Source organism: Actinomadura sp. SCN-SB (assembly GCF_043906805.1).
Classification (GTDB): domain Bacteria; phylum Actinomycetota; class Actinomycetes; order Streptosporangiales; family Streptosporangiaceae; genus Spirillospora.
Genome location: NZ_JBIMPP010000010.1, coordinates 1 through 55166 on the forward strand (window position 1 = coordinate 1; position 55166 = coordinate 55166).

Genomic DNA, 55166 nt, shown 5'->3' on the forward strand with positions numbered 1-55166 from the left:
CTGGGGTTGTTGCGGAGTGTTTGTGGTGCCGCGAGTTGCTGCGTGCCTTCGCGCTCGGAGCTTTGTTGGTGGGCCGGGGTGGGTGCTTCAGGCGGGGTAGGCCTGGCGGGAGGAGGCACCTCGGGGGTCGTCTTGGCGGTAGGCGGGTTCGTTCTCGCGTTCGTCGGTCAGCTCGCCGAACTCGTCGAAGTCGAAGCCCTCGAAGCTGGGGAGTGAGGCCGGGTCCGAGGAGTCTCGGTCGGCCGTCTTGGGGGCTCGCAGGACGGCCCAGACCGTGGTGGTTCCCTCGTCGTGGCGTACGCCCCAGCCTTCGGCGAGGGCCTCGACGATTCCCAGGCCCCGGCCGCCCAGGGAGGAGAGGGTCCCGGGGCCGCGCCTGGGCTCGGTGTTGGCGCCGCCATCGCTCACCGACAGTTCGATCATGTCGTCCTTGCGGGACCAGGACAGGCGGACCTGGCCGGAGGGAAGGGGACGCGCGTGGCGGAGGGCGTTGCTGAGGAGTTCACTGATGATGACGCTGGCGTCGTCCACCACCGACTCGTAGACGCCCGACGCGAGCAACTCGGAGCTGAGGCGTCTACGGGCGACAGCGACGCTGGACGGCGCGTAGGGCAGCATGACCACGCTCGACGCCCTCACCTCCCGTGACCCTGCGCGTTCGATGGCCGTTACGGCCCGGCCCTTTCCGGTACGTCCGAAATGCCCGAAAGGCTGGATGTGGAAACCTGGTGGCAACACCCTGCTTGCGGGCACAACGAGTGAGCGACCGTCCGGTCACGGCCCTCACCCCCGTCCGCGGTGTGAACTCCGCCGCTCTTCCAGCGGAAATCCACTAGGGATCTTTCCAGTGGACGGCGGATTACTCCTCGCGCGCGCGTTTCGTCCGTCACAGCGGCGCGGATGGGCGGGTTCGGTGGTGTGACCTCCCAGCAACGACCGTCCGGCGTCCGTAACATTCGGGTAACGGCCGCCGGATGATCATTCGGCGTCGCCGGCCACCGCGAGTCTCAGGCACATGCGGGTGCCGGTGCGGCCGTCCTCGGACGACGGCGCCGGATGCGCGGAGATCTGGCCGCCCTGCGCCTCGGTGAGGCGCTTGACGATATACAGGCCCAGTCCGACGCCCCCGAACCTGCGGCGGTCGCCCGCCTCTCCCTGGACGAACCGCTCGAAGATCCGCTCATGGTCGCCCGGGGCGATGCCGATGCCCTCGTCCACCACGCCGACCACCAGCTCGGCGCCCTCGCGGTGCGCGGTGACCAGGACGCGGCCGCCGTCCGGCGAGTACTTGAAGGCGTTCTCCAGCAGCTGTCCCACGACGATGTCGGTGGCGAGCGCGTCCCCGCGGGCCGGCGGGAGGCCGTCGGCGATCTCCAGCTCGACCCGGTGCAGGTCCGACAGCGAGCGGAACCCGGCCACCACGCCCTCCAGCACCTTGGCCAGGTCGAACGTCTCGATCGTCACCGCCAGCTCGTCGGCTCCCGCGCGGGCGCCGCGCAGCAGGTGCTCCACCAGGCGGCCGAGGGACTGGGCGCGGTCGGCGATGGTGGCGACCGCCGCCCGCCGGTCGGCGTCGGCCAGCTCGTCCCACCGATGGGTGAGCGTGCTGGCGTACCCCTGGACGACCGTGACGGGGGTGCGCAGCTCGTGGCTGGTGGTGGCGAGGAAGAGGTCCTTGGCCTCCTCCAGCGCCTTGGCCTCGGTGACGTCGCGGAAGTCGACCACCAGCTCGCCGGTCTCCTCGATCTCCGCGGCGAGCACGTTCAGCCACACGCCCGACTCCAGCGGCAGCGTCAGCATCTCCCCGATCTTGGGCAGCTCGAACGGCAGCCGCCGGCCGACCGCCTCCTCGGGCGGGATGCCGGTGAGCGCGTGCGCGGCCGGGTTCCACTGGCGGACCAGCCCGTCGCGGTCGAGCACCGCGATCCCGTCCGCGCTGGAGTCGATCACGGCGCGCTCGTGCGCGCGCTGCCGCACCACCTCGGCGTACGCGACGGCGTTGCCGACCGCCACCCCGGCGTGCCCGGCCAGCAGCTCCAGCAGTTCCAGCTCGGTGTGCCCCACTTTGCGCCCGGAGAACAGCGCGTACAGCGCCCCGTACGGCTTGTTCTGCAGGAACGACAGGCCGAGCGCGACCGTGTGCAGCCCCTCCAGCTCCGACCAGATCAGGTCGCCCAGCCGCTGCTCACCGGTGGCCAGCCGGACCGTCCGGCCCGACCGCAGCAGCTCGCCGACGAGGCTGGAACGCAGGTCGGCGGTGGTGCCGCGCATCCGTTCCGGCAGCCCCGACATGCTGACCAGACGCAGCCGGTCGCCCTCGATCCGGACGAAGCCACCCGCGTCGGCGCCGGTCAGCTCGATCAGCGCGCCGGTGATCCGGTCCAGCACCGTGCCGAGGTCGAGCTCGGCGTTGAGGTCGGCGACGATGTCGTTGAGGCGGCGCACCAGCCGGGCCCGCTCGGCGGTGTGGTGCTGGGCGGCCTCGTCGTCCTCCACCGGGTGGTAGACGCCGACCCAGCCCAGCAGGCCGCCGTCCCGGTCCTTCAGCAGGCTGGTGTCGATCAGGACGTCGATCAGCCGCCCGTCCCGGTGGAAGCGGCGGGTGGCGATGGAGATCTGCCCGCCGTCGCCCTCGCGGCGGGTCAGCAGCCGCTCCTGGACGGCGTTGTGCTCGGCCATCAGCTCGTCCGGGACGATCGGCGACCGGCGCCCCAGGACCTCCTGCGCCGTCCAGCCGAACATCCGCTCGGCCGCCGGGTTCCAGACGGTCACCCGGGACCGCTCGTCCACCGCCACGATCGCGTCGGCCGCGCACTCGATGACGGCGCGGGCGATGGGGTCGTGAACGGACTGCACGCCTGTCATCGTGCCATCGCGACCCTGCGCGCCGCCGGGTAACCGCCGGTGAAAAGTTCTTGCTCTTGGTCCCTGGTCTACGGAAAAACGCCACGTCAGCCCGGTAACAGACGGAAGTGACATCGCCGCCGCCCACCTGCGCGCTTATCGGAAGGCGAAGGATTCACCCGCGGCCGCGGGCGACCCGTCCGGCGGCGAGCGCGGCGAGACCGGCGACCAGGAACGACAGCAGCGACGCGCTCATCCAGGACTGCGGCGTGAACCCGATCGCGCCCTGGACGTCCTGCCAGAAGCTCGCCCACCAGCTCACCCCGCCCGGGTAGATCAGCTGGTAGACGACGAACCCGGCCGCCCAGGCCGCGATCATGCCCCAGCGGGACGGGGCGTCGCGCTCCATGTTCCAGCCGAGCTCGTCCACGGGGGCCTTGCCCAGCGCGGCGCGGAGACGTCCCCTGCCCAGGAAGAAGTCGGCGGCCAGCACGCCCAGCATCGGCACGAACACCGAGCCGATGAGGGACAGGAACGCCGCGTAGTCCCCGATGTCCAGCAGCAGCGCGAGACCGGTGATCACCGCGCCGAGCGCGATCGTCAGCACTCTGCGGTCGGCGCGCGGGACGAGGTTCTGGATGGACACCGCGGTGGAGTACACGTTGGCGAACGACTGGTCGGCCTCGCGCAGCACGAACACGGCGAAGAACAGCGTGCCCAGCGCGACGCCGAGGAACGGGTCGAACACCTTCGACGAGTCGCCCGCCACCAGGGCCAGCGCCAGCAGGCCCAGCACGTACGCGAAGATCTGCGTGGCCGAGTAGCCCACCGCGGCGGCGCCGAACGCGCCCCGCGCCGAACGGGCGTGCCGGGTGTAGTCGGCCGCCAGCGGGACCCAGGAGATCGACACCGCCAGCGCCGCGTCCGCGCCGATCCAGAACCCGCCCCACGACCCCTCGGTCAGGTCCGGCAGCGGCTCGCGCAGAAGCTGGACGTAGAAGTACACCAGCGCGATCATCACGGCGGCGGTGACATAGCGGCGCAGCAGGCGTACCGAGCCCAGCGGCCAGATCGTCAGCGCGGTCGTGAGGAGCCCGGCCGCGATCACATAGCCCCAGCGCGGCACCCCGTCCCACAGCGTGCGGGCCGCGTCCGCGATCACGATCAGCTCGAAGGTGCCCCAGCCGATCAGCTGCGCGATGTTCAGCACGGTCGGCAGGTACGAGAGCCGGGCCCCGAAGAGCCCGCGCAGCAGCACCATCGCGGGCTGTCCCGTCCGCGCGCCCGGCGCCGCCGCCAGGCCCAGCATGAGCCCGCCCAGCGCCGTACCGACGACCATCGCGACGATCCCCGCGGCGATCGACAGGGTGGGACGGCCGTTCTCGTCCGGTGCCAGCACGGTGTACGCGCCGGAGAACGCGAAGAGGCTCACGCCCAGGTTGGCCCAGAACGCGCCCTGGTCCCAGAATCCCAGCGCCCGCGGCGCCGGCTCCTCAAGGGTGAAGGGGACCTCGTCGCGCGGACGTCGTTCGACGGTGACGCTCGTGTCGGACACCGGAGACACGCTCCCTACGCCGGCATTACCCGGACAGGTTCAGGCGGTCGGCGGCGCCATGCGAGCCGTCATCGGCTCCGGCCGCCCTCTCAGCCCGGTTGGCCCGAGCTCCCGCGAAAATCGGTCGAAGGGATCGTACCTATGCAACGCGCACAAAACCACCACCGACCCGCGCGGTGGCCGTCACCACGGAGCGAGGAGGTCAGGCGACGTAGGGCGGGGCGCCGGTGTCGGTCTCCATCGGCCGGCCCACCTCGGCCCACCGCTTCATGCCGCCGTCCACGTTCCTCGCCAGCCAGCCCGCCTGGTTCAGCGCGACCGTCACCTGGGCCGAGCGCGCCCCCGACCGGCAGATCACGTAGATCTCCTGGTCACGCGGGACCTCGGCGGCGCGATCGCGCAGCCGCCCCATCGGGATGTGCACGGCCTGGGGCGCGTGACCCGCGTCCCACTCGTCCTGTTCACGCACATCCAGCAGGTACGCGTCCTGCGGAACGTCCTGTGCGTCCACCGCCGGGACATCGTCCCCGAAATTCATCACACCTCCATGGAACCGTGTGGACCCCTGTCACGTCGAATCACGCATGCGGTATCGGACGCTCCTTTTCACCGCGCCCGGCCTGGCCATGATCCTGGCATCGGCCGGCTGCGGCTCCGAACAGGCATCCAACCAACCCGCCAACGACCCCGCCGACCGTTCTCCCGCCACCTCGTCCGTCAGCCCGTCCGCCCAGGGCGACACGCTGACCATCCAGGTCAAGGCGTCCCCGCAGGCACCGGCCAAGACCTGGACGCTGCGCTGCGACCCCGTGGGCGGCGACCATCCCAAGGCCGAGCAGGCGTGCGCCAAGCTCGCCGCCACCCAGGACCCGTTCAAACCCATACCGGCCGACCAGATCTGCACCAAGATCTACGGTGGCCCCGAGGTGGCGACGGTCAAGGGCACGTGGCGCGACCAGCCCGTCAACGCCAGGTTCACCCGCGGCGACGGCTGCGAGCTCAACCGCTGGAGCAAGGTCGCCCCCCTCTTCGGCGACGTCCCCAAGGTCCGCTGACCACACACCAGCCCGGGGGTGTCCGCCCCAGCGCGGACCCTTCGCGTGTCCCTGAAGCGTCGATCCACACCACCCGCCCTCCAAGGGTCGCGACGCCGCGCAGGGTGAACTCGATCTTGAAGGCGCGTTGGGCCTGTGTGCCGGCGCGGACGTGAACCCGGTTCTGGTCGTCGCGTGGGGGTCTGCTCGGCCGCGCCCTGTGTCACTTGAGGAGGCGGGAGAGGCGGCGGTCGGCCAGGGGTTTGCCGCCGGTCTGGCAGGTGGGGCAGTACTGGAGGGAGGAGTCGGCGAACGAGACCTCGCGGATCGTGTCGCCGCAGACCGGGCACTTCTGGCCGGTGCGGGCGTGGACGCGGAGGCCGGTCTTCTTCTCGCCCTTGAGATCCTGGGCGGCCAGGCCGCGGGAGCGTTCGACGGCGTCGCCGAGGGTCTCGACGATGGCCCGGTGCAGGGTCTCGACGTCCTCGTCGGTCAGGGACGAGGCGATCTTGAAGGGGGACATCCTCGCCGCGTGCAGGACCTCGTCGGAGTAGGCGTTGCCGATGCCCGCGATGATCTTCTGGTCGCGGAGAAGGCCCTTGATCTGGGTGCGCTTGCCCTGGACGATGTCGCGCAGCGTGTCGGCGGTGAACGTCTCGTCCAGGGGGTCGGGGCCCAGCGAGGCCACGCCGGGGACCTCCTGGGGGTCGCGGACGACGTACACCGCCAGGCCCTTCTTGGTCCCGGCCTCGGTCAGGTCGAAGCCCGAGCCGTCGTCGAGGTGGACGCGCAGGGCCAGCGGGTTCTTGCCGCCGGGGCGCACGGGTCTGGTGGGCAGTTCCTCGCGCCAGCGCAGCCAGCCCGCGCGGGCCAGGTGGACGACCAGGTGGAGCCCGTCGATGTCGAGGTCGAGGAACTTGCCGTGCCTGGTGACCCCGGTCACGGTCAGCCCGCCCAGCGCTGAGACCGGCGGGTCGTAGGTCTTCAGCGCCGAGATGGCGAGAACATCGACGCGGGCGACGGCATGACCGGTCGCGCGTTCGCGCAGGAAGCCGGCCAGGGCCTCGACCTCGGGTAGTTCAGGCATGGTTTCAGTATCGGTGACGGCGGAGGGTGTCCACAGCCCTGTGGAAGCCTGTGGACAAATTTGTGGATGGACGGGCGGGGGCCCGGGTGTTCGATGCTTTCGCAGGATAGAGCCCTGCAAACTCGGACAAAATTCCCCGCCCTCGGGTCGTCGCCCGGGTGTTCGGGGTGTGGATAACTTCGCGGGCCGCCGGAGTGTGAGCGGGATCGCGAAATCACCCCTGGGGGGTAGGGGTTGCAGTCCCATGAACGCTGTGGCAGCATGAGGACCATGAAATACCCCCCAGGGGTAATAAGCCGACCGTAGAGGGAGCGCCGCATGACCACCGCCACCTACACCGTGACCGGAATGACCTGCTCGCACTGCGTGAACGCGGTCCGGGAAGAGGTCGGGCAGATCACCGGCGTGCACGCCGTGGCCGTCGACCTGGACTCCGGGCGAGTGACCGTGACCAGTGACTCCCCCCTCGACGACGCCCAGGTCCGGGAGGCCGTCGAGGAGGCCGGATACGAGTTGAAGGCATGACATGAACGTAGCGACCAAGCTGGGTGCCTACGCCCTGGGCCTGGCCGCCGTCTTCGGAGGCGCCCTCGGGGTCGGCGCGCTGACCGGCCCCGTGGGCGCCGACCCCGGCGCGTCCCGGACCGCCGGGCACGGAGAGGGCGGGCACGGTCGCGGAGGCTCCTCACATGGCGGCGGCAATACCCCTACCCCCCTACCCGGAGGTCTCCAGGTGTCCCAGGACGGCTACACCCTCAACCCTGGGACCACCACGATCCCGGCGGGCAAGCGCACCGACTTCCGCTTCACCGTGAACGGCCCCGACGGCAAGCCCGTCACCCGCTACACGCCCCTCCACGGCAAGAAGCTCCATCTGATCATCGCCCGCCGTGATCTGTCGGGCTTCCAGCACCTCCACCCCACGGAGGCCGGCGGCGGCGTCTGGACGATCCCGCTCACGCTGCCCGACCCCGGGGCCTACCGGTTCTTCACCGACGTCCAGCCCGAGGGCGCGCCCAAGCAGCTCACCCTGGGCACCGACATCACCGCCCCGGGCGACTACGAGCCCACGCCGCTCCCGGCGCCCGCGCAGGTCGCCGAGGTGGACGGGTACGAGGTCCGGCTGGACGGGGCGCTGGTCCCGGGACGATCGAGCAAGATCACCCTGACCGTGAGCAAGGACGGCCGCCCGGTCACCGACCTGGAGCCGTACCTGGAGGCGTACGGTCACCTCGTGGCCCTGCGCGACCGCGATCTCGCCTACCTGCACGTCCACCCGGACGGCGAGCCGGGCGACGGCAGGACCGAGCCCGGTCCGTCCATCACCTTCTACGCCGAGGTGCCCAGCACCGGGACGTACCGGCTCTACCTGGACTTCCAGCACCAGGGGAAGGTCCGGACCGCGGAGTTCACCGCCACCGCCGGTGCGGGGCAGGCGGTCCCGGCGCAGGACGACCATGGTGGTGGCGACCACCGGCACGCCGACTAGCGCTGATCCGACGAAAGGGAGGGGCAGAGATGAGCACGGAAGTGACCCCCGGCCGGGTCGAGCTGACGATCGGCGGCATGACGTGCGCCTCGTGCGCCGCCCGCGTCGAGAAGCGGCTGAACAAGATCGAGGGCGTGACCGCCACCGTCAACTACGCCACGGAGAAGGCCAGGGTCGACTACCCCGACGGCGTGACCGTGGACGATCTGATCGCGCAGGTGGAGAAGGCCGGGTACACGGCCGAGCCGCCACCCCCGCCCACAACCGCCGCCGGATCCGAGGACGCCTCCGCGGAGGAGGACGACGGCCTGCGCCCACTGCGGCAGCGGCTGGTGACGGCGATCGTGCTGTCGGTCCCGGTGGTCGCGATGGCGATGGTGCCGGCCTGGCAGTTCGACAACTGGCAGTGGCTGTCGCTGACCCTGGCGGCGCCGGTGGTGGTGTACGCGGGGTGGCCGTTCCACAAGGCCGCCTGGACGAACCTGCGGCACGGCGCCGCGACCATGGACACGCTCGTGTCCCTGGGCACGCTGGCGGCGTTCGGCTGGTCGCTGTGGGCGTTGTTCTGGGGCATGGCGGGCGAGCCGGGGATGAAGCACGAGTTCGAGTTCTCGGTGACCCGCACCGACGGGTCGATGAACATCTACCTGGAGACCGCCTCCGCGGTGATCGCGTTCATCCTCGCCGGACGGTACTTCGAGGCCCGCGCCAAGCGGCGCGCCGGGTCGGCGTTGCGCGCGCTGATGGAACTGGGCGCCAAGGACGTCGCCGTCCTGCGCGACGGCGGACGCGAGGAGCGGATCCCCGTCGAGCGACTGGCGGTCGGCGACGTGTTCGTCGTCCGTCCCGGCGAGAAGATCGCCACGGACGGCGCGGTGGTCGAGGGATCGTCCGCCGTGGACGCCTCGCTGCTGACGGGCGAGTCCGTCCCGGTCGAGGTCGGCCCCGGGGACACCGTGACGGGCGCCACCGTCAACGCGGGCGGGCGGCTGCTGGTGCGCGCCACCCAGGTCGGGTCCGACACGCGGCTGGCGCAGATGGCGCGGCTGGTGGAGGAGGCGCAGGGCGGCAAGGCGAAGGTGCAGCGCCTGGCCGACCGGATCTCCGGGGTGTTCGTGCCGATCGTGATCGCGCTGGCCGTGGGCACGCTGGGGTTCTGGCTGGGCACCGGCGGCGGCGCGGCGGCCGCGTTCACCGCCGCGGTGGCCGTGCTGATCATCGCCTGCCCGTGCGCGCTGGGCCTGGCCACCCCGACCGCGCTCATGGTCGGGACGGGACGGGGCGCCCAGTTCGGCATCCTGATCAAGGGTCCGGAGGTGCTGGAGTCCACCCGCGCGATCGACACGGTCGTCCTGGACAAGACCGGCACCGTCACCACCGGCCAGATGGCCTTGGTGGACGTCATCACCGCCGAGGGCGTGGACGAGAACGAGGTGCTGCGCCTGGCCGGGGCCTTGGAGAACGCCTCCGAACACCCCATCGCGCAGGCCATCGCCACCGGCGCCGCCACCCGTGCTGGAGAGCTCGGCAAGGTGGAGGACTTCGCCAACGTCGAGGGCCTGGGCGTCCAGGGAATCGTGGACGGTCACGGCGTCCTGGTAGGGCGGCCGCAACTGCTGGCCGAGTGGTCGCAGCACCTGTCGCCCGAGCTGGAGAAGGCGATGCGGGAGGCGCAGGAACTCGGCCACACCGCGGTGGCGGTCGGGATCGACGGCGCCGCACGGGCTGTGATCACGGTCGCGGACCAGGTGAAGCCGGGCTCGGCCGAGGCCGTCGAGCGGCTGCGCGCGCTGGGGCTCCGTCCCGTCCTGCTCACCGGGGACGCCGAGGCCGTGGCCCGCACGGTCGCGAGCACCGTCGGCATCGGCGAGGTCATCGCCGAGGTGCTGCCCGAGGGCAAGGTCGATGTGATCAAGCGGCTGAAGGACGAGGGCCGCACGGTCGCGATGGTCGGGGACGGCGTGAACGACGCCGCCGCGCTCGCCGAGGCCGACCTGGGCCTGGCCATGGGCACCGGCACGGACGTGGCCATCGAGGCGTCCGACCTGACCCTGGTCAGCGGTGACCTGCGGGTGGCCGCCGACGCGATCAGGCTGGCCCGCCGCACCCTCGCGACGATCAAGGGCAATCTGTTCTGGGCCTTCGGCTACAACGTCGCGGCCCTGCCGCTGGCCGCCGCTGGCCTGCTCAACCCGATGATCGCGGGCGCGGCGATGGCGTTCTCGTCGGTGTTCGTGGTCAGCAACAGCCTGAGGCTGCGCCGCTTCAAGCCGCTGCACACCTCGGCCGGCTGATCCGGCGCCCGCCCGGCGTCCTCGGCGCCCCTGATGGAGGGGTTCAGGGGCGCCGGGCGTCGTCTGTGCAGCCGATGAGCCAGCCCGCCCATCGCCGCCAGGTGATCCCGCAACGGGACACCGTACGGTCGTCCGCGGGTGAGGAGTCCCGGCGCTCCTCCGACCGCTCGGGGATCGTGTCCGCCCTGGACGCGGATGTGCCGAGCGCCTTGCGGACGGCCTCGGGCCCGCCGACGCTACCGCCCGTTCCCGCGAGACCGGCCGGCAGAAGGATCGCCAAGAGCAAGAGGAGGACCGGCCGCAGCACCCCGCGCGCACCGGACGAACGGTCGGCGGCGGATGGCGAACGGCGGCGGCCCGATGTCACGGACGGACCCTATATCGCACTCCGGAGCCGGGACATCACTCGGAGTCCTCATATCCGTGGCGGGAGGGTGGCACGGTCATTACAACGGGACGTCCCAGAACGCGACCTCATGGCGCATCCCCTCAAGGAAGGCGCGCTCCGCCGCCGCCCGGTCCGGGTCCGCCTCGTCGATCATCTGGCCGATGCGGCGGGCCAGCGCGGCGAAGTCCGGATCGGAGTAGGTCTCGACCCAGCGCCGGTAGCGGGGTTCGGCGGGCGGGTTCTCCGCCAGCCGCGCGCCCAGCGTGGAGTAGCCCCACATGCACGGGTAGAGCGCGGCCAGTCCCTCGCCGTACGAGGAGGCGCGCTCCAGCAGGAACTCGGTGTACGCGGCGCACGCGGGGCCCTTCCGCGCCCCGTCCAGATCGGCTCCGAACCCGTCCGACAGCGAGCGGTGCAGCGACAGCTCCTCGTGGAACGTCGAATGCGCCAGATCGACGAGATCACCGAGATGGGCGTCCGAGGCCTGCCAGGCGAGGCGGGAGAAGACCCGCACGTAGTCCAGCAGGAAGAGATAGTCCTGCTCCAGCCAGGAACGGAAGACGGCCTCGTCCAGGTCGCCCCGCGCGATGCCCGCCACGGTCGGATGCTTCAGCTGCTCCTCGACCAGCGGCCGGCCGAGCTCCTCCAGATGTGCCGAGAGACTCATGCCGCAGAGTCTGCCAGCGCCCCCCGTTCCGGAAGAAACTGGAGGAAACACTCAGATCTGAACGATCGGGGCCCGGAGACGACCCGGCCCCGCCAGGTCGTGGACCTGGCGGGGCCGTCTGTCGAAGACCGGTGTGCGGGTCGCCTCTCGGCGAACGGCACAACGCGGCTCCAGCCGGACGGTATTCCGCGAAGGCAAAAGGTGAGGCCCGGGGACACCAGGCACACCGGCCAACAGGTATAACCGGCGGCCCCCGACGGATGTTCCCGGGCCTGCCCCTTTTCTCGGCCGGCGTCGGATGACCTTGGCCGGCCCCGTCCCCGCGTCAGGCCCAGGAGGCTTCGGCGGGCTCCCTCACGGTGGTGTTGATGCGGTTGAAGAAGTTGGTGATCGCGATCATCAGGATCACGGCGGACAGACCGGCCTCGTCGAAGTGGTCGGCCGCCGCGTCCCAGATCTCATCGGTCACCACGGTGGGCCGGTCGGCCAGCCGGGTCGCCGCCTCGGTCATCTCCAGGGCGGCCCGTTCCGCGTCGCTGTAGCAACTCGCCTCCCGCCACGCCGGTAGCTGGAGCAGCCGCTCGTCCGACTCCCCGGACGTGCGGGCCTGGCGCGTCCCGATGTTGATGCACGCGGCGCACCCGTTGATCTGGCTCGCCCTCATGTGGACCAGTTCCAGCGTCGTCTGCGGGACACCGCCCGACCGGATCGCCTTCATGATCGTCTGCACGCCGGCCATCACGTCCGGCATGACCAGCGCGGGATTCTTCATCCGGGCTTCCATGTGCGTCTCCTCTCCTGCTGTCTTCGCCCCGATGACGGATCCCACGGCACGGACGTGACCGGGGCGCGGTCAGTCGGTCCGGCGGGGGCCGGGGCCGACTTCCCGGACGACGACGTACCGGGGGTCGCCGCTCATCCGCGATTCGGCCGTGCCGCTCAGGCCGGCGAGCGCCGCGTTGATCGCGGCCGTCCGCCCCTCGGTGTCGGAGGTCGCCGCGAAATGCCGGAAGTCGGCCTCGGTGGCCCAGTGGACGATGGTGTAGACGCGGGTCCCGTCGACGCTCACATGGAATCGCGCCGACCTGTAGCCGGGATAGAACCGGACCCACCGCTCCTGTATCTCGGCGAACGCCTCGACCAGTTCCCGCTGGGTCCGCGGCCCGTCCACCGTGTAGTCGATGATCGAGTAGAAGCCCTCATCCGTCCGCACGCCGGAGTCCTTCACACCTCGGCCCTCCACACCTCTCGGTAACGGGTCAGCGAGAACGAGCGTGCAACCCCGATCGCGGTTGAGGTCAACACCCCCGATGCCCGGCCAGTTGACATCAACATTGCTTGAGGTTTCAGGGTGGACACCGAGGACGATGACCGGCTCGGATCGGAGTGACCATGGTTGAGCGTGCCCTCCAAGTGGCGATCATCATCGGGAGCAATCGGAACGGCAGGTTCGCGCCCGCCGTGGGACGGTGGTTCACCCGGCTGGCCGAGGACCATGAGGGGCTGCGGCCCGAGGTCATCGACCTCGGGAACCTGGACGTGCCCTCGGTGCTGGGGCTACCGGACGCCTGTGAGCCGCTCTCCGCGGCCACGGCGGTCCTCGACAGGGCGGACGGGTTCGTCGTCCTCACCCCGGAGTACAACCACAGCTTCCCCGGCACGCTGAAGAACTTCATCGACCTGCACGACTCGCAATGGCGGGCCAAGCCGGTCGGGTTCGTCTCGTACGGCGGCAGGGCCGGAGGGCAGCGCGCGGTGGAGCATCTGCGGCAGGTGTTCGCCGAGCTGCACGCGATGACGATCCGCGAAACGGTCAGCATCCACAACCCGTGGGGGCGGTTCGGCGCCGACGGCCACCCTGACGACCCGAAGGCGTCCGGCGCCGCCAAGGCCATGCTCGACCAGCTCGTGTGGTGGGGCCGCGCGCTGCGGGACGCCCGCGCCGTCCGGCCGTACGGCACGTGAACGAGAAGGGGACATCACCGTGAAGAACGAGGAGACCGCGCCCGCTAGAGGGGCGATGGCGATCGCGCTCGTCCTGGTCCTGGGGATGACGGTCACGACGCTGGACATGACCGTGGTGAACGTCGCGATCGCCCACCTGTCGGCGGACTTCGCGGCCCCGCTGGCCACGGTCCAGTGGGTCGCGACGGGCTACTCGCTGGCGCTGGGCGCGATGATCCCCCTGTCGGCCTGGCTGGTGGGACGGTTCGGGGCCAAGCGCCTGTACCTGACCGCGATCACGACGTTCGCGGCCGGCTCGCTGCTCGCGGGGAGCGCCTGGAGTATCGAGTCGCTGATCGTGTTCCGGGTGGTGCAGGGGTTCGCGGGCGGCCTGGTGATGCCGGTCGGCATGACGATCCTGATCAAGGCGGCCGACCGCGAGCGCCTCGGCCGGCTGATGAGCACGCTGGGCCTGGCGATCCTGATCGGCCCGCTGGCGGGGCCGGTGATCGGCGGCTGGCTGATCGACGAGGTGTCCTGGCGGTGGATGTTCTTCATCAACCTGCCGATCGGCGCGCTGGTGGTGACGCTGGCGTCACGGATCTTCCCGGCGGACGGCCCCCGCGACCCGCGCCCGCTGGACGTGCCCGGCCTGCTGATGCTGTCGCCGGGGCTGGCCCTGCTGATCTACGGGCTGACGACGGGCGGGGAGCGGGGCGACTTCGCCGACCCGGCGGCGCTGGCGCCGTTGCTGGGCGGCGCGGCGCTGGTCGCGGCGTTCGTGGTCCGGGCGTCGTGGGTCCGCCATCCGCTGCTGGACCTGAGCCCGTTCCGTGACCGGGCGTTCGCCGCGGGCGGTGTCACGATGCTGCTGTTCGTGATCGGGTACTTCGGCTCGATGCTGCTGCTCCCGCTCTACTACCAGGTGGTCAGGGGCGAGAGCGCGACGATGGCGGGCCTGCTCGGCATCCCGTGGGCGCTGGCGTCCGGGACGGTGACGCAGTTCGCGGGCCGGATGGCGGACAAGGTGAACCCGGCGCGCACCGTCCCGCTGACCATCGCGCTCGCCGCGGCCGGGTTCGGGTTGTTCGCCTACCAGCTCAGCGCGGACGCCTCGTACTGGGGCCTGGGCGTCGCGCTGCTGCTGATCGGCGCGGGCGGCGGGGCCTCGATGATGCCGCTCATGACGGCGGCGACCCGGCGGATGCCGCAGGACCAGGCGGCGTCCGCCAGCACCACGATCAACCTGATCAACAACACCTCCAGCGCGATCGGCATGGCGGTGGCGTCGGTGCTGCTCTCGTCCGCGATGGCCGCGCGCGTGCCGGTGGCACGGGAGGGCGGTCTCCAGGCGGTGCAGGGTCTGAGCGAGAGCGCCCGTGCGCAGCTCGCGCCCGCCCTGGCGGACGCCTTCCAGTTCACCGCGGTCTTCTCGGTGGCGATGATCGTGCTGTCCCTCGTCCCGGCGCTGCTGCTGCCGCGCCGCGATCAGCGTCCGATCGGGGCCGCCTCGGCCCCCGCGTCCGCGGACGAGGTCTCCGCCGAGGCGGCACGGGCGTCGTAGGCGTCGCGCGCGGCGATGATCTCGGCCTGGTGCCGTTCGGTCCAGTCGACCAGGGCCTTGATCGTCGAGTGCAGGCTCGCGCCGAGCGGGGTGAGCGCGTAGTCCACCCGGGGCGGCACCACCGGGTGGACGTTCAGGAGCCGACCACCGTCCCGTAGGGGCGGGTCGTAGCCCGGCGTCGGCCGATCGGCCGATGCCGGGTCGAGCGTCCCGGCGGATACCGGCCGGGCCCGCGTCCGGCGACCCTGGACGCATGCCGATCATCGAAGTCACGGACCTGCGCAAGGTCTACGGGGGCCGCCCTGCCTGCCTACGCGTACACCCCGTTCGGGGACGGCGTTCGCGATGTGGAGGGCAGCCGGACGGTGACCGAGAGGCCGCCGCCGGGGCGGGCGGCGAGGTGAAGGCTTCCGTCGTGTGCGCGGACGATGCTCTGCACGATGGCCAGTCCAAGGCCGACGCCGGCGTGCTCGTTGGTACGGGTGCGGCTCGTTCCCCGTTGGAAGGGTTCGGTGAGGGTGGGGATCAGCTCGGGCGGGACATACGGGCCGGTGTTGTCCACTTGCAGCACGCTCGCCCCGTGCTGGGGCTCGGTGTGGACCGTGATGGTGCCGCCGGTGGGCAGGTTGTGGACGATGGCGTTCTGGACCAGGTTGGTCACCACCCGCAAGATCAGTTCCGGGGAGCCCACGGTGTGGGCCGCCCGGCCGGTGACCTCCAGGGTGATCCGGCGCTGCTCGGCGAGGGGGAGCAGCGTCTCGGTGGCCTCCTCGGTGATCAGGGACAGGTCGAGGGTGTGGCGCGTGAAGCTTCGGCGGTCGCCGCGGCTGAGCACCAGCAGGGCTTCGGTGAGGTCGATCGCGCGGGTGTTGACCGTGTGCAGGCGTTCGATGAGCTCGCGCTGGTCCCGGTCGGGGTCGTTGCGGGCGACCTCCAGCAAGGTCTGCGAGATCGCCAGCGGGGTGCGCAGTTCGTGGGAGGCGTTGGCGGTGAACCGCTGCTGCTCGGTGACATGGGATTCGAGCTGTTCCAGCATGGTGTCGAACACATCGGCCAGCTCACGGAACTCGTCTCTGGGGCCTTCCAGGCGGATCCGGTGCGACAGCGACCCGTTGGCGGCCATCCGCGCCGCCTCCGCGATCCGGCTGAGGGGCGCCAGCATCCGCCCCGCCAGGAACCACCCGCCCACCAGCCCGAACACCAGCAGGAAGGCCAGCGCCGTGACCGCGCGTGGGAGGAACGCGCGCAGCAGGTCCGAGCGGTTCGGTACGAACCCGAGGGAGATGATGGGGCCGTCGGGCACGTACCGCAGCAGGAACACCCACACCACGGCCAGCAGCAGAGCCCCGGCGAGCATGAGGAACCCGGCGTAGCTCAGGGTGAGCTTCAACCGGGCGCTGAGCCCCGGCCGCCTGTTCACCGGCCCGCGTCCGTACCGTCGTCGATGCGGTAGCCGACACCCGGCACCGTGGCGATCAGCCAGGGCCGGCCGAGCCGTTTGCGCAACGCGGAGACGGTGATGCGGACGGCGTTGGTGAACGGGTCGGCGTTGTGGTCCCAGGCCCGTTCCAGCAGCTCTTCGGCGCTGACGACCCCGCCCTGGGCGGCGACCAGCACCTCCAGCACGGCGAACTGCTTACGGGTCAGCGCGACATAGCGCCCGTCCCGGAACACCTCGCGCCGGAACGGGTCCAGCCGCAGCCCCGCGATCTCCCGCACCGGGGGACGGGCGTGCGCGCGCCTGCGATCCAGCGCCCGCAGCCGCAGGACCAGCTCGCGCAGGTCGAACGGCTTGGTCAGGTAGTCGTCGGCGCCCAGCCCGAACCCCGACTCCTTGTCGTCGATCCGGTCGGCGGCGGTGAGCATCAGGATCGGGATGCCGCTGCCGGAGGCGACGATCCACCGGGCGACCTCGTCACCGGAGGGGCCGGGGATGTCCCGGTCCAGGACCGCCAGGTCATAGGAGTTGACACCGAGCAGTTCCAGGGCGGTGTCCCCGTCCCCGGCGATGTCGGCGGCGATCGCCTCAAGCCGCAGCCCGTCACGCACCGCCTCGGCCAGGTAGGGCTCATCCTCCACGATCAGCACACGCATGCCTTGGAGCCTAAGGAGCACCGCATATCGCCGACATATGGAAACCGGGCACGGTGGCGGCGTCCACCAGGCGCGCGACCAGTCGCTCGTAGGACAGTCCGGCCGCGGCGAACATCCTCGGCACCTGGGATTCGGCCGTCATCCCCGGGACGGTGTTGACCTCGTTGAGGACGGGGCCGGCGTCGGTGAGGAAGAAGTCGATGCGGGCGACACCCGCGCAGCCGAGCGCGTCGAACATCCGCAGCGCCGCCTCGGTCAGGGCCGCCCGGTCCCCGTGGTCCAGTTCGGCGGGCACGCTGAACCGGGCCGAACCGTCGTACTTGGACCGCGTGTCGAACAACCCGTCGGCGTGGATCTCCAGCGGCGGCGCCGCCCAGCGGCGGCCATCGGCCTCGCGCAGGACGGCCACATCGACCTCGCGGCCCATGACGACGTCCTCGATCAGGATCCGGTCGTCGAACCGTGCCGCGCAGGCCAGCGCGTCGCGGAGCTGGGACGCGTCGCGTGCCAGGGCGACACCGAAGCTCGACCCCGCCGAGGCCGGCTTCACCACCACCTCCGTCCGAAACTCGATCCCCGCGATCTCCGCCGCCGTCACCAGCCGGCCCGGGGCGGTACGGATCCCGGCGGCCTCCGCCACGAGCTTGGTCGTCCACTTGTCCATGCCGACCGCCCCGGCGCGCAGACCCGAGCCGACCATCGGCGTGTGCGTGAGGGCGCACAACGCCGCGAGCGTCCCGTCCTCGCCGGACGGCCCGTGGACGGCGGGGAAGACGGCGTCGGCACGGCCGATGACCCCCAGCGCCCCCGCCACGGAACCGAGCACCCCGGACCCGAGCGCCTCCTGCCCACGCCTCCACGTCCCGTCGCGACCGATGGTCACCTCCTCGACGTCGAACCCGCCGGAACGCAGCGCCTCCGCGACCGCCGCCGCGGTGGCCAGGGAGACGTCGTGCTCGGCGTTCTCTCCCCCGCCGATCACCACGATGCGCCGTGTCATGCGATGCCCCTTCTCACCCGCGGCCCGATGCCGGTGACGATGGTGTGCGGGATGGTCCCGGCCCAGCGGGCCCAGTCCTGAACGGCCGGGACCGCGCCCCCGTCCGGGCCGAACACGGTCGCGGGCGTGCCGGCGGGGAAGCACTCGGCCCCGGTGTCGATCACGATCTGGTCCATCGAGACCCGTCCGGCGATCGGGAATCGGCGCCCGCGGATCTCCACGCCGGCCTGCCGAGAGCACTCACGCGGGATCCCATCGGCGTACCCGACCGGAAGGACGCTCAGATGGGTGGCGCGATCGGTGACGTACGCGCCGCCGTAGCCGACCGGCGTACCGGCCTCGACCGCCGTCGTGTGCACCACCGGCGCGGTCAGCCGGGACGCGCCCCGCATCCGCACGGTCTCCGAAGGGTCGATGCCGACCAGCCCGGCCCCGATGCGCACCATGTCGAAATGCGTCGCCGGATCGGTCAACGTCGCCGACGTGGCCGCCAGATGGGCGAGCGGCCGGCCGAGCCCCGCCGCCCGGACCGCCTGCCGCGCCTCGCACATCCGGGCCACGGCCGGCGCGTTCGCCTCCGGGTCCGCTCGGTCGGCCAGCGGCAGATGCCCCATGACACCCACGACCCGGACCTTCCGGGCCCGCTGGCCACGTAAGGCGAGACCGATCAGGTCCTTCCACCGCCCACGAGGACAACCACCCCGCGACATCCCGGTGTCCACATGCAGATGAACGCGCACCATCGGCCCGGCCTGGGCGAGCAGCGCACCCAACTCGTCCACCGACCCGACCGCCACGTCCACCTCGGCCTCCGCCGCGGCCTCGGCGTCGATCCCTGAGGGATGCAGCCACGCGAGGATCGGCACCGCCAACCCCGCGGCGCGCAACGCGGAAGCCTCCCCGACACTCGTCGTCCCGAGCCACCCGGCCCCGGCCGCGACGGCCGCCTTCGCCACCGTGACGGCGCCATGGCCGTAACCATCGGCCTTGACCACGGCCATGATCGTGCTCCGGGTCCCCGCCCGGACCCTGGCCACGTTCGCGGTCACCGCCGATGGCAGGACCTCCAGAACCGCGCTCACGGCCGCATCCTCGGATCCTCGGTCGGATCCGCGAACATAGGCGGGCACCCGTCACATACGGCCTCGCAGAGCAATTCGTAATGCCAGGGCTCATTCCGATAGATCTGGCACAGCCCGTACGCGGCACCGTGCTCGGACAGCCAAGCCGCGGCCTCACGCGGCCCGATGTCGACCGCCTCACCCGTCACATGGGCGGACGTCTCCGGCGTCGCCACCCACCGCGCGGCCTCTCCCCGCGACCCGTACTTGACGATGGCGTCCTGCCACAATTGCCGTTGATACGCGGGCGACCGCCACCCACTGTTGATGCGAAGCCGGATACCGTCCCGCTCCGCGTCCACCGCCGCCCGCCGCAAAGCGTCAAGAAGACCCGGCTGAAGCCTGCCCACCGCCGGTACCCGATCGTCGAAAACCGAGACCGCGGCCCCCTCGGGAACGACCCCGTCCCTCTGATCCACCGAACGGCCCCGGGCCCCCAGTGATGCACCGTGATCCATACCGTCACTGAAGCCTCAACCCCGTTGCAGCGACGTATGCGATTTCCAATACACCCGCGATACACAAAGACCCCGGGTCGGGTAGCCAGTGGCCATGACAGAGTGGTGGGGTGCCAGGCGCGCGGTACGGGATGGATGCGCCCTACGGGTTCGGCTTCATAGGTCTGGTCGTGCTGGGCTTCTGGGTGACCGGGGTGGTGATGGCGGTCACCGCCGATCTGGGCGCCGCGCTGCCCGCGCTGGTCTCCGGCACCCTGCTGGCGGGATGCCTGGCCCTGAGCCTGCACACCACGCTGCGCGGCAAGTTCCTGGTCTGGAGGGACGTGCTGGACGAGCTGGACCTGCGTGGCGACGAACGGCTGCTCGACCTCGGCTGCGGACGCGGCGCCGTCCTGCTGGCCGCCGCCCGGCACCTCCCGCACGGCCAGGCGGTCGGCGTGGACCTGTGGCGCGGACGGGACCAGTCCGGCAACACCCCGGCGGCGACCCTGCGCAACGCCCGCGCCGAAGGCGTCGCCGACCGCGTCCACGTCCAAGCGGGTGACCTGCGCAGACTCCCGTATGCGGATTCGAGCTTCGACCTGGTCGTGTCCAGCCTGACGGTCCACACCATCTTGGGCGCGAACGCCCGCGCTCAAGCGGTCGCCGAGGCGTACCGGGTGCTGCGGCCGGGCGGCCGCCTGCTGATCGCCGACCTGGCGCGAACCCCCCGCCAGTACGCCGCGGTGCTGGCCCGGCTGAACGCCCAGGACATCAGCGTGCGGAACCTCGGCTGGCGCGCCTGGTGGGGCAGCCCCTGGGTCCCCACCCGCCTCCTCACCGCCCGCAAACCAGCCACGACCTGACCACACCCACGTCCAACACCACGGTGGCGGGGGCGAAGCCCCCGCATGGCTGGCCACCCCACACCCCAACAAGCGATGATGGCCCCAAACAGAAAGAAGACCACCAACATCAACCACCGCAGGGGGGGGCAAGGGGGCGAAGCCCCCAATCCGGGGGGTGCGGGGGGGCGGAGCCCCCTGCATTCGGGGGTTCCAGGGGGTCGCCCCCTGGGCAAACACGACGAAGGAGGACCAGGGAAGCGGCGACAGCCGCGACCAGGGTCCTCCACCTCCGAAGTGGGCGAGGAGGGATTTGAACCCTCACGTCCTTGCGGACACACGGACCTGAACCGTGCGCGTCTGCCGTTCCGCCACCCGCCCGGGTGCGCGGCCCCTTCGCGGGGCGCTCGAAAAGGCTAGCACGGACGAGGGAGTGGTTAGGTAGCCAGATACTCCGAGCGAACCTTCGCACCGATACGATCGTCTACCAGTGGGGAAGGGAGGTGCCCGTGGGCGTCATTCAGCGCTTCGAGCGAAGGCTCGAAGGCATGGTCGAAGGAGCCTTCGCCCGGGCCTTCAAGTCGGAGCTGCAGCCGGTCGAGGTGGCCAGTGCTGTGCAGCGCGAGATGGATGACCGGGCCGCGATCGTCGCGCAGGGCCGGACTCTGGTGCCGAACGATTTCGTCGTCGAGATCTCCCAGCAGGACGGGGAGCGGCTTCAGGTGTACGCCGACAGCCTGAGCCAGGAGCTGGCGAATCTGGCGCGGGAGTACGCGAAGGAGCAGGGGTACTCCTTTGTCGGGCCGGTACGCGTGCGTTTCGAGAATGCCGGGGATCTGGCCACGGGCATGTTCCGAATCCGGTCCGGCGTGATCCGGGGCTCGACGGTGGAGGGCGGGGAGATCCGCCGTCCGGTGAGCGATGTTCCGCAGAGCCGGGGCGGGGTGTTCGGGGGCAATCCGCGCCTTCTGGTGACGACGGCGGTGGAGGGCGGTGACGCCACCCAGCGCACTTATGAGATCAATACCCCGGTGACGTTGCTGGGCCGCGGGACGGACTGCGACCTGCGGCTTGTCGATCCAGGCGTATCGCGGCATCATGCCGAGATCCGCGTAGAAGGTCCCGAAATCGCTCTGGTCGATCTAGGGTCGACCAACGGCTCTTTCGTGAACGGCCAACCGATCCGCCGGGTTACCCTCGTCGACGGTTCGCGCGTCACGATGGGCCGGACGACACTGGTGTTCCGCCGCGATAGGGAGTAGCCCCGACTCCGATGTCCCCATTCACCCTCACGCTGATCAAGCTGGCGTTCCTCGCGGTGCTCTGGCTCTTCGTCATCGCGGCCGTCGGCGTGATCCGGGCCGACATGTTCGGTTCGAGGGCCGCCGGCCGGGCGGCCCAGCCTCGCCCCCCGAAGGCGGGCCGGCAGCCCAAGGCGCAGCGTTCGCCGCAGCGCAGCGTCCCGACCAAGCTGGTGGTGGTCCAGGGCGAACGCGCGGGCACCGTCATCGACCTCACCGGGGCCCCGATCACCGTGGGTCGGGCGAATGACTCCACGCTCGTGGTGACCGACGACTACGCTTCCAGCCGGCATGCCCGACTTTTCGCGCAGGACGGTCAGTGGATCGTGGAAGATCTCGGTTCGACCAACGGGACGTATCTGGGCCGCACGAAGGTGTCGAGGCCCATGCCGGTGCCGCCGGGGGTGCCGGTCCGTATCGGTAAGACCGTGATCGAGTTGCGCAAATGACTCTGGGAATCCGCTACGCGGCGCGCTCCGACGTCGGAATGCTGCGCGAGGGCAACGAGGACTCGGCGTACGCGGGGGCGCATCTGCTCGCGGTGGCCGACGGGATGGGCGGCCATGTGGGCGGCGAGATCGCCAGCGCCGCGGCGATCTCGGAGCTGCGCAAGCTGGACAAGGACCTGCCCGCGCCGGAGCTGCTGGCGGCGCTGGAGCACACGGTCAAGGCGGCGAACGAGAACCTGCACCGGATCGTGGAGTCGGATCCGGCGTTGCAGGGCATGGGCACGACGCTGACGGCGATGCTGTGGGCGGGCAACCAGGTCGCGCTGGTGCACATCGGGGACTCGCGCGCGTATCTGCTGCGCGACGGCAGTCTTTTCCAGATCACTCACGATCATACGCTGGTCCAGTCGCTGGTGGACGAGGGGCGTATCAGCCCGGACGAGGCGGCGTCCCATCCGCAGCGTTCGCTGCTGCTGCGGGCGCTGGACGGGCGCGGCGAGGTGGATCCCGACCTGTCGCTGCGCGAGGCGCAGATCGGCGACCGGTACCTGCTGTGCTCGGACGGGCTGTCCAGCGTGATCACCGCCGAGACGATCTTCCAGGTGCTGACGGATGTGGACGACCCGGAGCAGGCGGTCAGGCAGCTGATCGACCTGGCGAACCGGGGCGGCGGCCCGGACAACATCACGTGTGTGGTGGCGGACGTGGTGGAGCTGGGGCCGCATCCTCAGCAGCCGGTGCCGGGCACGGCGGTGGGGGCGGCGGCGAACACGCGGCCGCCGGAGCTGCCGGGCGTGCCGGGCGGCCCGGGCGGTCCGGGGCAGGGCGCCGCGGACACTCCCGCGTCGCGGGCGGCGCAGTTGCGCGACACCCGGCCGCAGCCTCCGGTGGCGGTGGACGAGATGCCGCCGCAGCAGGCCCCGATGCCGATGCCGATGCAGGACCCGCGGACGAGCCCGCCTCCGGCCGGTGCGATGGCGCAGCCGATGCCGCGCCGCGGCGGGGCGATGCGCCGGTGGGCGTGGCTGATGGGCGCGGCCGGCCTGGTGGTGGTCGGTGTCGTGGTGGTCGGCGTGGTGGTGGTGCAGAACCTGCGCAGCGGCTACTACGTGGGGCAGGAGGGCGGCCAGGTCGTCCTCTACCGGGGCACCCCGCAGGAGGTGCCGGTGATCAGCCTGAACAGCAAGGCCGCGGCCAAGGACCAGCCGAACCCGCCGATCATGGTGGCGGACCTGCCGGAGACGCAGCAGCAGGCGGTGCGGGACACCTACGCGGTGGACGGCCCGGCCGACCTGGAGCGGCTGCGCAGCCAGGTGTGCAGGCACGTGCTGGCGGAGGAACGGGGCAAGGTCGTCGTCCTGAAGGGCAAGGGCCAGCGGAACTGCCCGCAGACGAAGGTGAAGGAGAGCGGCATCCCGATCGCCGAGCTGCCCGACAGCGACCGTGCCGCGATCCAGCGTGGGCAGCGGTCGTTCGAGGGGCTCAAGGCGGCCGACGCCGAACTCAGCAGGCTCGACGGGCGTCGTAACGAGTGCAAGTCGAACCGCCCGTCGATAGCGGACTGCCCGGGCGGCGGGGGGCGATCGTAAGTGAACTCCATCGGGGACCGGATCAGGGCGCAGATGCCCTACCAGCGCCGCAACGCGGCCTCGCTGGTGCTGCTGATCTTCGCAATGATCCTGACGCTGTCGGCGTTCGCCGAGGTCGGCCTGGCCCGCGACGGCAGCATCCCCGGCGGGCTGTTCGGGTACGGGGGCGCGCTGGCGGTGCTGGCGCTGGCCGCGTATTTCGTGCAGGCGAAGTTCGCTCCGTTCGCCGATCCGCTGCTGCTGCCCTTGGCGGTGGCGCTGAACGGCATCGGGCTGGCGATGATCTACCGGCTCGACCTGGACACCAGCGCGGACAAGCGGACCGCGCTGCTGGAGGGCACCGCGGCCAAGGACGCGGCGGACGCCCCGTCCCAGTTGATGTGGACGTTCGTGGGCATCGCGATGTTCGTGGCGGCGGTGCTCATCATGCGGGACACCGAGAAGAGCGACGCGCCGCTGTCGTTCACGCCGAAGACCGCGCAGCGCTACACCTACCTGATCGGGCTGGGCGCGATCCTCCTGCTGCTGCTGCCGATCGTGCCGGGCATCGGGCAGACCATCAACGGCGCCCGCGTGTGGATCAACGTGGCCGGGTTCTCGGTGCAGCCGGGCGAGTTCGCCAAGCTCATGCTGGTGGTGTTCTTCGCCGGCTATCTGGTGAACAAGCGCCAGGCGATGTCGCTGATCGGCAAGAAGATCGGGCCGCTGAGCCTGCCGCGCGCCCGTGACCTCGGCCCGATCGTGGTCATCTGGATCTTCTGCCTGGGCGTCCTGTTCGTCCAGAAGGACCTGGGAACGGCGCTGCTGTACTTTGGCCTGTTCGTGTCGATGCTGTACATCGCCACGCAGCGGGTCTCGTGGGTGCTGATCGGCGTGGGGCTGCTGGCGATCGGCATCTTCATCGCCACGCTGCTGCCGTTCATGGGGCACGTGAACCAGCGGATCGACATCTGGCAGAACCCCAAGCCGTACTTCGACGGCGGCTGCCTGATGGAGGACGGCCGGGTCATCCCGGTCAACCCCGACACCGACATCTACAAGCAGGAGCAGGCCCAGGGCAGCGGGGCGCCGGGCCTTTCCGCGTGCGCGAAGCTGGGCGGGGAGTACTCCGACAGCGCGCAGCTCATGAAGGGTCTGTACGCGCTCGGCCAGGGAGGGGTGCTCGGCACCGGCCTCGGCCAGGGCGAGCCGTGGAAGACGCCGCTGTCGTTCAGTGACTTCATCTTCGACTCGCTGGGCGAGGAGCTGGGGCTCACCGGGCTGATGGCGCTGCTGCTGGTCTACGCGTTGATCGTGCAGCGCGGCATGAAGACGGCGCTGGCGGCGCGGGACCCGTTCCTGAAGTTGTTCGCCGGTGGTGTGTCGTTCGTGCTGGCGCTCCAGGTGTTCGTCATCGTCGGAGGTGTCACCAAGCTGATCCCCCTCACCGGTCTGACGACGCCGTTCCTGTCCCAGGGCGGTTCCTCTCTCATGGCCAACTGGATCCTGATCGCGATCCTGGTGCGGATGAGCCACGACGCGCGCAAGCCGGCGCCGCAGGCCATCCAGGATGAGGGCATGACCCAGATCGTGAGCGTGAGGTGACCTTGTCGTGAACCGCGCCTTCCTGTACTCGTCCTACGCCGAGGGGGGCGAGGCGTCATGAACATGGACAAGCCGCTGCGGCGGGTCGCGATCTTCGGGTTGCTGCTGTTCTTCGGGTTGATGGCGCAGATCAACTATGTGCAGGGCAGCCAGGCCGAGGCCCTGCGCACCGACGACAAGAACGCCCGGCAGTACGCGGACGTGTTCAACAACCCGCGCGGGCAGATCATCGCGGGCGGCCAGGTGCTGGTGACGTCCAAGCCGACCGGTAAGGACAACCCGAAGTACGGGCGCGAGTACACGCAGGGGCCGATCTTCTCCCCGGCGACCGGGTTCTTCAACGGCGGCGCGTCCAAGGTCGAGATGGCCTACAACTCGCTGCTGGGCGGCAAGGACAAGCGGATCACGCAGCAGCGCTGGTTCGACACGTTCATCGGCAAGCCGGCCGAGGGCGCGAACGTGGAGCTGACGATCATTCCCGAGGCGCAGCGGGTGGCCTACACCCGGCTGAAGAACAGCACGACCCGCCGGGCGGGCGCCGCGGTGATCGACATCAAGACGGGCGCGATCGTGGTGCTGGCGTCGTTCCCCTCGTTCGACCCGAACGAGGTGGCGCCGCAGACCGGGCTGAAGGGCGGCCGGCGGCTGGAGCAGCTCGAGAACAACCCGGGCGTGATCAAGCCGCTGATCGACAACGCGATGAGCCAGACGTTCCCGCCGGGGTCGTCGTTCAAGACGGTGACGGCGGCGCTGGCGATGGAGCAGATGGGGCTGAGCGCCTCCAGCACCGTCCCGACCGGCCAGCTCATCCTGCCGGAGTCGGGCCGGCCGCTGCCGAACTCCCATGACACCGGCAACTGCGCGGGCAGCGCGCCGCTGCGGGGCGCGTACGCCGAGTCCTGCAACACCACGTTCGGCAAGCTGGCGCTGGACATGGGCATCCAGCGGCTGAACCAGGGGGCCAGCAAGTTCGGGTTCAACCGGAACGTGGAGATCGAGCCGGACCTGTTCGCGGCCCAGAGCGACGTGCCGGTGTCGATCCGCAACCCGCAGACCGGCGAGACCATCCCGACGGGCAAGGACGGGACGGCCCGTTCGGGCATCGGGCAGGAGAACGTGCGGGCCACGCCGCTGCAGATGGCGATGGTGGCGTCCGCGGTCGCCAACGGGGGCACGATCATGAAGCCGTACCTGGTGGAGCGCGTGCGCGCCAAGGACCAGAGCGAGCTGTACAAGGTCGACCCCAAGGAGTACAGCACTCCGATCAAGGAGGACACGGCCGAGCAGCTCCAGGACATGATGCGCGCCGTGGTCTCCCAGGGCACCGGGCGGAACCTGCAGGGCTTCAACATCGCGGGCAAGACCGGCACCGCCGAGCAGGACGGCCCCAACCCGAACTCGCGCTGGTTCGTGGGGTTCGCGCCGAGCGACGAGCCGCGGTACGCGTTCGCCGTCGTCACCGAGGGTGAGGGCGACGGTGGCCCCAACGCGGGTCCGGTGGCCGGGGCGATCATGAATGCGGTGTTGCGGAAGTGAGTCCTGGCCTCGTCCTTGACGACCGGTACCGGCTGGTGGAACGGCTGGCCATCGGGGGGATGGGCGAGGTCTGGAGGGCCGCCGACGACGCGCTGGGCCGGGATGTCGCGGTGAAGCTGTTGCGCCGGGACCTGATGTCGGACGAGGTGGCGCGGCGGCGGTTCCGGTCGGAGGCGCTGTTCGCCGCGTCGCTGCGGCATCCGGGGATCGCGCAGGTGTACGACGCGGGCGTGGGGCACGGCCGGGCGTACCTGGTGATGGAGCTGGTGGCGGGGGAGCCGCTGGCCGAGATCATCGACCGGGAGGGCGCGCTGCCCGCGGACGCGGTGCTGGATCTGGTCGAGCAGTCGGCGCGGGCGCTGAGGGCGGCGCACGACGCCGGGATCGTGCATCGGGACGTCAAGCCCGCCAACCTGATGGTGACGGGCGAGGGCGCCGTCAAGGTCACCGATTTCGGGATCGCGCGCCGGGTGGCGGGGGCCTCGCAGACGCAGACCGGCATGGTGATGGGGACGGCGTACTACCTGTCGCCCGAGCAGGCGTCGGGGCGGGATGTCACCACGGCGTCGGACCTCTACTCGCTCGGGGTGGTGGCGTACGAGTGCCTGACGGGCCGGGTCCCGTTCGACGCGGACACGGCGTTCGCGGTGGCGCTGATGCACGTCCGGGACCTTCCGCCGGAGCTGCCGGGGCGGATCCCGGGGCCGGTGCGCGACCTGGTGAGGGATCTGCTGGCGAAGGATCCCGCGTGGCGTCCGGCCGACGCGGGCGAGACCGCCGACCGGGCTTCGGCCATCCGTGGCTCCGGGGGCGTGATCGGTCCGGGGCTGCGGCGCTGGGCGCGTCGGCCGGGGCATGGCGGGACGGATCGGAGGCCGGCGGGACCGGCGGCGACGAGGCCGGCGGTGGCGCCGCCCGCGGCGGGGCGGTCGCCGGGTGGCGGCCCGGCGCGGCGGGGTCCGGCCCGGCCTCATGGCCTGGACGATCCGTGGCCCGTGCGTGCCGGACGCCCGGGGGTGGGCAGGGGCGTGCCCTCCACGACGGCCGTGCCCTCCGCGACGGCGGGGGTTTCCGCGTACCGTCCGGGCGGGTGGGGACGGGCCGGACGGGACACCGGCGATTTGTACGGATTTGACGAGGACCGTGAAGCGGATAGCCTCACCAGCGCGGAGACGACGGGGCGGCGGCGTGCGGCGCTGACCTATGCTTCGGTCGCGGCGGGGGCACTGTTGCTCGGCGTCGTCGTGGTCGGCACAATGTGGCGTGGTCTCGGTGACACCGAGCCCGACCGGGAGAACCGGGAGCGGCTCCCGGCCGTACAACCGGGTGAGGGAGACCCGGTGCGGCGGAGCCCCGCCGGCCCGGCGACCCGGTCGCATGAACGTCGTGGACGGGAGGCCCCGCCCGTGCCGGACCGCCCGATCCGTCCGACAACGCCCCGCCGTCTTCGCGCGTCCCCATCACACAAGCCAACCAGCAAACCGCCAAGGGCGACTCCCAGCGCCCCTGATCCGACACCGGCAGCGCCGGGGGGCAGCACGACCCCGGCGCCCCCGAGCCCAGGCCCCGCACCTTCCCAAAGCGGGCCCGCTTTTTCCGAAGGCGGGACCTTGGGTTCCGGGGACAAGGTGTAGAGGTACGAGGGAAAGTAACCATATGAGCCAACCTCGGCTGCTCGGCGGCCGCTACGAGCTCGATTCCGTCATCGGGCGCGGCGGCATGGCCGAGGTCTACCGTGCCAGAGACCTGCGCCTCGACCGCGTGGTCGCCGTCAAGACCCTGCGCTCGGACCTGGCCCGCGACCCCACGTTCCAGGCCCGGTTCCGGCGGGAGGCCCAGTCGGCGGCCTCGCTCAACCATCCCTCGGTCATCGCCGTGTACGACACCGGCGAGGACGCCATCGGCGACACCCAGATCCCCTACATCGTGATGGAGTACGTCGACGGCAGCACGCTGCGCGACCTGCTCCGGGAGAACCGGGCGCTGCTGCCGGAGAAGGCGCTGGAGATCACCGACGGGATCCTGCGGGCGCTGGACTACAGTCATCGCGGCGGCATCGTGCACCGCGACATCAAGCCGGCCAACGTGATGCTGACCCGTAACCACGAGGTCAAGGTCATGGACTTCGGCATCGCCCGTGCCATGGCCGACTCGGCGGCGACGATGACGCAGACCGCGCAGGTGATCGGGACCGCGCAGTACCTGTCGCCCGAGCAGGCCAGGGGCGAGCGGGTCGACACCCGCAGCGACATCTACTCCACCGGCTGCGTGCTGTACGAGCTGCTGACCGGGCGCCCGCCGTTCACCGGCGACTCGCCGGTGGCGATCGCCTACCAGCACGTCCGGGAGGAGCCGGTGCCGCCGTCCCAGGTGGACCCGGAGATCCCGCAGTGGGCGGACGCGATCGTCCTGAAGGCGATGGCCAAGAACGCCGACCACCGGTACCAGACCGCGACGGAGTTCCGGCAGGAGATCCAGCGGGCGCTCCAAGGCCAGCCGGTGTCGTCCACCGCGGCCTCGACGATGGTGATGGGTGGCGCCCCGGCGGCGCAGGGCACCCGCGTGATGGGGGCCTATCCGGGAGGCGGCCCGCCCGGCGCCACGCGCGTGCAGCGGCCACCGGGCACCGACTACGGCCTGCCGCCCGTCCGGTACGACGACCGGCGGCCGCAGGCGGACGGCGCCGGCCGCAAGGCCGCGCTGTGGGTGGCCCTCGCCGTGCTGATCATCGGCGGTGCGGGGCTGATCGGCTGGGTGGTCAGCCGCGGGGCGGGCTCCGGCGACGTCACCGTGCCTGCCTCGATCGTGAACGCGTCGCAGTCCGACGCCCGCACCGAGCTGGCCAAGCTGGGCCTTGAGGTGGGCAAGGTCAGCGAGACCTGGAACGACGAGGTCAAGGAGGACCACGTCATCAGCACCGACCCCGCTCCCGGCGCCACCGTCGAGAAGGGGACGGCCATCAACCTGGTGATTTCGAAGGGCAAGAAGCCGCCGCCGCAGGTGGAGGTGCCCGACGTGGCCGGCAAGCCCTATGTCGAGGCGAAGTCGGAGCTGGAGGCCAGGGGCTTCGAGGTCAAGCGGGAGACGGAGACCAACGACACAGTCCCGCGCAACACCGTCATCCGGTCCAATCCCGGGGCGGGGCAGAAGGTGGCGAAGAACTCCAAGGTCACCCTGTACGTGTCGGCGGGTCCGAGCAACATCAAGGTGCCCAACCTGTTCAACACCAGCCGGCGTTCGGCGTGCGGCCAGTTGGAGAACCTCGGGTTGCGGTGCCGTGTGGTGACCGAGCCCGCGCCGCCGGACAAGCAGGTCGCTCCGGGGCAGGTGTTCCAGCACGAGCCGGGACCGGACGCGACCGTCGCGCCGGGCGACACGATCACCATCCATGTGGCCGCGCGTCCGTCGCCGACGCCGACGCAGCCGGGTCCATCCCTCCCGTTCCCCACGCCGGGCAACGGCTGAGCGGGGATCGGACCCCGGACAGCCGAGAGGGCTTCCGCCACTCGGGGGCAATGGCGGAAGCCCTCATCATGGACTTCGGATCATGGGCCGAAGGTGTTACGTGTTCCACCGGAATTTTTTCGGCGGGGGTCAGCCACCGGGAATCGTGGGGCGCTGCCCTGGACTGTGGGCCGGGGAGCTCGGCGTGCCGTTCTGGACGACGCCGTGGTCGAACCTGATCCGCTCCTCCAGCCAGGGGAAGAACGCGTACCAGAGGACGAGGCCCGCCACCAGGATCAGGCCCGCCGCGAGCGCGGTCTTGGCGGGCCAGCGGCCTGGTAGCCGACGCCAGATCCAGGCGTACATCGCGCTCTCCTCTCCGTGTCTACCAGCGTGTCTACCAGCGGGTTCGTCTGTGGGTCCCCCGGCTGCTCAGCGTCCGGTGGTCGGGGTGGCGGCGCGGGGCAGCTCGGCGACCTGACGGCCGAAGATGATCATTCTTCGGGCGGCGGAGTACTTCGGATGGCAGGTGGTCAGCGTGATCAGCTTCTGGGTGGGGCGGGCGCCGGGACGCATCGGCACGGGCGCGGTGACCTCGACCGCGGAGGGCCGGACGATCCGGCGGTCGGTGACCTCGTAGACGTACTGCGTGGAGCGCGTGTCGATCAGGATCCTGTCGCCCTTGCGCAGCTCGCCGGCGCGGTTGAAGGGCGCCGAGTAGGTCGTGCGGTGGCCGGAGACGACGAAGTTGCCGACCTGGCCGGGCAGCGCGCTGCCGGGGTAGTGGCCGGGCCCCTTGCGCAGGTCGTCCTGGTCGACGCCCTCGACGATGACGAAGCGCCAGCCCGAGCCGAAGCGCGGGATGCGGATCATCGCCAGGCCCTTGCCGAGCCGTACCCGCTCGTGCGTGACCTGGGTGGCCTTCCAGGAGCTGAGGAGGTCGCGGCCGAGCCGGTCCTGCTGCTCCCGGGTGTAGCGGCCGGTGCCCCAGAGCTCGTACGTGGCGAACAGCAGGACGATGATCCCGGCGGTGATGCACAGTTCGCCGAGGCCCCGGATGATCAGCCGCAACGCGCGTCCCTCACTTCGCCACCCTCGTCGTCCGGCTTCCCGTGCCCGGCTTCAGCGCGCCCGGCTTCAGCGTGCCCACGGGCTGGGAGGATGCTTCGCCGCGCCGGACACCGTACGCTGCTCACCAGCGACTACGCTAACCGACAAAGCACCCATGTGCGGGCCGTACGTCCGTGCCGTCCGCCCGAGGAGATCGAACCCACCGTGGCCAAGTCCAAAGTGCGCAAGAAGGCCGTCTACACGCCTCCGCAGAAGTCCCAGGCCCCCCAGGTCAGCCCGCGGTGGCTGGTCCCGACGATGATCGCCCTGTGGCTGGTCGGGCTGGCCTGGATCGCCACGTTCTACGTGACGGCCAGCACCGGCACCGACGTGCCGTTCATGTCGGACCTGGGGAACTGGAACCTGGGGATCGGATTCGCCGCCATCATCCTGGGCGTCATCCTGTCGACACGCTGGCGTTGACGGCCGGCGGAGATTTTCCGCCGGCCCGGTCCCCGGGAAGCTCATCCACCAGTGTTATCCACAGGCTGGGGATGACCGGGGGCCTCATCCCCAGCTTGTCCCCAGCTTTTCCACAGGACGCGGCGCAGGAGGCACCACGCGGTGCCGGGCGCCGCGCCTGGAGCGGCGCGTGCCCGGCCATCCGCGTTCCGGGTCAGATCGCTCCGGACGACAGCTCGGCCGTCTTGATCAGTACCAGGGCGGCCAGCAGGACCAGCGTCGCCGCGGACGCGGCGATGTGCACGACCTGCTGATGGGCCCGCGGCGCGTACGCGAACGCGACCGCCAGCAGCGCGCCGACCGCCAGGCCGCCGATATGCCCCTCCCAGGAGATGCTGGGCACCGCGAAGGTGATCACCAGGTTGATCCCGAGCAGGAACACGATCGGGCCGACCTGGCCGCCCAGCCGCCGTCCGATGACGAAGAACGCGCCGAACAGGCCGAAGATGGCGCCGGACGCGCCGACGGCGGCGTCCAGCGGGTCCACCAGGTAGAGCAGGACCGAGCCGCCCAGGCCGGACAGCAGGTACAGCGCCAGGTAGCGCCACCGCCCCAGCACCTGCTCCAGGGACGGGCCGATCGCCCACAGCGCCCACATGTTGAACAGGATGTGGGTGATGCTGAAGGACCCGCCCGTCGGCGGCTGGTGCAGGAACATGGACGTGAACAGCCGGTACCACTGGCCCTCGGCCACGCCGACCGGCTGCCCGCCCGAGGCCCCGAGCCCGAGCATCGCGAACTCGCGGACGACGTCGGTGGAGGCCAACTCGGCGAGGTAGGCCAGGACGCACAGGCCGATCAGGGTGTAGGTGACCACCGGCGTCGCGGACCCCGAGGCGCGGGCGCCGAGCACCGTGCGGGGCTGCCGGATGTCCCTGTTCCCTTCGGAGACGCACTCGACGCACTGGTGCCCCACGGCCGCGTCCCGCATGCACTCCGGGCAGATATAGCGGTCGCATCGGGTGCAGCGGACATAGGTCTCCCGTCCCGGGTGCCGGTAGCAGGTCGGCACCTGGGCCTCGGGTTCGGGGGCGGGTCTGGGGTCTGTGCTCATCTACGGCTCCGAAGACCGGCGGTACGGGGCGGCCCCCCTGGCGTGTCTCACTCTGTACTACGACTGGCGGCGCTCGATCGTCACCGATTCGATGACCACATCGTTGTCCGGGCGGTCGTCCCTGTTGGTCGGCACCGCCGAGATCGCGTCGACCACGTTCGTCCCCTCGATCACCTTCCCGAAGATGGTGTGCTTGCCGGTGAGGTGCTGGGTGTTCTGCACGTTCGTGGTGATGAAGAACTGCGAGCCGTTGGTGCCGGGCCCGGCGTTGGCCATGGCCAGCAGGTACGGCCGGTCGAACTTCAGGCTCGGGTGGAACTCGTCCTGGAACTCGTAGCCGGGGCCGCCGTAGCCCTTCCCGAGCGGGTCGCCGCCCTGGATCATGAAGTTCGGGATCACCCGGTGGAAGATGGTGCCGTTGTAGAGCGGCTCCTGCTTCTTCTCGCCGGTGGCCGGGTGGGTCCAGGTCCGGGTGCCTTCGGCGAGGGACACGAAGTTGTCCACGGTCACCGGGGCCTGGTCCGGGTAGAGCTGCGCGACGATCCTCCCGTGGTTGGTGTGGAGCGTCGCGAAGATCTGTTCAGCCACTGTGGGCCGCCTCCTCCTTGTAGTGCGTATGCGTCGCGATACGTGATCGTACGGTCACGCACGCGGTGTTTACCTTCCGCTTCGCGGGAAGGCTGCCGTGCAGGACCTCGCAATCAGGGAGGTTAGCGTGTCCCTAATGATGAGTATCCGCCGCAAGCCGCGTGGGGTGTCCCTTTCGCGGTTCGGCCGCATGCAGATGGCGTGCCGCATGGGCGCGTCGAGTGCGGCGGAGCGGATCGGGCCGGCCGCCCGCGGTGCGCGCGAGGCCGCCGCCAAGGGTGTGCTCGCCGCACGCGGACGGAGCGCGCCCTGGCTGCGGAGGGCCGGTGCGTATGTGGCGGCGGAGCTGGGGCCCCGCGTCGGAAGGATGCTGTCGGACGCTGCCGAACGGGTGGAGCCGCAACATCAGCCCGTGCGCAGGCGGCGCGCCGCCGCGATGGCGTTGGTGGGCGTGGCCTCGGCGGTGGGTCTGGTGGGCGCGTTGATGACGAGGCGGGCCAACACCGCTTCGATGCCGGGGATGATGGCGGGGCCGGGCATCGAGTCGGTGCCGTCCGAGGTCGATGGTCAGGTGCGCTCCGCCTGACGGTCCATGGGGACGAGGGTGAGGGGCCCGGCCGCGATGGCCGGGCCCCTCGTTTCGCGGTCGGCTACCAGCCGGTACGGTGACGCCATGCCCCCGAAGACCTCGATCAAGCATCGGCTGGCGGCCCCGGTGCGCCGCGGGCTGCACCGCGCCGTGCACCGGGGCTGGGAGTGGATCCAGCGGCACGGGGAGATCACGCCGGAGACGCCGGGCCGCCGCAAGTTCGCCCATCTCGGCGAGGGCGTGTGCATCGGCTTCCCGGTCGGCGCCGTCTACGGCGAGCCGTGGATCTCCATCGGGGCGCACACCCTGGTCGGCACGCACTGCACGATCTCGGCCGGGTTCGTCCCCGGTCTCGACCTCGGCCCGGACCTGGTGGTCCGGATCGGCCGCGGCTGCTCGCTCGGGCGCGGGACGCACATCGTGGGCCACCAGTCGATCGAGATCGGCGACGACGTCTTCACCGGGCCGAACGTCTACATCACCGACCAGAACCACAGCTACTCCGATCCGGAGACGCCCATCGGGCGGCAGTGGCCGGAGAACAACCCGGTGGTCATCGGCGACGGCTGCTGGATCGGCACCGGCGCGGTGATCCTGCCGGGGACCCGGCTGGGACGCAACGTCGCGGTCGCGGGCGGCGCGGTGGTGCGGGGCGAGTTCCCCGACCACTCGGTCGTCGGCGGCGTCCCCGCCAAGGTACTGCGCAGCTATGACGCGGACCGGGGCTGGCAGCCGCCGCTGCGCAACGACCCGCCGGCCGGTCTGAAGGCGCTGGCCGGGCTCGCGGCCGAGGACGGCCTGAACGGCGTCCAGCGGCTCCAGGACGGGCTCGGCGGGGCGATCCCTGACGACCTGCGGGAGGAGGTGGGCTGAGCCCGCTCGCGCCTCCCTGAGAGACGTGAAGGGCCGGAAGCGTCGTACGCTTCCGGCCCTTCGTTCACCGCTTAGTTGGAACGGGCGGCACGGCGGTCGTTGCCGTCGCGGCGCTTGCCGCCGTTGTACTGGGCGTTGCGCCGCCCGCCGTGCGGAGTCCCGCGCCGCTCACCGTACGAGCCGCGCTCGCCGTAGGAAGGGCCGCGCTTGGCGTCGTGGTGACCGGAGTAGGCGCCTTCGTGATGCCCGTTGTGGTCACCGTCCTCGCGGCGGCGCGTTCCCCCGTCCTGACGGTCGAAGGAGCGCGGGCCGCGCCCGCCGAAGCGGCGGCCGCCGCCTCGCCTGCCGCCTCCGGGACGCCCGCCGCGTCCGTTCTCGCGGCGCGGGCGCTCCGGGATGATCGGGCCCTCGATCGGGATGCCGGACGGGGGCCGCGCGCCGGTCAGCCGGATCAGCTGCTCGTCGCCGAGCGCGACGCGGGTGCGGGGCGCGTGGATCCCGGCCCTGCGGGTCATCGCGGTGGTCGAGCGGACCTGGTGCGGCAGGACGAGCGTCACCACGGTGCCGCTCTCCCCGGCCCGCGCGGTACGGCCCGCGCGGTGCATGTAGTCCTTGTGGTCGGCGGGCGGGTCGACGTGCATGACCAGGCTGACGTCGTCCACGTGGATGCCGCGGGCGGCGACGTCGGTGGCGACCAGCACGCTGATCGTCCCCTCCCTGAACTCGGCGAGGGTGCGGGTGCGCAGGCCCTGGCTCTTGCCGCCGTGCAGGCCCGCGGCGCGGACGCCCACCTGCACCAGCTGCTTGGCCAGCCGGTCGACGCCGTGCTTGGTCCGGGCGAACAGGATGGTCCGGCCCTCACGGTTGGCGATCTCGGCCGTGATGGCGGTCTTCTCCTTGGGCGCCACCAGCAGCAGGTGGTGCTCCATGGTGTCGACGGACTCGTCCACCGGGCCGATGGCGTGCGTCACCGGGGCGCTGAGATAGCGCTTGACCAGGACGTCCACGTCCCGGTCCAGGGTGGCGGAGAACAGCAGCCGCTGCCCGCCGGGCTTGGCCTGGTCGAGGATGTCGGTGACGTCGGGCAGGAAGCCCATGTCGGCCATGTGGTCTGCCTCGTCCAGCACGACGATCTCGACGTCGCCGAGGTCGCAGGCGCCCTGGCGCATCAGGTCCTTGAGCCGGCCGGGGGTGGCGACCACGATCTCCACGCCGCGGCGCAGCGCGTCGATCTGCTTGAACATCGAGGTCTGGCCGATGACGGTCTTGAAGTGCAGGCCCATGGAGCGGCCGAGCGGCTCCAGGTTGGTCTGGACCTGCTGGGCCAGCTCGCGGGTCGGGACGAGGATCAGGCCGAGGGGACGCTTGGGCGCGGCGCGGCGGCCGGACAGCCGGGCCAGCATCGGCAGGCCGAAGGCCAGCGTCTTGCCGGATCCGGTCTTGCCGCGGCCGAGGACGTCGCGGCCGGCCATGACGTCCGGGATCGCGGCGGCCTGGATGGGGAACGGGGCCGAGATGCCCTGCCTGGCGAGTGCCGAGACCAGGGCGTCGGGCAGGCCGAGCTCGGTGAAGGTCGGGACGGTCTCCGGGGTCTCCGGGGCCGCCGACGGCTCCGAGGTGACGGGCTCCTGCGCGAGGTCGGTCGCGGGCAGGGCATTACTAGCGGGCACAGATGACACGCATTACCTTCCGAGAGGGGGGCACGTCTCGGGAGGCGTCACGGGGGCAGCGCGGTGCTGCGGAATGTGGCCTGCAAGGACGAGCCGGGGACGCCGTCGGTGGCGCCATGAGAACGATGCGGTAAGTGTAACGTCGCCGACGCACCTGCTTATGCCCCGGTCGCCTCATATAAACCTGGTGTGCACCCGTCCCCTGGCTCCTGGAGGCCACGGGCGGTGGCCTCTGTCACCCGTTTCAGCAGGCGCAGGAGAGGCCGGAGACGGGCGCCGTGAGCGGGTCGGGGGAACGCCGCACGACCTGGCCGTCACCGGTCTCGACCGGGAATCCCTCGCGTGCCCAGTACTCGAAGCCGCCGATCATTTCCTTCACCGGGTGGCCCAGCCGGGCGAACGCGAGCGCGGCCTTGGCGGCGCCGTTGCATCCCGGTCCCCAGCAGTAGACGATCACGGTGGCGTCCGCCGGGACCAGGCCGGCGGCGCGCCGCGGGATCTCCGCCGTGGGCAGGTGGACGGCCCCCGCGACATGGCCTTGCCTCCAGGCGTCGGCGCTCCGGGCGTCCACGACGACGACGCCGGGCGCGCCGCGTTCCAGGTCGGCGGCGACGTCCGACACGTCGGTCTCGAACGCGAGGCGGGCGGAGAAATGGGCGATGGCCTCGGCCGCGGGCGCGGCGGGGATCCGAAGGGTCTCAGACATGTCAGTCATCGTCCCGTTGTCGCGTTGTCCGCCGGAAGTGGCGTGAACGCCGTTAATGGCTAAGATTTCGCCATGATCCTTGATCCCCCCGCGCGGCGGCACCTGGTCGCGGTCGTCGCCTTCGACGGCATGGCGCCGTTCGAGCTGAGCTCGGTCGTGGAGGTGTTCCGGCCGCGCCCCGACCTCGGCGTCCCCTGGTACGACCTGCGGGTCTGCTCGCCGCGACCCGGGCCGCTGCGGTTTCTCGGCGGCTTCACCGTCACCACGGAACACGGCATGGACGTCCTCGCGGACGCCGACACCGTCGTGGTGCCGCAGGTGCCGGACATCCACGGCGACATCCCCGAGCCTGTGGTGGACGCCCTCAAGCGCGCACACGCCCGCGGCGCGCGGATCGTGTCGATCTGCTCGGGCGCGTTCGCGCTGGCCGCCGCCGGACTTCTCGACGGCCGTGAGGCCACCACGCACTGGCGGTTCGCCGACACGCTACGCCGCCGCTTCCCGCGCGTGCGGGTGACGCCGGACGTGCTGTACGTGGACGGCGACGACGTGCTCACCGGGGCGGGCAGCGCCGCGGGGCTCGATCTGTGCCTGCACCTGGTGCGCAAGGACCACGGGGCCAGAATCGCCAACTCGGTGGCGCGGCGGCTGGTGATCCCGCCGCATCGCGAGGGCGGCCAGGCCCAGTTCGTGGAGGCCGCCGTCCCGTCCGGTCCGGACCCGGCGGACGACCCGGTGGCCCGCGCGATGGCCTGGGCGCTGGACCATCTCGCCGAGCCGATCACCGTGGCGGCGCTGGCGGAGCAGGCCCGGCTGGCGCCGCGCACGTTCATCAGGCACTTCCACCGCACGACCGGCACCAGCCCGCTGCGGTGGGTGATCCATCAGCGGATCATGGCCAGCCTGCCGCTGCTGGAGAACGGCGCGCTGCCCATCGAGCGGATCGGCGCGATGGTGGGCTTCGAGTCCCCCGCCACGTTCCGGCACCATTTCGCCCGCGCGATGAAGACCTCGCCGTCCGCGTACAGGCAGATGTTCCGCACGTCCCTGGTGTCGTGACCCGCCACCGACCGCGGATCCTGGCGGTTCGTGGGGATATGGGGTGAACGGCGGGATGTCCGATCACGGAGGCGGCACAATCGGTGGAATGTTCGCATCGGGCGGAGACGGCGACCGCGAGGGGAACCAGGGCGGGCGCACGCCACCGCCGGAGCTGGAGGCGCTGGCCGCGCGGCGGCCGGGCGGCTGGGTGTACGAGATCGACGCCGCCTGGGTGGACGACCCGGACGGCTACGTCCCGCCCGAGGCGATCCGCGGGGCCTGGAAGGTGTCCGGCGAGGGACGGCTGACCGGCGAGTATCGCGAGAACCACCGGCACGGCCCGCCCCGGCACGACTTCTCCGCGCTCACCGAGCCCGACCACTGGCTGGACTGGCTGGGGGACGACCCCGGCGAGGCGGTGCTCACCGAGGTCGTCCGCATCCTGTGCCGGCAGATCGAGGGCACGGTCGTGGAGTGGATGAAGGTCGTGGAGACCCCGCGCTTCCTGACCGGCGGGCGGCCCAGCCCCGAGGACCCGGGCCGGGTGGTGGTCACCCGGACCGGGCTGGCCCTGCCGTTCGCCCTGATGGCGCGTCCCCCGCGGGGGCCGCGCTCGGTGGTGACGGGCGTGCTGAGCTGGGTCGCCGTGGGGCTGGACCGTCCCGGCGAACGGCGCGACCGCGTGTGGTTCGACATCGGCGCCGGCCTCGACCGGGCCGAGGAGGAGCTGCGCTCCCGGATCTACGAGCTCGACCGGCCGGGATAGCCCGCCCCGGTCCGTCGCGTTCAGCCGACGCGGTCGGCGTAGCGGGGCATGATGCGGCGCCGCGCGTAGGCCAGGTACAGGACGGACCCCGCCACGGCCACCACGCTGAACGTGATGACCATGCTCCAGTCGATGTACCAGGGTTCCGTGGTGTCGCGCGGCCAGATGATGTTGACCGTCTGGGCGGCCAGCCACACCGTCGCGACATAGGTGACGGGCGCGCTGAACCGGCCCAGGCTGAACGTCCCCGGCCGCCACGTGCCGCGCAGGTGCTGGAGCGCCGAACCCCACACCGGCAGGCCGAACGCGACGTAGAAGCCGATCGTGGTGAAGTTGACCAGGATCGAGTAGAGCGCCGAGCCGGACAGCAGCACGAACACGGTGGCGCCCACGGCGGTGAGCAGGATCGCGTTCACCGGCAGCCGCTCGGCGAACGCCAGCCGCCCCAGCACGCCCGAGCCGGGCAGCGCCTTGTCGCGCGCCGACGCCCAGATCACCCGGGACACCGCCGCCTGCACGGCCAGGAAGCTGGCGACGAACCCGATCACGAAGACGACCAGCAGCGGGCGCCCGATCCCCGAGCCGAAGTGGTGGACCAGCGTGTCGGCGACCGGGTCGCCGTCCGCGGCGGCCTTCAGGTCCGGGATGGCCAGGATCAGGCCGGCCGCCGAGTACATCACGATCGCGCCGACCGCGGCCAGCGCGAAGATCAGCGCCTTGGGGACGTCCCGCTCGGGCCGCTCCACCTCCTCGGCGATCGAGCCGGCCGCCTCGAACCCGACGAACGACCAGCCGACATAGGCGGTCGCCGCCAGCAGCGGCGCCCCCAGCAGCGGGGCGCCGCCGATGCCGTCGAACAGCACGCTCACCGGGTTCTCGCGGTAGAAGGCGAGCAGCACGGTCCCCAGCACCACCGAGGCCAGGACCTCGCAGATGAGGCTCGCGATGACGAGCACCTTCAGCGTGCCGCGTCCCACGATGTTGGCGAAGCTGCCGAACGCGAGGATGCCCAGCGCGGCGGCCGTCGTGGCGATGGTGCCCGGCTCGTCCATGCCGAGCGCCTGCAAAAGGAACCCCGCGGCGCCGTAGGACAGCGCGGACAGGGCGATGGTGAGGCCCCACATATAGGCCCACGCCGAGAACCATCCCGCCCCAGGGCCGTGCACGTGCCGCGCCCACTGGTAGACGCTGCCCTCGTACGGCCAGCGTGAGGCCAGCTCACCGAAGACGCATGCGACCAGCAACTGGCCCGTGAGCACGATGGGGAACGCCCACCAGAACCCCGGCCCGGCGGCGAGGAGACCCAGCGTGAAGATGGCGTAGAGGGCCACGATCGGGGACACGTCCGCGAAGGCCAGCGCGGTGGCCGAGCGGAGGTTGAACCCCTTGCGCAGCACCTGGCTTTCGTCGATGGTTCCTGTTGTGGGCATCATTGGCGTTCCTGCTCTTTCCTGAGTGAGGGGCTCGGCCTCACGGCCGTGGGAGGTGCCGGGGTCTCAGCCGGAGACCCCGGACGTGCCGGGCGATGTCGCCCAGGGGTGCGAGCCACACATCAGCCAGGCTCGCCACGTACTCGACGAACTCCTCCAGGGCCGCCGCCCGTCCGGGACGCCCCGAGAGGAAGGGATGCGAGGTCAGCACGAAACAGCCGCCGTCCTCGCGCAGCGCCTCGAACTCGGCGCGCCAGAGCTCGACCGCCTTGGCCGGGCTCTCGATCAGTCCCGACCCGGTGATCCCCGGGAGGAAGCAGTACTGCTCCCAGTCGTCCAGTCCCCAGTGGACGGGGATCTCCACGATCGACGCCGCGTCCTCCGTGTCCCCGACCGCGAGCTCGTAGGGGACGTCGGCGTCCATCAGGCTGGAGTCGTACAGGAAGCCGCGGTCGGCCAGCAGCCGCGGCGACGCGTAGGTCAGCTCCCACATCGGCGCCCGGTAGCCGGTGGGCCGCACCCCCGCGACCGTCTCCAACGCCTCCAGGCCCCGGTCCAGGATCTCGGCCTCCGTCCGCGGGTCCACGTCGATCAGCGGCTCGTGCAGGTAGCCGTGGTGGGCGATCTCGTGTCCCGCGTCCACGATCGAGCGGATCGCGTCCGGGTGGCGGTGCGCGGTGTACCCGGGGACGAAGAACGTCGACCGCACCCGGTGCCGCTCCAGGATCCGCAGCAGCCGCGGCAGCCCGGTCAGCGGCCCGTACGCCTGGTGGCTCATCACGCTCATCCGGGACGCCGCGGCCGGGAGCTCCGCCAGCACCACCGACTCCGCGTCCACGTCGAACGAGAACGACGCCGCCGAGGTCGCCTCGCCCGGCCAGGCCACCGGGTCCGCCGGCCTCACGAGGCCCTGCCCTTGGCCAGCAGGCTGACCAGCTCGTAGGTGACGGTCGCGGCGGCGATCGAGGTGATCTCGGCGTGGTCGTAGGCGGGCGCCACCTCCACCACGTCGGCGCCGACGATGTTCAGCCCGTCGAAACCGCGCAGCATGCCCAGCAGCTCCCGGCTGGTCATGCCGCCGCTCTCCGGCGTGCCGGTCCCCGGCGCGTACGCGGGGTCCAGCACGTCGATGTCGATCGACAGGTAGACCGGCGCGTCCCGCACCCGTTCCCGCACCCGCTCCACGACGCCGCGCACGCCCAGGTCGTCGATCTCCGCGCAGTGCACGATCGTGAAGCCGAACCTGGCGTCGTCCACCAGGTCGCGCGGGTCGTACAGCGGGCCGCGGATGCCGACGTGCGCGCTCGCGTCCCGCAGCAGCAGCCCCTCCTCGGCGGCGCGCCGGAACGGGGTGCCGTGCGTGTACGGCTCGCCGAAGTAGGTGTCCCAGGTGTCCAGGTGCGCGTCGAAATGCACGAGCGCGACCGGCCCGTGCAGCGCGTGCGCCACCCGCAGCGCCGGCAGCGCCACCGTGTGGTCGCCGCCGATCGTGACCGCCAGGCGGCCGTCCCCCGTCAGCTCCCGCAACCCCTCCTCGACCTGCCGCATCGCCTCCCCGATGTCGAACGGGTTGAGGCCGAGGTCGCCCGCGTCCACCACCTGGCACGCCGCGAACGGAAGCACGTCCAGGGCCGGGTTGTACGGCTTGAGCAGCCGCGATCCCTGCCGGATCGCGGCCGGCCCGAACCGCGCGCCCGGACGGTACGAGACGCCGCTGTCGAACGGCGCCCCGATCACCGCCACGTCGAAGTCCGGGACGTCGACGCTGCGCGGCAACCGGGCGAACGTCGTCAGCCCGGCGAAGCGCGGGAACTCCAGGGCGTTGGAAGGCCCGACGGTGGGTCGCGAGGGGCGCGGGGGCTCTTGGGAGCTCATTCTTTCCTTTCCGAGGGGTCGTTGACCGGGGGTAGGGCATCGCTAGATGCGGGTTCGGGTGGTGCCGCCGTTGATGTGGACGACCTGGCCGACGAGCGTGGGCAACCGGTCGTCGGCCAGGAACGACACGGCCGCCGCGATCTCGTCGGGGGTCGCGATCCGGCCCAGCGGCACCCGCGCCGCGTACCGGGCGCGGATCTCCTCGACCGAGACGCCGGCGTCGCGGGCGTCCACCTCGAGCTGCGGCGTGTCGATCACGCTGGGCGCCACCGCGTTCACCGCGATGTGCAGCGGGCCCAGCTCGCGGCCCAAGGATTTGGTCAGCGCGATCAGCCCCGCCTTGGACGCGGCGTAGGCGGTGGCGTTCGGCCAGCCGATCACCCCCCACTCCGACGCGATCAGCACCATCCGGCCGCCGCCGCGTTCCGACATCCCGGGCAGCACGGCCTGCGCGCAGGCGAACGCGCCGCCGAGGTTGGTGTCCACGACCCGCCACCAGTCGTCCAGGTCGTGCTCGGCCAGCGGCGCCATCGCCATGTGCGCCGCCCCCGCGACCAGGATCCCGATAGGCTCCCCCGCCTCCTCCTGGACCGCCGACACCATCCGCTCCACCGACTCCGGGTCGGCGACGTCGGCGGGCTCGCTGATGCCGCCCAGCTCCTCGGCCAGCTCGTCGGTCGGAGGGCCGTCCGGCCTGTCGGTCAGCGCCACCAGATGCCCATCGGAGGCCAGCCGGCGCGCCACCGCCCGTCCCAGCCCGCCCCCCGCCCCGGTCACCAGCGCCACCGCCATCAGATCACCGCCCCCGCGTTCGGCGAGATAATCTCCCCCACGCAGAACGTGCCCTCGTCCACCAGGTACGCGGCGGCGAGCGCGATCTCCTCCGGCCGGCTCATCCGGCCGGCCGGCAGCGTCTGGAGGTACGCGGGCCTGCGCCACGGCGACTCGGGAGGAAGCAGCGGCGTGTCGGTCGGGCCGGGCGCCACCGCGTTCACCCGTACGCCCAGCGGGGCCAGCTCGACCGCCAGCGCCCGGACCAGCCCGATCACCGCGCCCTTCGCGGCCGCGTAGTGCGCCTCGCCGTCACCGCCGCCGATCGCCAGCTCCGAGGACACCCCCACGATCGCCCCGCGCCCGCGCTCCGCCATCGCCGGGGCCACCGCGCGGCACACGTTCAGCAACCCGCCCAGATGGACCCGCAGCATCCGCCGCCACTCCGTCCACGGGATGTCGGCCACCGGGGTGATGGCGTAGTGGCCCGCCGCGCACACCGCCGCCTCCACCTGCCCCAGCTCGCGCTCGATCCGCGCGATCGCCGCGTTCACCTGGGTGGGGTCCGCCACGTCGACGCTCACGCCGTGCTCGACGTCCGTCGAGTGACGCAGGTCGAGCCCGGCGACGCGCCAGCCGCGCCGCGCCAGCTCGGCCACCACCGCCGCACCGATCCCGCTGGCCGCCCCGGTGACGAGAGCGACTCGTTCCGCCATACCCTTCCTCCTGATCGTGAGGATGCAAGGCAAACCCGATAACGGGGCAGGTAGCAAGGGTTTTGTGCGAAACTTGGCCAACCGCACCTCGAATGCGCCCGGCGCTCGTGGAGTTGTCCAACACCTGGTCATGCGTGCGTTACACGGCCGACTCATCGTGCGACGCTGAGGGGGTGAGCACTGACCATGCGGACCGGCTGCACCTCACCGTCGGACAGCTCCTTGAGGTGCCGCACTTCCAGTTGCGACTGGTCGCCGGGGCGGCGGGTCTCGACCGACCGGTCCGCTGGGCGCATTCCACCGAACTGCTCGACCCCGGCCCCTACCTCCGGGGCAACGAGGTCGTCCTGACCGTCGGCGCGTCCTTGACCGACCCGTCGCGCTGTGAGATGTTCGCCCGTTCCGTCCACGCCAGCAAGGCCAGCGCGATCGGGTTCGGCACCGGTGACGTCATGGACGAACCCCCGGAGGCCCTGTGCGAAGCGTGCGACGAGCTCGACCTGCCCCTGCTCGAAGTACCGCCGGAGGTCCCGTTCCTGAGCTTCACCGAGTGGTTCGCCGACCGGCTGGCCTCGTCCCGGGACAAGCAACGCGAACGCGAGGAGACCGGGCGCATCCTCGACATGGTGCGCAACGGGCTGGCCTCACCCGAGGTGTTGCGCGACAGGCTGGAGGCGGCCGGGCTGTCCACCGACACCGTGATCGTGCTGGCCGTGCCCGCGGAGAACATTCCCGAGCGGGTGGACGCCTCCATCGGCGCCGTGCTCGCCGTAGAGGGTGACGTCGGGCGTGTCCTGGTCAACACCGAACGGCACGCGGAGGAACTCGCCGTGGCATGGGGCGGAGTCGGAGGAATGAGCACGCCCGCGCCCCTGGAAAGCCTCGGGCAGGGCCTCTCGGAGAGCGTGCTGGCCCTGGAGGCGGCCCAGCGCGGCGGCCGCGCCATCGTCCGCGCCGCCGACCTGGCCACCTTCCAGGGCCTGCTGGGACGTCTGGAACGCCACCAGATCGCCCCGTTCATCGAGCAGATCGCCCGTCCCCTGGAGCAGTACGACGCCGCGCACGGCACGAAGCTGGTCGACACCCTTCGCGCCTTCCTCAAGACCGGCGGCGCCGTCAGTGAGACGTCCCGGGAGCTGTACCTGCACCCGAACACCCTGCGGCACCGCCTGTCCAGGATCGAGGCGCTGACGGGACGCAACCCGCTCGACTTCGAGGACCGCGTGGCGCTCGCCGTGGCCATGTGGGCGTCCTGAACCGTCGGTGGCGGCGGCTAGCGTCGCCTCGTGGCCGGCATCCGCTACACCCAGGGTGACGCGACCTCGCCCCAGGCCGAAGGCGCGAAGGTGATCGCCCATGTCTGCAACGACCTGGGCCGGTGGGGCAAGGGCTTCGTCCTCGCCGTCTCCGCCCGCTGGCCCGAGCCGGAGAAGGCGTACCGGGCGTGGTACCGCGAGCGTGCCCGCAACGACTTCGGGCTGGGCGCCGTCCGGTACGTCCAGGTCGAAGGGGACGTCTGGGTCGCCAACATGGTCGCGCAACGCGGAGTGAGACCCGGCAGGAAGAACGGGCCGCCGATCCGGTACGAGGCCCTTGACCGCTGCCTGGCCGCCTTGGGCGAGAAGGCGGGCGAGCTCGGCGTCACCGTCCACATGCCCCGCATCGGCTGCGGCCTGGCCGGAGGAGAGTGGCACCGGATAGAGCCCATGATCCTCCGCCACCTGACCGCGAAGGGGCTGCACGTCACGGTCTACGACGCCGATTTACCGTGAAACCGGGAGTGATGGGGTGATGAGTTTCCGTCCCGCGCGGGGTCGAGTCCTGTGAGAGCGCCGGTACGCGTTCCGGTGGACGGGGCCGGAGCGTGCGCTCGCGGACGGAGGCCGGCCGGAACGATGGTGGATCAGACGGAGTTCGCCCGCCTGGCGAACCCCTACAGGGGCGAGCTGCTCGCGCATTGCTATCGCATGCTCGGCTCCGTTCATGACGCCGAGGACCTCGTCCAGGAGACGTATCTCCGGGCGTGGCGGTCCTTCGACGGGTTCGAGGGGCGGACGTCGCTGCGCCGGTGGCTCTACCGGATCGCCACCAACCGGTGCCTGACCGCGCTGGAACGTGCCGCCCGCCGCCCGTTGCCCTCGGGGCTGTCACGTCCCGCCGAGGACGCGGACGTCCCGGTGACGCCCGGGGAGCCCGGGATGCCGTGGCTGGAGCCCGTACCGGACGCGCTGCTGCGTCCCGGCGGCTCGCGGGTCATCGGTGCCCGGGTGCCGTCCGGGCCGGACGATCCGGCGGCGATCGTCACCGGGCGCGGCAGCGTCCGGCTGGCGCTGGTCGCGGCGATGCAGCATCTGCCGGCGCGGCAGCGCGCGGTGCTGATCCTCCGGGACGTCCTGGACTGGCGTGCCGCCGAGGTCGCCGACCTGCTCGGCACGACCACCGCCGCGGTGAACAGCCTCCTGCAACGTGCCCGCGCCCGCATCGAGGAGGCGGCGGTCGCCGAGGACGAGGTCTCCGAGCCGGACGACCCGGCCCGCCGCGCGGTGCTCGACCGGTACGTCGCGGCGTTCCACGACGCCGACATGGCCGGGCTGTCCCGGCTGCTGAGGGACGACGCGATCCTGGAGATGCCCCCGTCCCCGACCTGGTTCCGGGGCCGCGAGGCGGTCATGCGGTTCCTCTCGTCCCAGTGCGCGGACGGGTTCGGCGGCAAACGCCTCATTCCCACGGCCGCCAACGGCCAACCGGCGGCGGCGGTCTACATTCGTGGCGCCGACGGGGCCTACCGGGCGCACTCCATCCAGGTGCTCACGCTGAGCACGCGCGAGCAGGACGGGACGTACGAGATCGCGCGGATCGTCGCCTTTCTCGACACGCGCCTGTTCGCCCTTTTCGGGCTGCCGGGGGCGCTTCCCGCTGAGGCCGTGCCATGAGCGGTGAGCTGGTGGAGGGGGTGGAGCTGCTCGAACGGGCGGTCGGTTACACGCTCGGCGCGTTGAGCAGGGTCACCAAGGCGTCGTTGTGCTGGCCGACGCCGTGCACGGGCTGGAACCTGAGGGCGTTGCTGCGGCATTTGGACGACTCGCTCGACGTCCTGTCCGAGGGGGCCGAGACCGGTGGCGTGCGTCCCGTCCGGGGCGCCCTGGCGCCCGCAGAGGACGTGGTGGCCTCCGTCCGAGTGAGGGCGGGCGCGGTGCTCGGCGCCTGGGCGGGGTTCACCGGCGCGGATGGTGACGATCACGCTCTGGCCGTCGGCGACCTGCCGCTGATGGCGAGCTGCGCGGCGGGCGTCGGCGCGCTGGAGATCGCCGTCCACGGCTGGGACATCTCCCGCACGCTGGGCCTGCGCCGCCCGATGCCGCCCGAGCTCGCCACGGACCTGCTGGAGATCGCGCGGCTGACGGTGGGCGACACCGGCCGCCACCCGCTGTTCGCCACCGCCGTCCCCGTGCCGCCGCACACCCGCGCGGACGACCGGCTCGCCGCCTACCTGGGCCGCGACCCGTCCCGCTGAGCCCCGTGATGAGTGGGAGCCCGCGCCGGGGTCTCGTCTGACAGAACGCTTTTCGTCGAAGCCGTAAGGAGAGCGGAATGTCGGAACGAGCGGGGACGGCGCGGCGCCGTCCCCCGCATGTGGTCTGGACGCTGGTGCTGGCGCCGATCGGGGTCTTCCTGACCGCCCTGGACGTGGTCGTGGTGTCCACCGCGCTGCCCGCGATCCAGCGGGAGCTCGGCGCCGGACTGGCCGATCTGGAATGGACGCTGAACGCCTACAACCTGGCGTTCGCGTGCCTGATGCTGACGGGCGCCGCGCTGGGCGACCGGTTCGGGCGGCGCCGGATGTTCGTCGCCGGCGTGCTGGTCTTCAGCCTCGCCTCGGCGGCGGCCGCCCTGTCGCAGTCGGCCGCCGAGCTGATCGCCGCGCGGGTGGTCCAGGGCGCGGGGGCGGCCGTGATCATGCCGCTGACCCTCACGCTGATCGTGGACGCCTTCCCGGCGTCCCGCCGGGGCACGGCGCTGGGCATCTGGGGCGGCGTGACGGGGCTCGGGGTGGCCGCGGGCCCGGTCGTCGGCGGCGCGATCACCGAGGGCGTCTCCTGGCAGTGGATCTTCTGGGTGAACGTCCCGGTCGGCCTGGCGCTGGCGGCGCTGTCCGCCGTGCGGCTGCGCGAGAGCCACGGACCGCGGTCGCGGCTCGACCCCCTGGGGCTCGTCCTGATCGCGGCCGGTCTGTTCGCGCTGACCTGGGCCCCGGTACGGGCACCGGCGATCGGCTGGGGGACCCTTGAGGTGATCGGGGCCGCGCTGTCGGGCGCGCTGCTGGTCGGCGCCTTCGTCGCCTGGGAGCGCAGGGCCAGGTACCCGATGATGCCGCTGGGCCTGTTCCGTGTGCGCGGCTTCGTCACCGCGAACGCCATCGGCTTCCTCCAGCAGATGTCGATCATCGGTTCGCTGTTCCTGCTGTCGCAGATGTTCCAGGTGGGGCTCGGCTACTCGCCGTGGGAGGCGGGCCTGCGGATCCTCGTCTGGAACGGGACGGTGATGGTGGTCGCCCCGATCGCGGGGGCGCTGGCCGACCGGTTCGGCGACCGTCCCGTCCTCATCGGCGGCATGGCCCTTCAGGGCGCCGGGCTCGGCTGGGTCGCGACGGTCGCCCAGACCGGCGTCGGGTACGGCACCCTCGTCGTTCCCCTGCTGGTCGCGGGCGTGGGAATCGCGCTGTGCCTGCCGCCCGTGGCCAACCTCGTCACGAGCTCCGTGCCGTTCGAGGAGGCCGGGGTGGCCGCCGGGGTCAACAGCGCCATGCGCGAACTCGGCTCGGTCTTCGGCGTGGCCGTCGTGGCGCTGATCTTCGCGTCCTACGGCGGCTACACCACCTCGTCGACCTTCATGGACGGAGTCCAGCCCGCCCTGTGGGCGGCGTCCGCGATCGCGCTCGCGGCCACCATCCCGGCCTTCCTGTCGCCGCGGAAGCCGGACGTTCGGCCGCCCATGATCCCCGCCGAAGGCATGGTCGCGGGCCCACGGGCCGACGGCCGGTCCCAGGTTCCGCCCGGCGAGGTCAGGGCGTCAAAGGGCGGTCGAGGACGGTGAGGGCGGCTGGTTTGTCGCCCTCCCACTCGATCGTGTCGTCTTCCGGTGAGACGCGCTTCCAGAGCATCAGGAACAGGGTTCGGGCAGGGGCGTGCAGGGTGGCGACCGGGGTGCCCGGGCCGAGGGTCCAGGTTTGGGCGGTGTCGGTCGTCGACAGCCGGATCGCCTGGTCAGGGGGTGTGGCTCGGGACAGTTCGAGCTGCCTCGGGTACATGGTGTCGATGACCTCGGCCACACCCTCGGCGGACAGCTCCGGGTCGAGGGGCGTGGCGCCGCCTGTGGCGTGCTCGGCGTCCCAGAGGTGCACCAGGGTTTCCATGCAGCGGCGGCGGCGCCAGAAGGCGACCGTGCGCGGCGGGTGGAACGTCCATGCCTCGGTGGACGGGTCGGCCTCCAGCGCGGTCAGCAGGGTCTCGCCGGTGGCGTGGAACCAGCGCTTCAGCTCGTCCCGGTCACGGGGTGGCGGGACGGGCTTGCGGCGTCCGTGTTTCTCGGTCACCGCGGTGGCCGACCAGAGGTTGCCGTTGCCCAGGTGGTCGGCGAGGTCGTACAGCGTCCAGTCGCCGCAGTGCTCGATCGGAGCGGTCAGGTCGTCGTCCAGGCATGCCTCGAAGGCGTTCAGGTCGCGGCGCAGGAAGGCCAGGAAATCCATGCCGTGACCGTATCCGTGTGGCCCTGACTGCTATGCGGTGGTCTGGCCGGGAAGGGTCGTCGGGAGGGTGATGCGGACGGTCGTGCCGCTGCCCGGCGCGGAGAGCAGCTCGGCCTGGCCGCCGTGGGCCGCGGCGATGGCGGCGACGATCGGCAGGCCCAGCCCGGCGCCGCCCTCGTCCGAGGCGCTGTGGAAGCGCTCGAAGGCGCGGGCGGCGTCCTGCAGCGGCATGCCGGGACCCTTGTCGGCGACCTCGATGACGATCGTCCGCGGGCCGCGGGTCAGCCGGACGGTGGCGCCCGTCCCCGCGGGGGTGTGGGCGCGGACGTTCGCGAGCAGGTTGGCGAACACCTGGCGCATGCGCGACTCGTCCACCACGGTCTCAAGCGTGCCCGGCGCGTCCAGGACGAAGGAGCGGCCGGGATCGGCGGCCGAGGCGTCGGCGACGGCGTCCCGGGCCAGGGCCGCCAGGTCGGCGGGACCGAACCTGAGCGACGCCTCGCGGTCGAGCCGCGCCAGTTCCAGCAGGTCGGCGACGAGGCGGCTCATGCGGCGCGCCTCGTCCTCGATGCGGGCCATCGCGTCCGGCAGCTCGTCGGGTCCCAGCGCGCCCTGCCGGTACAGCTCCGCGTACCCCTGGATGGTGGTGAGCGGCGTGCGCAGCTCATGGGACGCGTCCGCGGCGAACTCCCGGACCCGCGCCTCGGAACGGCTGCGCGCCCAGAACGCCTGCTCGATCCGGTCCAGCATCACGTTGATCGCGCCGGCCAGCCGGGACGTCTCCGAGCTGTGCCCCGGGTCGGGCATCCGCGCCCGCAGGTCGCCGCCGTTGGCGATGGCCTGCGCGGTCACGGCCATGCGGTCTAGGGGGAGCAGGCCGCGGCCGATCAGCCACCGGCCCAGGACGAGGAGCGCCGCCATGAGCATCGCGGCCGTGGCGACCTCGGCGAGGACGAGGTTGCGCACCGCCAGGTCGATCTCGTCCAGCGGGGTCGCGACGACGACCGCCCCGCCGCCCCGGGTGGGACGGGCGACGGCGCGCATCCCGGGCAGCGAGAACGGTTCGAGGCTGTCCGCGTGCGCCGCCACCCTGGCCGGGCCGAGCTCACGGACCCGCGCGACCGCCTCGTTCGGCTCGGCGTAGGCGCCGCTCAGCACGCGGATGCGCCCGTTCTGGGCGACGGTCAGCACGACGAACTGGGCGGGCGCCACGCCCTGGCTGGGCAGTCCGGGCCGGATCAGCCGGGACACGGCGCGGTCGCGGGCGCCGCGCAACTGCTCGTCCACCCGGTGCATGAGGTAGCCGCGCAGGACGACCGCGCTGACCAGCCCCATGATCAGCAGGCCGGAGAGGGTCACGGCGACCAGCCCGGCCAGCAACCGGTTGTTGAGGGTCGACAGCGGGTTCCTCATGGGCGCAGGGTGTAGCCGATGCCGCGCCGGGTGTGGATGAGCGGCGGCCCCAGCGGGTCCAGTTTGCGCCGCAGGTAGCTGATGTAGGTCTCCAGCACCTGGGCGTTGGCCTGGTGCGTCCAGCCCCACACGTTCTCCAGCAACTGGGCGCGCGTGAGCACCTGGCCCGCGTTCCTCATGAGGTACGCCAGCAGCTTGAACTCGGTGGGGGAGAGTTCGAGCTCGACGCCCGCGCGCCGCACGAGCCAGCTCGACTCGTCGAGTTCGAGATCGGCGACGCGCAGTACCTCCTTCTCCTGTTCCTTCGGAGGCGGGGCGGCCAGGGCCGCGCGGCGCAGCACCGCGCGTATCCGTGCCACCAGCGCGTCGATCGAGAACGGCTTGGTGACGTAGTCGTCGCCGCCCAGGGTGAGACCCGTGACGGTGTCGGACGGGGTGTCCCGCGCGGTCAGGAAGATCACCGGGACGTCGTCGCCCTCGTCCCGCAGCCGGCGGCAGACCTCGAACCCGTCGAAGTCCGGGAGCATCACGTCCAGCAGGATGATGTCGGGACGCTTCGCGCGCGCCTCCCGCAGCGCCTCGGCTCCCGTCGAGGCGGAGGCGGTCACGAAGCCGTGGAAGCGCAGGGCCGTCCCGACCAGATCACGGATGTTCGCCTCGTCCTCCACGACGAGGACCAGTTGCCTGTCACCCATCGGTCCGCCCCTGCCCCGGTCGGTCAACACACCCCGACGTTACGCGGTGGCGGCTACCGCTTCTTCGGGACGAACAGGAAGGCCGCGGTCCGGGCGGTGCCGGCGCGCTCGCCCCGGACGATGACCTGGTCACCGGACGCCAGGGCGCTCACCTTGGTCTTCTCGCCGTTCTTGTGGACGCGGGTGTCGCCGTCGGTCGTCCACGTCCAGGCCACGCCGTCGGCGCTGCGGACCGTCACGGTCGCGCCGGACACGCCGGTGATCTGGCCGCGCTGCCAGGTGGTCACATGGAACGAGCCGTCCCTGCGCCTGACGGTGGCCTCCCCGTGCACGCCCCGCGCGGCCCGGCGCAGGTCGTGCCGCAAGGGACGCTGCTTGCCGTGCCGCCATTCCCCCTTGCGGGGGGGCTTGGGGTGCTCGGACGCGGTCGGCTTCGGTGACGCGGAAGGCGACGGGTCATCGGCGAACGCCGGGACGGCCACGTACAACCCGACACCGAGAACGCCCGCGGCGGCGGCACCGGCCGCAAACGACTTCCTGTTCACTTTCGCTCGCATGCAAGACACCTAACCGTGGGTTCCTGACAGCAGTCCGCGGAAAAGGCTGGGAGAAGCCTGGGAAACACCGTCAGCCGGGCTCGGCGAGGGTCTCCAGGATCTGCTCGCCGTATTTCGCGAGCTTGTTCTCGCCCACCCCGTTCACCGTGCTCAGCTCGGTCAGCGAGGACGGCACCGCGGTGGCGATCTCGCGCAGCGTGGCATCGTGGAACACCACGTACGGGGGGACGCCCTGCTCGCGGGCCGTGGCGGTCCGCCAGGCGCGCAGCCGCTCGAAGATGGGCACCGCCTCGGGCGGGAGGTCGGCCGGGGCCTTGCGGTCCTTCGGCGCCCTCGACGTCCGGGCGGCCTTCGCGGCCTTCTCGGCGACCTCCGGCTGCCGGCGCATCGTCACGGTGCGCCGCCCGCGCAGCACCTCGGCGCTCGACTCGGTGAGGACGAGAGCGCCGTAATTGCTCTCCACCGCCATCAGGCCCTGGGCCAGCAGTTGCCGGACGACGCCGCGCCATTCCGTCTCGCGCAGTTCCGTGCCGATCCCGAACGTGCTGAGCGAGTCGTGGTCGAACTGGATGACCTTGGCGTTCTTCTTTCCGAGCAGGATGTCGATGATGTGGCCGGCGCCGAACTTCTGCCGGCGTTCGCGTTGCAGCCGTACGACCGTGGACAGGACCTTCTGCGCCGGAACCGTCGCGTCCCAGGTCTCGGGCGGTGACAGGCAGGTGTCGCAGTTCCCGCAGGGCTCGGCATCCTCGCCGAAGTAGTTGAGCAGTTGCACGCGGCGGCAGCCCGCCGCCTCGCACAGCGCCAGCATCGCGTCCAGGTGCAGGCTGAGCCTGCGGCGGTGCTGCTCGTCCCCCTCGGAGGAGTCGATCATCTTGCGGAGGTTGACGACGTCCTGGAGCCCGTAGGCGAGCCACGCGGTGGACGGCAGCCCGTCACGTCCGGCGCGGCCCGTCTCCTGGTAGTAGCCCTCGACCGACTTGGGCAGGTCGAGATGGGCGACGAACCGGACGTCCGGCTTGTCGATGCCCATCCCGAACGCGATCGTCGCCACGATGACCAGTCCGTCCTCGCGGAGGAAGCGCGCCTGGTTGGCGGCGCGCGTGGCGGCGTCCAGCCCGGCGTGGTACGGCAGCGCCTCGATGCCGTTCGCGGTGAGGAACTCGGCGGTCCGCTCGACCGAGTTGCGCGACAGGCAGTACACGATGCCCGCGTCGCCCGCGTGCTCGGTGGTCAGCAGCCGCAGCAACTGCCGTTTGGCGTCGGACTTGGGCTCGATCCTGTACTGGATGTTGGGACGGTCGAAGCTCGCCACGAAATGCCGCGCGTCCTTGAGGTCGAGGCGCATGGCGATCTCTTCGCGGGTGGCGGGCGTCGCGGTGGCGGTCAGCGCGATCCTCGGGACGTCCGGCCAGCGCTCGTGCAATCCCGACAGCGTCAGGTAGTCGGGACGGAAGTCGTGCCCCCACTGCGCCACGCAGTGCGCCTCGTCGATCGCGAACAGCGCCACGGTGCCCCGGTCGAGCAGGTTGACCGTCGCCGGGACGCGCAGCCGCTCGGGCGCCAGGTAGAGGAGGTCCAGCTCGCCCGCGAGGAACTGCGCCTCCACCATGCGGCGCTCGTCCAGATCCTGGGTGGAGTTGAGGAACCCGGCCCGCACGCCCAGCGCCCGCAGCGCGTCCACCTGGTCCTGCATCAGCGCGATCAGCGGCGAGATGACGACGCCGGTGCCCTTCCTGACCAGCGCGGGGATCTGGTAGCACAGCGACTTGCCGCCGCCGGTCGGCATCAGGACCAGGGCGTCGCCGCCGTCCACCACATGGTCGATGATCTCCTGCTGGCCGTCCCTGAACGCGTCGTACCCGAAGACCCGGCGCAGCACCTCGGCCGCCGACGCCCCGCCGGTGCCCTCGGCGGGGTGGAGCAGGGGCGCGAGCTCGCCCTCGGGCGCGGTGCCCGGATCGAAGGCCGGATCGAAGCCGGGGTCGAAGCCGGGATCGAACTCCGGGTCCGGTTCGTACTCGGGATCGAAGTAGGGCTCGGGTGGGATCTCGCTCTCCGGGGAAGGCACCGATTCATCTTAGGGATCCGTGCCGACACCGGACCGCGGATGCCGGAACCCTCGCGGGGTTCAGAGGGATTCGATCAGGTCGCGGTCGATGGCGCGGAGGTCGTCGGTCTCGTACGCGGCGAGGGCCAGCGCGTCGGGCGCGGGCGGGTGCCGGGGACGGGGGACGGCGATCACCCGCATCCCGGCGGCGTGGGCGGAGCGCAGCCCGTTGCCGGAGTCCTCGATCGCCACGCAGTTCTCCGGCGGCACGTCCAGCCGGGCGGCGACCATGAGGTAGCCGTCGGGCGCGGGCTTGCCCTGGTCCACCTCCTCGGTCGACACGGTGACCCTGAACAGGGAGTCCAGGCCGACCTCGGCGAGGAGCAGGTCGATGAGGGCGCGGGGGGACGAGCTGTTCAGGCCGAGCGGGTAGGCGTCCGCGAGCCGTCGCACCGTCTCCACGGCGCCCGGCAGCAGCGGGACCTCCTCCGCGTACCGGAGGCGCATCCTGTCGATCACCTCGTACGCGACGTCCTCCGGCGAGAGCCGCCCGCCCAGCAGGTCCTCGGCCAGATAGGACGCCCATTCCTCGGTGCTCATCCCCATCAGCCGGTCCTGGCTGTCGGGGAGCCAGCGCCCGCCGCGGTCGGCCACGTAGGAGCGGCGGACCTCCTCCCACACCGGCTCCGAGTCGATCAGAACACCGTCCAGATCGAACACGACCGCGCGTACGTCCATGGACCACTCCCGGCTCGAACCTCGGCTGACCCGCACCGGTCCATTACCCG

56 protein-coding genes, 1 tRNA gene and 1 riboswitch are annotated in these 55166 nt (G+C 71.5%); of the genes, 24 read left to right on the forward strand and 33 right to left on the reverse strand.

Annotation, left to right across the window (positions count from 1 at the left end; all coding sequences use genetic code 11):
• Positions 1-87 precede the first annotated feature (87 nt).
• From ACGWYJ_RS08665 to ACGWYJ_RS08680, 4 genes are all read right to left on the reverse strand, one after another.
• Complete coding sequence (locus ACGWYJ_RS08665) at positions 88-639, reverse strand: ATP-binding protein (protein ID WP_395105159.1); 552 nt, start codon at positions 637-639, stop codon at positions 88-90.
• Between the two features lie 339 nt (positions 640-978).
• A complete protein-coding gene (locus ACGWYJ_RS08670) occupies positions 979-2865 on the reverse strand; it encodes a PAS domain S-box protein (protein WP_395105160.1) in 1887 nt (628 codons plus the stop codon).
• A 154-nt stretch (positions 2866-3019) separates the two neighbouring features.
• Positions 3020-4399: a purine-cytosine permease family protein gene (locus ACGWYJ_RS08675; RefSeq protein WP_395105161.1), complete on the reverse strand. Its 1380-nt coding sequence runs from the start codon at positions 4397-4399 to the stop codon at positions 3020-3022.
• Positions 4394-4524: riboswitch (TPP riboswitch) on the reverse strand. (Overlaps the previous gene by 6 nt.)
• Positions 4525-4601: 77 nt before the next feature.
• Positions 4602-4937, reverse strand: a complete 336-nt coding sequence (locus ACGWYJ_RS08680; RefSeq protein WP_395105162.1) for a rhodanese-like domain-containing protein — start codon at positions 4935-4937, stop codon at positions 4602-4604.
• Positions 4938-4983: 46 nt separating this feature from the next.
• On the opposite strand from ACGWYJ_RS08680, the gene ACGWYJ_RS08685 reads away from it, so the two are divergent.
• Entirely contained in the window at positions 4984-5454 is a 471-nt protein-coding gene (locus ACGWYJ_RS08685; protein WP_395105163.1) for an SSI family serine proteinase inhibitor, read from the forward strand.
• A gap of 202 nt (positions 5455-5656) precedes the next feature.
• Here the strand turns inward: ACGWYJ_RS08685 and ACGWYJ_RS08690 are convergent, their stop codons facing one another.
• Positions 5657-6520: an Fpg/Nei family DNA glycosylase gene (locus ACGWYJ_RS08690; protein WP_395105164.1), complete on the reverse strand. Its 864-nt coding sequence runs from the start codon at positions 6518-6520 to the stop codon at positions 5657-5659.
• A gap of 318 nt (positions 6521-6838) precedes the next feature.
• Here ACGWYJ_RS08690 and ACGWYJ_RS08695 point away from each other — a divergent pair, with 318 nt between their 5' ends.
• The 3 genes from ACGWYJ_RS08695 to ACGWYJ_RS08705 are packed head-to-tail and all read left to right on the forward strand — an operon-like array spanning position 6839 to position 10303.
• The gene (locus ACGWYJ_RS08695; RefSeq protein WP_395105165.1) at positions 6839-7045 is read left to right on the forward strand and encodes a heavy-metal-associated domain-containing protein; all 207 of its coding nucleotides are present in this window, start codon (positions 6839-6841) and stop codon (positions 7043-7045) included.
• 1 nt (position 7046) lies between these two features.
• Positions 7047-8009, forward strand: coding sequence for a hypothetical protein (locus ACGWYJ_RS08700; protein WP_395105166.1), 963 nt, complete (start codon positions 7047-7049; stop codon positions 8007-8009).
• A gap of 29 nt (positions 8010-8038) precedes the next feature.
• Positions 8039-10303 (forward strand): heavy metal translocating P-type ATPase, encoded by a 2265-nt coding sequence (locus tag ACGWYJ_RS08705; RefSeq protein WP_395105167.1) that lies wholly within the window; start codon positions 8039-8041, stop codon positions 10301-10303.
• Positions 10304-10346: 43 nt separating this feature from the next.
• On the opposite strand, the gene ACGWYJ_RS08710 is transcribed toward ACGWYJ_RS08705, so the two are convergent.
• From ACGWYJ_RS08710 to ACGWYJ_RS08725, 4 genes are all read right to left on the reverse strand, one after another.
• Complete coding sequence (locus ACGWYJ_RS08710; protein ID WP_395105168.1) at positions 10347-10583, reverse strand: hypothetical protein; 237 nt, start codon at positions 10581-10583, stop codon at positions 10347-10349.
• 166 nt (positions 10584-10749) lie between these two features.
• Complete coding sequence (locus ACGWYJ_RS08715; RefSeq protein WP_395105169.1) at positions 10750-11358, reverse strand: TenA family protein; 609 nt, start codon at positions 11356-11358, stop codon at positions 10750-10752.
• A gap of 325 nt (positions 11359-11683) precedes the next feature.
• Positions 11684-12142, reverse strand: a complete 459-nt coding sequence (locus tag ACGWYJ_RS08720; protein ID WP_395105170.1) for a carboxymuconolactone decarboxylase family protein — start codon at positions 12140-12142, stop codon at positions 11684-11686.
• Positions 12143-12211: 69 nt separating this feature from the next.
• On the reverse strand, positions 12212-12571 hold the full coding sequence (locus ACGWYJ_RS08725) for an antibiotic biosynthesis monooxygenase (protein WP_395105171.1): 360 nt from the start codon (positions 12569-12571) through the stop codon (positions 12212-12214).
• Between the two features lie 179 nt (positions 12572-12750).
• Between ACGWYJ_RS08725 and ACGWYJ_RS08730 the strand changes: the two genes are divergently transcribed.
• Positions 12751-13323 (forward strand): NADPH-dependent FMN reductase, encoded by a 573-nt coding sequence (locus ACGWYJ_RS08730; protein ID WP_395105172.1) that lies wholly within the window; start codon positions 12751-12753, stop codon positions 13321-13323.
• 19 nt (positions 13324-13342) lie between these two features.
• Positions 13343-14866: a DHA2 family efflux MFS transporter permease subunit gene (locus ACGWYJ_RS08735; protein WP_395105173.1), complete on the forward strand. Its 1524-nt coding sequence runs from the start codon at positions 13343-13345 to the stop codon at positions 14864-14866.
• Here the strand turns inward: ACGWYJ_RS08735 and ACGWYJ_RS08740 are convergent.
• From ACGWYJ_RS08740 to ACGWYJ_RS08765, 6 genes are all read right to left on the reverse strand, one after another.
• The gene (locus ACGWYJ_RS08740; RefSeq protein WP_395105174.1) at positions 14791-14988 is read right to left on the reverse strand and encodes a winged helix-turn-helix transcriptional regulator; all 198 of its coding nucleotides are present in this window, start codon (positions 14986-14988) and stop codon (positions 14791-14793) included. The genes ACGWYJ_RS08735 and ACGWYJ_RS08740 overlap by 76 nt on opposite strands.
• 188 nt (positions 14989-15176) lie before the next feature.
• Positions 15177-16286, reverse strand: coding sequence for a sensor histidine kinase (locus ACGWYJ_RS08745; RefSeq protein ID WP_395105175.1), 1110 nt, complete (start codon positions 16284-16286; stop codon positions 15177-15179).
• The gene (locus ACGWYJ_RS08750) at positions 16283-16960 is read right to left on the reverse strand and encodes a response regulator transcription factor (protein ID WP_395105176.1); all 678 of its coding nucleotides are present in this window, start codon (positions 16958-16960) and stop codon (positions 16283-16285) included. Before ACGWYJ_RS08750 ends, ACGWYJ_RS08745 begins: the two co-directional genes overlap by 4 nt.
• Positions 16961-16970: 10 nt before the next feature.
• Entirely contained in the window at positions 16971-17960 is a 990-nt protein-coding gene (locus ACGWYJ_RS08755; RefSeq protein WP_395105177.1) for a D-alanine--D-alanine ligase, read from the reverse strand.
• Complete coding sequence (gene alr, locus ACGWYJ_RS08760) at positions 17957-19042, reverse strand: alanine racemase (protein ID WP_395105178.1); 1086 nt, start codon at positions 19040-19042, stop codon at positions 17957-17959. The genes ACGWYJ_RS08755 and alr overlap by 4 nt, the downstream gene beginning before the upstream one ends.
• Entirely contained in the window at positions 19039-19539 is a 501-nt protein-coding gene (locus tag ACGWYJ_RS08765) for a M15 family metallopeptidase (RefSeq protein WP_395105179.1), read from the reverse strand. Before ACGWYJ_RS08765 ends, alr begins: the two co-directional genes overlap by 4 nt.
• A gap of 110 nt (positions 19540-19649) precedes the next feature.
• Here ACGWYJ_RS08765 and ACGWYJ_RS08770 point away from each other — a divergent pair, with 110 nt between their 5' ends.
• Positions 19650-20384 (forward strand): class I SAM-dependent methyltransferase, encoded by a 735-nt coding sequence (locus tag ACGWYJ_RS08770; protein ID WP_395105180.1) that lies wholly within the window; start codon positions 19650-19652, stop codon positions 20382-20384.
• Between the two features lie 277 nt (positions 20385-20661).
• Here ACGWYJ_RS08770 and ACGWYJ_RS08775 read toward each other — a convergent pair.
• Positions 20662-20744, reverse strand: a tRNA-Leu gene (locus ACGWYJ_RS08775).
• Between the two features lie 128 nt (positions 20745-20872).
• Here ACGWYJ_RS08775 and ACGWYJ_RS08780 point away from each other — a divergent pair.
• Genes ACGWYJ_RS08780 through pknB form a run of 7 tightly spaced genes read left to right on the forward strand, consistent with a single transcriptional unit; the run spans position 20873 to position 30287 of the window.
• On the forward strand, positions 20873-21625 hold the full coding sequence (locus ACGWYJ_RS08780) for a DUF3662 and FHA domain-containing protein (protein WP_285698971.1): 753 nt from the start codon (positions 20873-20875) through the stop codon (positions 21623-21625).
• A gap of 11 nt (positions 21626-21636) precedes the next feature.
• The gene (locus ACGWYJ_RS08785) at positions 21637-22113 is read left to right on the forward strand and encodes an FHA domain-containing protein (protein ID WP_285698972.1); all 477 of its coding nucleotides are present in this window, start codon (positions 21637-21639) and stop codon (positions 22111-22113) included.
• A complete protein-coding gene (locus ACGWYJ_RS08790) occupies positions 22110-23702 on the forward strand; it encodes a Stp1/IreP family PP2C-type Ser/Thr phosphatase (protein ID WP_285698973.1) in 1593 nt (530 codons plus the stop codon). Before ACGWYJ_RS08785 ends, ACGWYJ_RS08790 begins: the two co-directional genes overlap by 4 nt.
• Positions 23703-25286 (forward strand): FtsW/RodA/SpoVE family cell cycle protein, encoded by a 1584-nt coding sequence (locus tag ACGWYJ_RS08795; protein WP_395105181.1) that lies wholly within the window; start codon positions 23703-23705, stop codon positions 25284-25286.
• Positions 25287-25343: 57 nt separating this feature from the next.
• On the forward strand, positions 25344-26822 hold the full coding sequence (locus tag ACGWYJ_RS08800; RefSeq protein ID WP_395105182.1) for a peptidoglycan D,D-transpeptidase FtsI family protein: 1479 nt from the start codon (positions 25344-25346) through the stop codon (positions 26820-26822).
• Positions 26819-28456, forward strand: a complete 1638-nt coding sequence (locus ACGWYJ_RS08805) for a protein kinase (protein ID WP_395105183.1) — start codon at positions 26819-26821, stop codon at positions 28454-28456. The genes ACGWYJ_RS08800 and ACGWYJ_RS08805 overlap by 4 nt, the downstream gene beginning before the upstream one ends.
• Positions 28457-28478: 22 nt before the next feature.
• Positions 28479-30287, forward strand: a complete 1809-nt coding sequence (pknB, locus tag ACGWYJ_RS08810) for a Stk1 family PASTA domain-containing Ser/Thr kinase (RefSeq protein WP_395105184.1) — start codon at positions 28479-28481, stop codon at positions 30285-30287.
• A 129-nt stretch (positions 30288-30416) separates the two neighbouring features.
• Here the strand turns inward: pknB and ACGWYJ_RS08815 are convergent, their stop codons facing one another.
• Entirely contained in the window at positions 30417-30632 is a 216-nt protein-coding gene (locus ACGWYJ_RS08815) for a hypothetical protein (protein ID WP_395105185.1), read from the reverse strand.
• A gap of 66 nt (positions 30633-30698) precedes the next feature.
• Positions 30699-31337, reverse strand: coding sequence for a class E sortase (locus tag ACGWYJ_RS08820; RefSeq protein WP_395105186.1), 639 nt, complete (start codon positions 31335-31337; stop codon positions 30699-30701).
• Positions 31338-31541: 204 nt separating this feature from the next.
• Between ACGWYJ_RS08820 and ACGWYJ_RS08825 the strand changes: the two genes are divergently transcribed.
• On the forward strand, positions 31542-31799 hold the full coding sequence (locus tag ACGWYJ_RS08825) for a cell division protein CrgA (RefSeq protein ID WP_285698984.1): 258 nt from the start codon (positions 31542-31544) through the stop codon (positions 31797-31799).
• Positions 31800-31992: 193 nt separating this feature from the next.
• On the opposite strand, the gene ACGWYJ_RS08830 is transcribed toward ACGWYJ_RS08825, so the two are convergent.
• Together ACGWYJ_RS08830 and ACGWYJ_RS08835 are read right to left on the reverse strand one after the other, a co-directional pair.
• Positions 31993-32892, reverse strand: a complete 900-nt coding sequence (locus ACGWYJ_RS08830; protein ID WP_395105187.1) for a rhomboid family intramembrane serine protease — start codon at positions 32890-32892, stop codon at positions 31993-31995.
• A 57-nt stretch (positions 32893-32949) separates the two neighbouring features.
• Positions 32950-33480: a peptidylprolyl isomerase gene (locus ACGWYJ_RS08835; protein ID WP_395105188.1), complete on the reverse strand. Its 531-nt coding sequence runs from the start codon at positions 33478-33480 to the stop codon at positions 32950-32952.
• Between the two features lie 136 nt (positions 33481-33616).
• Between ACGWYJ_RS08835 and ACGWYJ_RS08840 the strand changes: the two genes are divergently transcribed.
• Entirely contained in the window at positions 33617-34066 is a 450-nt protein-coding gene (locus ACGWYJ_RS08840; RefSeq protein ID WP_395105189.1) for a hypothetical protein, read from the forward strand.
• Positions 34067-34153: 87 nt separating this feature from the next.
• Positions 34154-34942, forward strand: a complete 789-nt coding sequence (locus tag ACGWYJ_RS08845) for an acyltransferase (RefSeq protein WP_395105190.1) — start codon at positions 34154-34156, stop codon at positions 34940-34942.
• Positions 34943-35013: 71 nt separating this feature from the next.
• On the opposite strand, the gene ACGWYJ_RS08850 is transcribed toward ACGWYJ_RS08845, so the two are convergent.
• Positions 35014-36621 (reverse strand): DEAD/DEAH box helicase, encoded by a 1608-nt coding sequence (locus ACGWYJ_RS08850; protein ID WP_395105191.1) that lies wholly within the window; start codon positions 36619-36621, stop codon positions 35014-35016.
• A 235-nt stretch (positions 36622-36856) separates the two neighbouring features.
• The gene (locus tag ACGWYJ_RS08855) at positions 36857-37318 is read right to left on the reverse strand and encodes a rhodanese-like domain-containing protein (RefSeq protein ID WP_395105192.1); all 462 of its coding nucleotides are present in this window, start codon (positions 37316-37318) and stop codon (positions 36857-36859) included.
• A gap of 72 nt (positions 37319-37390) precedes the next feature.
• On the opposite strand from ACGWYJ_RS08855, the gene ACGWYJ_RS08860 reads away from it, so the two are divergent.
• Both ACGWYJ_RS08860 and ACGWYJ_RS08865 read left to right on the forward strand, forming a co-directional pair.
• Positions 37391-38377, forward strand: coding sequence for a helix-turn-helix domain-containing protein (locus ACGWYJ_RS08860; RefSeq protein WP_395105193.1), 987 nt, complete (start codon positions 37391-37393; stop codon positions 38375-38377).
• An 88-nt stretch (positions 38378-38465) separates the two neighbouring features.
• Positions 38466-39125 carry a hypothetical protein gene (locus tag ACGWYJ_RS08865; protein WP_395105194.1) on the forward strand — a complete coding sequence of 220 codons (660 nt, stop codon included), beginning with the start codon at positions 38466-38468 and terminating at the stop codon, positions 39123-39125.
• 20 nt (positions 39126-39145) lie between these two features.
• On the opposite strand, the gene ACGWYJ_RS08870 is transcribed toward ACGWYJ_RS08865, so the two are convergent.
• Genes ACGWYJ_RS08870 through ACGWYJ_RS08890 form a run of 5 tightly spaced genes read right to left on the reverse strand, consistent with a single transcriptional unit; the run spans position 39146 to position 43917 of the window.
• Positions 39146-40555, reverse strand: coding sequence for an APC family permease (locus tag ACGWYJ_RS08870; RefSeq protein ID WP_395105195.1), 1410 nt, complete (start codon positions 40553-40555; stop codon positions 39146-39148).
• A 40-nt stretch (positions 40556-40595) separates the two neighbouring features.
• A complete protein-coding gene (locus tag ACGWYJ_RS08875) occupies positions 40596-41459 on the reverse strand; it encodes a polysaccharide deacetylase (RefSeq protein ID WP_395105196.1) in 864 nt (287 codons plus the stop codon).
• The gene (speB, locus tag ACGWYJ_RS08880; protein ID WP_395105197.1) at positions 41456-42430 is read right to left on the reverse strand and encodes an agmatinase; all 975 of its coding nucleotides are present in this window, start codon (positions 42428-42430) and stop codon (positions 41456-41458) included. The genes ACGWYJ_RS08875 and speB overlap by 4 nt, the downstream gene beginning before the upstream one ends.
• Before the next feature lie 42 nt (positions 42431-42472).
• Positions 42473-43222, reverse strand: a complete 750-nt coding sequence (locus ACGWYJ_RS08885; RefSeq protein ID WP_395105198.1) for an SDR family NAD(P)-dependent oxidoreductase — start codon at positions 43220-43222, stop codon at positions 42473-42475.
• Positions 43222-43917, reverse strand: a complete 696-nt coding sequence (locus ACGWYJ_RS08890) for an SDR family NAD(P)-dependent oxidoreductase (RefSeq protein WP_395105199.1) — start codon at positions 43915-43917, stop codon at positions 43222-43224. Before ACGWYJ_RS08890 ends, ACGWYJ_RS08885 begins: the two co-directional genes overlap by 1 nt.
• Positions 43918-44090: 173 nt before the next feature.
• Between ACGWYJ_RS08890 and ACGWYJ_RS08895 the strand changes: the two genes are divergently transcribed.
• The 5 genes from ACGWYJ_RS08895 to ACGWYJ_RS08915 all read left to right on the forward strand — a co-directional run bounded on the left by ACGWYJ_RS08895 (position 44091) and on the right by ACGWYJ_RS08915 (position 49011).
• Complete coding sequence (locus tag ACGWYJ_RS08895; RefSeq protein ID WP_395105200.1) at positions 44091-45173, forward strand: PucR family transcriptional regulator; 1083 nt, start codon at positions 44091-44093, stop codon at positions 45171-45173.
• Between the two features lie 30 nt (positions 45174-45203).
• Positions 45204-45689 carry a macro domain-containing protein gene (locus ACGWYJ_RS08900; protein WP_395105201.1) on the forward strand — a complete coding sequence of 162 codons (486 nt, stop codon included), beginning with the start codon at positions 45204-45206 and terminating at the stop codon, positions 45687-45689.
• Between the two features lie 123 nt (positions 45690-45812).
• Entirely contained in the window at positions 45813-46850 is a 1038-nt protein-coding gene (locus ACGWYJ_RS08905; protein WP_395105202.1) for a sigma-70 family RNA polymerase sigma factor, read from the forward strand.
• Positions 46847-47431, forward strand: a complete 585-nt coding sequence (locus ACGWYJ_RS08910; RefSeq protein WP_395105203.1) for a TIGR03086 family metal-binding protein — start codon at positions 46847-46849, stop codon at positions 47429-47431. The genes ACGWYJ_RS08905 and ACGWYJ_RS08910 overlap by 4 nt, the downstream gene beginning before the upstream one ends.
• Positions 47432-47508: 77 nt before the next feature.
• A complete protein-coding gene (locus ACGWYJ_RS08915) occupies positions 47509-49011 on the forward strand; it encodes a DHA2 family efflux MFS transporter permease subunit (RefSeq protein WP_395105204.1) in 1503 nt (500 codons plus the stop codon).
• Here the strand turns inward: ACGWYJ_RS08915 and ACGWYJ_RS08920 are convergent.
• From ACGWYJ_RS08920 to ACGWYJ_RS08945, 6 genes are all read right to left on the reverse strand, one after another.
• Entirely contained in the window at positions 48980-49663 is a 684-nt protein-coding gene (locus tag ACGWYJ_RS08920; protein ID WP_395105205.1) for a maleylpyruvate isomerase family mycothiol-dependent enzyme, read from the reverse strand. The two genes, ACGWYJ_RS08915 and ACGWYJ_RS08920, sit on opposite strands and share 32 nt — an antisense overlap.
• A gap of 30 nt (positions 49664-49693) precedes the next feature.
• Positions 49694-51076, reverse strand: a complete 1383-nt coding sequence (locus ACGWYJ_RS08925; RefSeq protein WP_395105206.1) for an ATP-binding protein — start codon at positions 51074-51076, stop codon at positions 49694-49696.
• On the reverse strand, positions 51073-51771 hold the full coding sequence (locus ACGWYJ_RS08930) for a response regulator transcription factor (protein WP_395105207.1): 699 nt from the start codon (positions 51769-51771) through the stop codon (positions 51073-51075). Before ACGWYJ_RS08930 ends, ACGWYJ_RS08925 begins: the two co-directional genes overlap by 4 nt.
• 53 nt (positions 51772-51824) lie before the next feature.
• On the reverse strand, positions 51825-52328 hold the full coding sequence (locus ACGWYJ_RS08935; protein WP_395105208.1) for a hypothetical protein: 504 nt from the start codon (positions 52326-52328) through the stop codon (positions 51825-51827).
• Between the two features lie 70 nt (positions 52329-52398).
• The gene (recQ, locus tag ACGWYJ_RS08940) at positions 52399-54399 is read right to left on the reverse strand and encodes a DNA helicase RecQ (RefSeq protein WP_395105209.1); all 2001 of its coding nucleotides are present in this window, start codon (positions 54397-54399) and stop codon (positions 52399-52401) included.
• A 60-nt stretch (positions 54400-54459) separates the two neighbouring features.
• Entirely contained in the window at positions 54460-55116 is a 657-nt protein-coding gene (locus ACGWYJ_RS08945) for an HAD family hydrolase (RefSeq protein WP_395105210.1), read from the reverse strand.
• Between the last annotated feature and the right edge of the window lie 50 nt (positions 55117-55166).

Coding starts and splice junctions, on each gene's coding strand:
- ACGWYJ_RS08790 (WP_285698973.1), top strand. CDS start 22,110: ATGACTCTGGGAATCCGCTACGCGGCGCGCTCCGACGTCGGAATGCTG.
- ACGWYJ_RS08720 (WP_395105170.1), bottom strand. CDS start 12,142: ATGGAAGCCCGGATGAAGAATCCCGCGCTGGTCATGCCGGACGTGATG.
- ACGWYJ_RS08945 (WP_395105210.1), bottom strand. CDS start 55,116: ATGGACGTACGCGCGGTCGTGTTCGATCTGGACGGTGTTCTGATCGAC.
- ACGWYJ_RS08915 (WP_395105204.1), top strand. CDS start 47,509: ATGTCGGAACGAGCGGGGACGGCGCGGCGCCGTCCCCCGCATGTGGTC.
- ACGWYJ_RS08730 (WP_395105172.1), top strand. CDS start 12,751: ATGGTTGAGCGTGCCCTCCAAGTGGCGATCATCATCGGGAGCAATCGG.
- ACGWYJ_RS08715 (WP_395105169.1), bottom strand. CDS start 11,358: ATGAGTCTCTCGGCACATCTGGAGGAGCTCGGCCGGCCGCTGGTCGAG.
- ACGWYJ_RS08885 (WP_395105198.1), bottom strand. CDS start 43,222: ATGGCGGTGGCGCTGGTGACCGGGGCGGGGGGCGGGCTGGGACGGGCG.
- ACGWYJ_RS08755 (WP_395105177.1), bottom strand. CDS start 17,960: ATGACACGGCGCATCGTGGTGATCGGCGGGGGAGAGAACGCCGAGCAC.
- ACGWYJ_RS08930 (WP_395105207.1), bottom strand. CDS start 51,771: ATGGGTGACAGGCAACTGGTCCTCGTCGTGGAGGACGAGGCGAACATC.
- ACGWYJ_RS08785 (WP_285698972.1), top strand. CDS start 21,637: ATGTCCCCATTCACCCTCACGCTGATCAAGCTGGCGTTCCTCGCGGTG.
- pknB (WP_395105184.1), top strand. CDS start 28,479: ATGAGCCAACCTCGGCTGCTCGGCGGCCGCTACGAGCTCGATTCCGTC.
- ACGWYJ_RS08910 (WP_395105203.1), top strand. CDS start 46,847: ATGAGCGGTGAGCTGGTGGAGGGGGTGGAGCTGCTCGAACGGGCGGTC.
- ACGWYJ_RS08670 (WP_395105160.1), bottom strand. CDS start 2,865: ATGACAGGCGTGCAGTCCGTTCACGACCCCATCGCCCGCGCCGTCATC.
- ACGWYJ_RS08700 (WP_395105166.1), top strand. CDS start 7,047: ATGAACGTAGCGACCAAGCTGGGTGCCTACGCCCTGGGCCTGGCCGCC.
- ACGWYJ_RS08925 (WP_395105206.1), bottom strand. CDS start 51,076: ATGAGGAACCCGCTGTCGACCCTCAACAACCGGTTGCTGGCCGGGCTG.
- ACGWYJ_RS08690 (WP_395105164.1), bottom strand. CDS start 6,520: ATGCCTGAACTACCCGAGGTCGAGGCCCTGGCCGGCTTCCTGCGCGAA.
- ACGWYJ_RS08685 (WP_395105163.1), top strand. CDS start 4,984: ATGCGGTATCGGACGCTCCTTTTCACCGCGCCCGGCCTGGCCATGATC.
- ACGWYJ_RS08695 (WP_395105165.1), top strand. CDS start 6,839: ATGACCACCGCCACCTACACCGTGACCGGAATGACCTGCTCGCACTGC.
- ACGWYJ_RS08680 (WP_395105162.1), bottom strand. CDS start 4,937: ATGAATTTCGGGGACGATGTCCCGGCGGTGGACGCACAGGACGTTCCG.
- ACGWYJ_RS08905 (WP_395105202.1), top strand. CDS start 45,813: ATGGTGGATCAGACGGAGTTCGCCCGCCTGGCGAACCCCTACAGGGGC.
- ACGWYJ_RS08815 (WP_395105185.1), bottom strand. CDS start 30,632: ATGTACGCCTGGATCTGGCGTCGGCTACCAGGCCGCTGGCCCGCCAAG.
- ACGWYJ_RS08765 (WP_395105179.1), bottom strand. CDS start 19,539: ATGGATCACGGTGCATCACTGGGGGCCCGGGGCCGTTCGGTGGATCAG.
- ACGWYJ_RS08920 (WP_395105205.1), bottom strand. CDS start 49,663: ATGGATTTCCTGGCCTTCCTGCGCCGCGACCTGAACGCCTTCGAGGCA.
- ACGWYJ_RS08865 (WP_395105194.1), top strand. CDS start 38,466: ATGTTCGCATCGGGCGGAGACGGCGACCGCGAGGGGAACCAGGGCGGG.
- speB (WP_395105197.1), bottom strand. CDS start 42,430: ATGAGCTCCCAAGAGCCCCCGCGCCCCTCGCGACCCACCGTCGGGCCT.
- ACGWYJ_RS08845 (WP_395105190.1), top strand. CDS start 34,154: ATGCCCCCGAAGACCTCGATCAAGCATCGGCTGGCGGCCCCGGTGCGC.
- ACGWYJ_RS08935 (WP_395105208.1), bottom strand. CDS start 52,328: ATGCGAGCGAAAGTGAACAGGAAGTCGTTTGCGGCCGGTGCCGCCGCC.
- ACGWYJ_RS08890 (WP_395105199.1), bottom strand. CDS start 43,917: ATGGCGGAACGAGTCGCTCTCGTCACCGGGGCGGCCAGCGGGATCGGT.
- ACGWYJ_RS08860 (WP_395105193.1), top strand. CDS start 37,391: ATGATCCTTGATCCCCCCGCGCGGCGGCACCTGGTCGCGGTCGTCGCC.
- ACGWYJ_RS08870 (WP_395105195.1), bottom strand. CDS start 40,555: ATGCCCACAACAGGAACCATCGACGAAAGCCAGGTGCTGCGCAAGGGG.
- ACGWYJ_RS08705 (WP_395105167.1), top strand. CDS start 8,039: ATGAGCACGGAAGTGACCCCCGGCCGGGTCGAGCTGACGATCGGCGGC.
- ACGWYJ_RS08830 (WP_395105187.1), bottom strand. CDS start 32,892: ATGAGCACAGACCCCAGACCCGCCCCCGAACCCGAGGCCCAGGTGCCG.
- ACGWYJ_RS08840 (WP_395105189.1), top strand. CDS start 33,617: ATGATGAGTATCCGCCGCAAGCCGCGTGGGGTGTCCCTTTCGCGGTTC.
- ACGWYJ_RS08800 (WP_395105182.1), top strand. CDS start 25,344: ATGAACATGGACAAGCCGCTGCGGCGGGTCGCGATCTTCGGGTTGCTG.
- ACGWYJ_RS08855 (WP_395105192.1), bottom strand. CDS start 37,318: ATGTCTGAGACCCTTCGGATCCCCGCCGCGCCCGCGGCCGAGGCCATC.
- ACGWYJ_RS08750 (WP_395105176.1), bottom strand. CDS start 16,960: ATGCGTGTGCTGATCGTGGAGGATGAGCCCTACCTGGCCGAGGCGGTG.